At 71.6% G+C, this 56,352-nt stretch carries 51 protein-coding genes (2 of these 51 running past the window's edge); 25 read left to right on the forward strand and 26 right to left on the reverse strand.

What is annotated here, in order from left to right:
* Positions 1–602: the 3' portion of an SDR family NAD(P)-dependent oxidoreductase gene (locus ACFS27_RS23695; protein WP_377188431.1), read on the forward strand. It extends 85 nt beyond the left edge of the window; only the last 602 of its 687 coding nucleotides appear in the window; its start codon lies beyond the left edge, outside the window; it ends in the stop codon at positions 600–602.
* 78 nt (positions 603–680) lie between these two features.
* On the opposite strand, the gene ACFS27_RS23700 is transcribed toward ACFS27_RS23695, so the two are convergent.
* Positions 681–1,247, reverse strand: coding sequence for a TetR/AcrR family transcriptional regulator (locus ACFS27_RS23700; RefSeq protein WP_377188434.1), 567 nt, complete (start codon positions 1,245–1,247; stop codon positions 681–683).
* Positions 1,248–1,350: 103 nt separating this feature from the next.
* Positions 1,351–2,370 (reverse strand): aldo/keto reductase, encoded by a 1,020-nt coding sequence (locus tag ACFS27_RS23705; protein WP_377188437.1) that lies wholly within the window; start codon positions 2,368–2,370, stop codon positions 1,351–1,353.
* Between the two features lie 142 nt (positions 2,371–2,512).
* Here ACFS27_RS23705 and ACFS27_RS23710 point away from each other — a divergent pair, with 142 nt between their 5' ends.
* Positions 2,513–3,136 carry a class I SAM-dependent methyltransferase gene (locus ACFS27_RS23710; protein WP_377188439.1) on the forward strand — a complete coding sequence of 208 codons (624 nt, stop codon included), beginning with the start codon at positions 2,513–2,515 and terminating at the stop codon, positions 3,134–3,136.
* Positions 3,137–3,352: 216 nt separating this feature from the next.
* On the opposite strand, the gene ACFS27_RS23715 is transcribed toward ACFS27_RS23710, so the two are convergent.
* Positions 3,353–4,081: an SDR family oxidoreductase gene (locus tag ACFS27_RS23715; protein WP_377188442.1), complete on the reverse strand. Its 729-nt coding sequence runs from the start codon at positions 4,079–4,081 to the stop codon at positions 3,353–3,355.
* A gap of 70 nt (positions 4,082–4,151) precedes the next feature.
* Here ACFS27_RS23715 and ACFS27_RS23720 point away from each other — a divergent pair, with 70 nt between their 5' ends.
* Complete coding sequence (locus ACFS27_RS23720) at positions 4,152–4,529, forward strand: MerR family DNA-binding transcriptional regulator (RefSeq protein WP_377188445.1); 378 nt, start codon at positions 4,152–4,154, stop codon at positions 4,527–4,529.
* A 34-nt stretch (positions 4,530–4,563) separates the two neighbouring features.
* Here the strand turns inward: ACFS27_RS23720 and ACFS27_RS23725 are convergent, their stop codons facing one another.
* The 4 genes from ACFS27_RS23725 to ACFS27_RS23740 form a co-directional block, all read right to left on the reverse strand.
* On the reverse strand, positions 4,564–4,998 hold the full coding sequence (locus ACFS27_RS23725) for a nuclear transport factor 2 family protein (RefSeq protein WP_377188448.1): 435 nt from the start codon (positions 4,996–4,998) through the stop codon (positions 4,564–4,566).
* 112 nt (positions 4,999–5,110) lie between these two features.
* On the reverse strand, positions 5,111–5,872 hold the full coding sequence (locus ACFS27_RS23730) for a DUF427 domain-containing protein (protein ID WP_377188451.1): 762 nt from the start codon (positions 5,870–5,872) through the stop codon (positions 5,111–5,113).
* Positions 5,873–6,015: 143 nt separating this feature from the next.
* Positions 6,016–7,701, reverse strand: coding sequence for a ribonuclease J (locus ACFS27_RS23735; protein WP_377188454.1), 1,686 nt, complete (start codon positions 7,699–7,701; stop codon positions 6,016–6,018).
* 142 nt (positions 7,702–7,843) lie between these two features.
* On the reverse strand, positions 7,844–9,394 hold the full coding sequence (locus tag ACFS27_RS23740) for a SulP family inorganic anion transporter (protein WP_377188457.1): 1,551 nt from the start codon (positions 9,392–9,394) through the stop codon (positions 7,844–7,846).
* Between the two features lie 183 nt (positions 9,395–9,577).
* Here ACFS27_RS23740 and ACFS27_RS23745 point away from each other — a divergent pair, with 183 nt between their 5' ends.
* The gene (locus tag ACFS27_RS23745) at positions 9,578–9,970 is read left to right on the forward strand and encodes a MerR family transcriptional regulator (RefSeq protein ID WP_377188460.1); all 393 of its coding nucleotides are present in this window, start codon (positions 9,578–9,580) and stop codon (positions 9,968–9,970) included.
* A 31-nt stretch (positions 9,971–10,001) separates the two neighbouring features.
* Here ACFS27_RS23745 and ACFS27_RS23750 read toward each other — a convergent pair whose 3' ends face one another.
* Both ACFS27_RS23750 and ACFS27_RS23755 read right to left on the reverse strand, forming a co-directional pair.
* A complete protein-coding gene (locus ACFS27_RS23750; RefSeq protein WP_377188463.1) occupies positions 10,002–11,180 on the reverse strand; it encodes an AI-2E family transporter in 1,179 nt (392 codons plus the stop codon).
* A gap of 57 nt (positions 11,181–11,237) precedes the next feature.
* The gene (locus tag ACFS27_RS23755) at positions 11,238–12,830 is read right to left on the reverse strand and encodes a peptide chain release factor 3 (protein ID WP_377188466.1); all 1,593 of its coding nucleotides are present in this window, start codon (positions 12,828–12,830) and stop codon (positions 11,238–11,240) included.
* A 184-nt stretch (positions 12,831–13,014) separates the two neighbouring features.
* Here ACFS27_RS23755 and ACFS27_RS23760 point away from each other — a divergent pair, with 184 nt between their 5' ends.
* From ACFS27_RS23760 to ACFS27_RS23785, 6 genes are all read left to right on the forward strand, one after another.
* Positions 13,015–13,536: a PadR family transcriptional regulator gene (locus tag ACFS27_RS23760; protein WP_377188469.1), complete on the forward strand. Its 522-nt coding sequence runs from the start codon at positions 13,015–13,017 to the stop codon at positions 13,534–13,536.
* 61 nt (positions 13,537–13,597) lie between these two features.
* The gene (locus ACFS27_RS23765) at positions 13,598–14,281 is read left to right on the forward strand and encodes an ABC transporter ATP-binding protein (RefSeq protein WP_377188472.1); all 684 of its coding nucleotides are present in this window, start codon (positions 13,598–13,600) and stop codon (positions 14,279–14,281) included.
* Complete coding sequence (locus ACFS27_RS23770) at positions 14,278–16,575, forward strand: FtsX-like permease family protein (protein ID WP_377188475.1); 2,298 nt, start codon at positions 14,278–14,280, stop codon at positions 16,573–16,575. Before ACFS27_RS23765 ends, ACFS27_RS23770 begins: the two co-directional genes overlap by 4 nt.
* Positions 16,576–16,695: 120 nt before the next feature.
* Complete coding sequence (locus ACFS27_RS23775; protein WP_377188478.1) at positions 16,696–17,766, forward strand: DUF418 domain-containing protein; 1,071 nt, start codon at positions 16,696–16,698, stop codon at positions 17,764–17,766.
* A gap of 5 nt (positions 17,767–17,771) precedes the next feature.
* The gene (locus tag ACFS27_RS23780) at positions 17,772–18,929 is read left to right on the forward strand and encodes a sensor histidine kinase (RefSeq protein ID WP_377188481.1); all 1,158 of its coding nucleotides are present in this window, start codon (positions 17,772–17,774) and stop codon (positions 18,927–18,929) included.
* Positions 18,926–19,603: a response regulator gene (locus ACFS27_RS23785; protein ID WP_377188484.1), complete on the forward strand. Its 678-nt coding sequence runs from the start codon at positions 18,926–18,928 to the stop codon at positions 19,601–19,603. Before ACFS27_RS23780 ends, ACFS27_RS23785 begins: the two co-directional genes overlap by 4 nt.
* 59 nt (positions 19,604–19,662) lie before the next feature.
* Here ACFS27_RS23785 and ACFS27_RS23790 read toward each other — a convergent pair whose 3' ends face one another.
* Entirely contained in the window at positions 19,663–23,130 is a 3,468-nt protein-coding gene (locus ACFS27_RS23790) for a family 43 glycosylhydrolase (RefSeq protein ID WP_377188487.1), read from the reverse strand.
* A gap of 337 nt (positions 23,131–23,467) precedes the next feature.
* On the opposite strand from ACFS27_RS23790, the gene erm reads away from it, so the two are divergent.
* Positions 23,468–24,394, forward strand: coding sequence for a 23S ribosomal RNA methyltransferase Erm (erm, locus tag ACFS27_RS23795; RefSeq protein WP_377188490.1), 927 nt, complete (start codon positions 23,468–23,470; stop codon positions 24,392–24,394).
* Between the two features lie 73 nt (positions 24,395–24,467).
* Positions 24,468–25,064, forward strand: a complete 597-nt coding sequence (locus tag ACFS27_RS23800; protein ID WP_377188493.1) for a hypothetical protein — start codon at positions 24,468–24,470, stop codon at positions 25,062–25,064.
* Here ACFS27_RS23800 and ACFS27_RS23805 read toward each other — a convergent pair.
* Positions 25,054–28,863, reverse strand: coding sequence for an NACHT domain-containing protein (locus ACFS27_RS23805; RefSeq protein ID WP_377191152.1), 3,810 nt, complete (start codon positions 28,861–28,863; stop codon positions 25,054–25,056). The two genes, ACFS27_RS23800 and ACFS27_RS23805, sit on opposite strands and share 11 nt — an antisense overlap.
* 122 nt (positions 28,864–28,985) lie before the next feature.
* On the opposite strand from ACFS27_RS23805, the gene ACFS27_RS23810 reads away from it, so the two are divergent.
* Together ACFS27_RS23810 and ACFS27_RS23815 are read left to right on the forward strand one after the other, a co-directional pair.
* A complete protein-coding gene (locus tag ACFS27_RS23810; protein WP_377188496.1) occupies positions 28,986–29,375 on the forward strand; it encodes a DUF4345 domain-containing protein in 390 nt (129 codons plus the stop codon).
* Between the two features lie 46 nt (positions 29,376–29,421).
* Positions 29,422–30,162: a hypothetical protein gene (locus ACFS27_RS23815; protein WP_377188498.1), complete on the forward strand. Its 741-nt coding sequence runs from the start codon at positions 29,422–29,424 to the stop codon at positions 30,160–30,162.
* A 109-nt stretch (positions 30,163–30,271) separates the two neighbouring features.
* Here ACFS27_RS23815 and ACFS27_RS23820 read toward each other — a convergent pair whose 3' ends face one another.
* Both ACFS27_RS23820 and ACFS27_RS23825 read right to left on the reverse strand, forming a co-directional pair.
* The gene (locus ACFS27_RS23820; protein WP_377188500.1) at positions 30,272–30,613 is read right to left on the reverse strand and encodes a nuclear transport factor 2 family protein; all 342 of its coding nucleotides are present in this window, start codon (positions 30,611–30,613) and stop codon (positions 30,272–30,274) included.
* Positions 30,496–30,843, reverse strand: coding sequence for a hypothetical protein (locus tag ACFS27_RS23825; RefSeq protein WP_377191154.1), 348 nt, complete (start codon positions 30,841–30,843; stop codon positions 30,496–30,498). Before ACFS27_RS23825 ends, ACFS27_RS23820 begins: the two co-directional genes overlap by 118 nt.
* 165 nt (positions 30,844–31,008) lie before the next feature.
* On the opposite strand from ACFS27_RS23825, the gene ACFS27_RS23830 reads away from it, so the two are divergent.
* From ACFS27_RS23830 to epsC, 3 genes are all read left to right on the forward strand, one after another.
* Positions 31,009–31,764: a lytic polysaccharide monooxygenase auxiliary activity family 9 protein gene (locus ACFS27_RS23830; protein ID WP_377188503.1), complete on the forward strand. Its 756-nt coding sequence runs from the start codon at positions 31,009–31,011 to the stop codon at positions 31,762–31,764.
* Between the two features lie 553 nt (positions 31,765–32,317).
* Positions 32,318–33,253, forward strand: a complete 936-nt coding sequence (cysK, locus tag ACFS27_RS23835; RefSeq protein ID WP_377188506.1) for a cysteine synthase A — start codon at positions 32,318–32,320, stop codon at positions 33,251–33,253.
* Positions 33,253–33,849 carry a serine O-acetyltransferase EpsC gene (gene epsC / locus ACFS27_RS23840; RefSeq protein ID WP_377188508.1) on the forward strand — a complete coding sequence of 199 codons (597 nt, stop codon included), beginning with the start codon at positions 33,253–33,255 and terminating at the stop codon, positions 33,847–33,849. Before cysK ends, epsC begins: the two co-directional genes overlap by 1 nt.
* A gap of 79 nt (positions 33,850–33,928) precedes the next feature.
* Here epsC and ACFS27_RS23845 read toward each other — a convergent pair whose 3' ends face one another.
* Both ACFS27_RS23845 and ACFS27_RS23850 read right to left on the reverse strand, forming a co-directional pair.
* Entirely contained in the window at positions 33,929–34,351 is a 423-nt protein-coding gene (locus tag ACFS27_RS23845) for a hypothetical protein (protein WP_377188511.1), read from the reverse strand.
* Between the two features lies 1 nt (position 34,352).
* Positions 34,353–34,745, reverse strand: coding sequence for an MmcQ/YjbR family DNA-binding protein (locus ACFS27_RS23850; RefSeq protein ID WP_377188514.1), 393 nt, complete (start codon positions 34,743–34,745; stop codon positions 34,353–34,355).
* A 129-nt stretch (positions 34,746–34,874) separates the two neighbouring features.
* Here ACFS27_RS23850 and ACFS27_RS23855 point away from each other — a divergent pair, with 129 nt between their 5' ends.
* Entirely contained in the window at positions 34,875–35,987 is a 1,113-nt protein-coding gene (locus ACFS27_RS23855; protein ID WP_377188517.1) for an LLM class F420-dependent oxidoreductase, read from the forward strand.
* A gap of 50 nt (positions 35,988–36,037) precedes the next feature.
* Here the strand turns inward: ACFS27_RS23855 and ACFS27_RS23860 are convergent, their stop codons facing one another.
* Complete coding sequence (locus ACFS27_RS23860) at positions 36,038–37,573, reverse strand: bifunctional metallophosphatase/5'-nucleotidase (protein ID WP_377188520.1); 1,536 nt, start codon at positions 37,571–37,573, stop codon at positions 36,038–36,040.
* 110 nt (positions 37,574–37,683) lie between these two features.
* Positions 37,684–38,109, reverse strand: coding sequence for an MGMT family protein (locus ACFS27_RS23865; RefSeq protein ID WP_377188522.1), 426 nt, complete (start codon positions 38,107–38,109; stop codon positions 37,684–37,686).
* A 75-nt stretch (positions 38,110–38,184) separates the two neighbouring features.
* Between ACFS27_RS23865 and ACFS27_RS23870 the strand changes: the two genes are divergently transcribed.
* The gene (locus tag ACFS27_RS23870; RefSeq protein ID WP_377188525.1) at positions 38,185–39,501 is read left to right on the forward strand and encodes a GNAT family N-acetyltransferase; all 1,317 of its coding nucleotides are present in this window, start codon (positions 38,185–38,187) and stop codon (positions 39,499–39,501) included.
* A 13-nt stretch (positions 39,502–39,514) separates the two neighbouring features.
* Here the strand turns inward: ACFS27_RS23870 and ACFS27_RS23875 are convergent, their stop codons facing one another.
* Both ACFS27_RS23875 and ACFS27_RS23880 read right to left on the reverse strand, forming a co-directional pair.
* Positions 39,515–40,579 carry an Fpg/Nei family DNA glycosylase gene (locus ACFS27_RS23875; protein WP_377188528.1) on the reverse strand — a complete coding sequence of 355 codons (1,065 nt, stop codon included), beginning with the start codon at positions 40,577–40,579 and terminating at the stop codon, positions 39,515–39,517.
* Positions 40,572–41,024: a ribose-5-phosphate isomerase gene (locus ACFS27_RS23880; RefSeq protein WP_377188531.1), complete on the reverse strand. Its 453-nt coding sequence runs from the start codon at positions 41,022–41,024 to the stop codon at positions 40,572–40,574. Before ACFS27_RS23880 ends, ACFS27_RS23875 begins: the two co-directional genes overlap by 8 nt.
* A gap of 77 nt (positions 41,025–41,101) precedes the next feature.
* On the opposite strand from ACFS27_RS23880, the gene ACFS27_RS23885 reads away from it, so the two are divergent.
* Positions 41,102–43,123: a M13 family metallopeptidase gene (locus ACFS27_RS23885; RefSeq protein ID WP_377188534.1), complete on the forward strand. Its 2,022-nt coding sequence runs from the start codon at positions 41,102–41,104 to the stop codon at positions 43,121–43,123.
* A 145-nt stretch (positions 43,124–43,268) separates the two neighbouring features.
* On the opposite strand, the gene pepN is transcribed toward ACFS27_RS23885, so the two are convergent.
* Positions 43,269–45,818 (reverse strand): aminopeptidase N, encoded by a 2,550-nt coding sequence (pepN, locus tag ACFS27_RS23890; protein ID WP_377188536.1) that lies wholly within the window; start codon positions 45,816–45,818, stop codon positions 43,269–43,271.
* A gap of 208 nt (positions 45,819–46,026) precedes the next feature.
* On the opposite strand from pepN, the gene ACFS27_RS23895 reads away from it, so the two are divergent.
* Entirely contained in the window at positions 46,027–47,019 is a 993-nt protein-coding gene (locus tag ACFS27_RS23895) for a hypothetical protein (protein WP_377188539.1), read from the forward strand.
* Positions 47,020–47,125: 106 nt separating this feature from the next.
* On the opposite strand, the gene malQ is transcribed toward ACFS27_RS23895, so the two are convergent.
* The 3 genes from malQ to ACFS27_RS23910 form a co-directional block, all read right to left on the reverse strand.
* Positions 47,126–49,372, reverse strand: coding sequence for a 4-alpha-glucanotransferase (gene malQ, locus ACFS27_RS23900; RefSeq protein ID WP_377191156.1), 2,247 nt, complete (start codon positions 49,370–49,372; stop codon positions 47,126–47,128).
* Positions 49,373–49,472: 100 nt separating this feature from the next.
* Positions 49,473–50,498: a mechanosensitive ion channel family protein gene (locus ACFS27_RS23905; RefSeq protein WP_377188542.1), complete on the reverse strand. Its 1,026-nt coding sequence runs from the start codon at positions 50,496–50,498 to the stop codon at positions 49,473–49,475.
* A gap of 228 nt (positions 50,499–50,726) precedes the next feature.
* Entirely contained in the window at positions 50,727–50,960 is a 234-nt protein-coding gene (locus ACFS27_RS23910) for a glucose PTS transporter subunit EIIB (RefSeq protein WP_253870184.1), read from the reverse strand.
* Positions 50,961–51,104: 144 nt separating this feature from the next.
* Between ACFS27_RS23910 and ACFS27_RS23915 the strand changes: the two genes are divergently transcribed.
* Positions 51,105–51,497, forward strand: coding sequence for a globin (locus ACFS27_RS23915; protein ID WP_377188545.1), 393 nt, complete (start codon positions 51,105–51,107; stop codon positions 51,495–51,497).
* 27 nt (positions 51,498–51,524) lie between these two features.
* The gene (locus ACFS27_RS23920; protein WP_377188548.1) at positions 51,525–52,481 is read left to right on the forward strand and encodes an acyl-CoA thioesterase; all 957 of its coding nucleotides are present in this window, start codon (positions 51,525–51,527) and stop codon (positions 52,479–52,481) included.
* Between the two features lie 10 nt (positions 52,482–52,491).
* On the opposite strand, the gene ACFS27_RS23925 is transcribed toward ACFS27_RS23920, so the two are convergent.
* On the reverse strand, positions 52,492–53,142 hold the full coding sequence (locus ACFS27_RS23925) for a hypothetical protein (RefSeq protein ID WP_377188551.1): 651 nt from the start codon (positions 53,140–53,142) through the stop codon (positions 52,492–52,494).
* Between the two features lie 120 nt (positions 53,143–53,262).
* Positions 53,263–54,135, reverse strand: coding sequence for an aldo/keto reductase family oxidoreductase (locus ACFS27_RS23930; RefSeq protein ID WP_377188554.1), 873 nt, complete (start codon positions 54,133–54,135; stop codon positions 53,263–53,265).
* 127 nt (positions 54,136–54,262) lie between these two features.
* Between ACFS27_RS23930 and ACFS27_RS23935 the strand changes: the two genes are divergently transcribed.
* Together ACFS27_RS23935 and ACFS27_RS23940 are read left to right on the forward strand one after the other, a co-directional pair.
* On the forward strand, positions 54,263–54,706 hold the full coding sequence (locus ACFS27_RS23935) for a winged helix-turn-helix transcriptional regulator (RefSeq protein WP_377188557.1): 444 nt from the start codon (positions 54,263–54,265) through the stop codon (positions 54,704–54,706).
* A gap of 19 nt (positions 54,707–54,725) precedes the next feature.
* Positions 54,726–55,226, forward strand: coding sequence for an acyl-CoA thioesterase (locus ACFS27_RS23940; protein ID WP_377188560.1), 501 nt, complete (start codon positions 54,726–54,728; stop codon positions 55,224–55,226).
* 4 nt (positions 55,227–55,230) lie between these two features.
* Here the strand turns inward: ACFS27_RS23940 and ACFS27_RS23945 are convergent, their stop codons facing one another.
* On the reverse strand, positions 55,231–56,352 hold the 3' portion of the coding sequence (locus ACFS27_RS23945) for a GTPase family protein (RefSeq protein WP_377188562.1). Its footprint extends 633 nt past the window's final position; only the last 1,122 of its 1,755 coding nucleotides appear in the window; the start codon falls outside the window, past its right edge — the gene reads right to left on this strand; its stop codon occupies positions 55,231–55,233.

Genomic DNA, 56,352 nt, shown 5'->3' on the forward strand with positions numbered 1-56,352 from the left:
ACCTCGGCGCGCGCGACATCGAGCGGGGTGAGAAGGCCGCGGCGACGCTCGGGGCGCGGTTCGTACAGCTCGACGTGACCGACGACGCCTCGGTCGCCGGCGCGCTGGCGACCATCGGCTCCGCCGAGGGCCGGCTCGACGTGCTCGTGCACAACGCGGGCATCCTGGCGGACGGCGCCGTGGACGGTCCCGCTGCCCTGCACGCCTTCGACACCAACGCCGTGGGGATCGTGCGCGTCACGGAGGCGGCGCTCCCCCTGCTGCGCGAGTCCGCCAACCCCAACGTCGTGACCGTCTCGAGCAGCCTCGGGTCGTTCTGGGCGGTGACCAACCCCGCCCGGCCGGAGTCCCAGATGCCGCTCGCTCTCTACGCGGCGTCCAAGGCGGCGGCCACCATGCTGACGGTCCAGTACGCGAAGTCTCAGCCGGGCATCAAGTTCAACGCCCTCGAGCCCGGGACCGCCGCCACCGACATGACGGCGGCCTTCGGGATCGGGAGGGCACCCGAGGAGAGCGCCCGCGTCGTCGTGCGGCTGGCCACCCTCGACCCGGACGGCCCGACCGGGACCCTCCAGGACGAGAACGGGACGCTGCCCTGGTAGGCGTTGCACAGAGCAGCCAGTGCCTCGCGTGCCGAAGTCATCCGAGCTCGGTCAGACGCACCGCCCGGGCGGCGGTCGTCAGAGCCGGCGGAGCCCGTCCACCAGCAGAGCGACCATGCGGGTGGTGTACGCGGGGTCCTCCGGAGCCGCGATGCCGCTCACGGCTCGGAGCAGGTCGTCCGGACTGATGTCCGTCCTGACCTCCCCTGCGGCGGCCGCGGCCTCCAGGAGCTGCGCGAGCGCGGGGGTGAACCGCTCGAGGAAGTACGCGGGAAGGCTCCGGTACGTGGGCTCCCCCGAGTGCATGGCGGGCTTGAGCCCGTACTTGTCGGCGACGAACCGCCCGACCTGCTGCAGCCAGCGGGTGAGCGCCTCGACCGGCTCGTGCTCCGCCGCCAGGGCTGCCGCGGTCTCGGCGCACGCGTCGACCTCGTGCCGGAAGACGGCCGTGACCAGGTCGGAGCGCTGCGGAAAGTGACGGTAGAACGTGCCGGCCCCCACCCCCGCCGCGGCGATGATCCGGCGCACGGGCGCGTCCACGCCGTCCGTCGCGAAGACTTCCGCTGCGGCCGCCAGCAGGGCGTCGTTGCTGCGCTGGACGTCCTGCTGACGGCGGGAGGGCGGCGCCTCGGCGGGTCCGGTCACGAGCCCTCCTCACAGCACTGAACGATGTTCCGCCCCACAATCTAGCTGCACCGACGAACGACGGTCCAGCTCCGGCAGGGGGCGCTCCCTGGCAGGCTCCGCCTCAGGCGACCGACCGTTCGAGGAGCGGACGGCGACGCAGGACGGTCCTCCCGATCGCGGGCGGCACGTACGCCTGGTCGAGGGTGCCGACGTCGGTCCCGGGCGGGACGATCTCGTCGATCCGGTCGAGGACGTCGTCGGTCAGGGTGACCCCCGTCCCCGCGAGCAGACTGTCGAGCTGCTCCATCGTGCGGGCACCGAGCAGCGCGCTGGTGACGCCCGGGTGCGAGATCGCGAACGCCATCGCCAGATGAGGCATGGCCACCCCCGCCTCCTCGGCGAGGGGGATCAGCTGCTCCACGACGTCGAGGCGCCGCTCGTCGCTGTAGGCCGTGAAGAACTGCGCGCGCGCAAGAGGGTTCTCCTGCCCGCGCCGCACGCGGCCGGTGAGCATGCCCTGACCGAGCGGGCCCCAGACCAGGACACCCATCCCGTACCGCTGCGCGGCCGGGAGCACCTCGCGTTCGATGCCGCGGTTCAGGATCGAGTACGGCGGCTGCTCGGTACGGAACCGGCCCAGCCCGCGGCGCTCAGCGGTCCAGTGCGCCTCCACCAGGTTCGACACCGGCATCGCCGAGGTGCCGAACGCGCGGATCTTGCCGGCGCGGACCAGGTCGGTCAGCACCGCGAGGGTCTCCTCGATGTCGGTGTCGGGATCGGGGACATGGAGCTGGTAGAGGTCGATGTGGTCGGTCTGGAGCCGGCGCAGCGAGCTCTCGACCGCCGTCACGATCCACCGGCGGGACGCCCCCTGCTGGTTCGGGTCGGCCCCCATCGGCCGGCTGAACTTCGTCGCGAGGACGACGTCGTCGCGACGCCCCTTGAGCGCCCGGCCGACGACCTCCTCCGAGTCGCCGTACGCGTCGGCCGTGTCGACGAGGTTGATACCGGCGTCGAGCGCCTTGTGGATGATCCGGGTCGAGTCGTCCGGGTCGTTGCCCATCTGGGTGGCGAACATCAGCGCACCCAGTCCGTAGGGACTGACCCTGATGCCGGTCCTGCCGAGGTTGCGGTACTGCACGGGAGTCTCCTCCTGCTAGGCGGAACAGTGTTCAGCGGAACACCGTTCCGCACATTACGGAACGACGTTCCGCCTGTCAACGCCGCGCCCGGAGCGCGCTACCGTTGCGTCATCCACGACACCGGCCAGTGAGCGGGGCACCATGGCGAGACAACCGAACCTCGACCGGCTCCGCAGGCACTGGGACCGGCAGTCGGCCGGGTACGACCAGAAGATGGACCGTGCCGAGCGGCTGTTCGGCGACACCCGCGGCTGGGTGTGCCGCCAGGCCACCGGCCAGGTCCTCGAGGTCGCCGTCGGGACAGGCCTGAACCTCGGCCTGTATCCCACCGACGTCACGCTGACCGGCATGGACCTGAGCCCCGCCATGCTCGCCGGCGCACGCGAACGTGCCGCAGAGCTCGGCCGCGACGTCGACCTCCGGGTCGGTGACGCCCAGCGGCTCGAGTTCGCCGAGTCCTCCTTCGACACGGTGGTCTGCACCTTCGGCCTGTGCGCGGTGCCCGACGACCGCGGCGCCGTCGACGAGATGGTGCGTGTGCTCCGACCCGGCGGCCTGCTGCTGCTCGCCGACCACGTGGTCAGCACGTCGCCGGTGGTCCGGGTACTCCAGGCCGCGGCGGAGCTGTACAGCGTGCGGTTCGAGAACGAGCACTTCCGGCGGCGTCCGATCCAGCACGTCCGGGCCACCGGGCTCGACATAGAGCGGCACGACCGGTTCACCAAGGGGATCATCGAGCGGCTCGCGGCCCGCAAGCCGGGTTGACCTCAGGTCGACATGAAGTCGCATCCTGAACGGACGCACGTCGGCCCGAACGGATTGAGGACACATGGACGCGCAGCACTGGGACGAGCGGTACAGCAGCCGGGCGCCCAGCACCTGCCACGGGAGCGCGCCTCGAGAACGTGATCCGGCACGGTTGCGGGGCGGAACCCTGCCGGATCACGTGATGGAAGAGGACCGTTGCCCGACGTCGGTGGCTCAGGCCGCCGTCAGCGCCGCCAGGGCGCGATCCATCGCGACGTTGAACTCCTCCGGCGCCAGCGCCAGCCGGGACTTGACGTCCCGGCTCCACTGGTCGGCGAGGACCTCGGCAGAGCCCGCCTCCACGCCGTCGAGCGCGGCGTCGGCCAGGTCCGACGGCGCGAGCTTGTCCACCGCCCACCCCGCCGACATGTCGGTGTCGGCCAGACCCAGGTGTACCGCCGTCACGAGGGTGCCCTGCTCGGCGAGCTCCAGCCGGACGCCGTTGGTCATGGCCCACGCGGCGGCCTTGGTCAGGTGGTAGGAGTTGGCGCCGTTGACCCCGAACCACGACATGGCGGAGAGGACGTTCACGACCGCGCCCCCGCCGTTGGCCGCGAGCGCGGGCGCGAGCTCGCGGATCATCGCCAGGCCGCCGAACACGTTCGTCTCCAGCTCCCGGCGCACGCTGTCGAGCGAGCCGGTCACCAGGCTGGTGCCCGTCTGGATGCCCGCGTTGTTGACGAGGAGCGAGACATCGGCGGCCGCCGCAGCGGCCGCCCGCACGGACGCGGGGTCGGCGACGTCGAGGGCCAGCACCTCGACGCCGGGCAGGTCCACCGTCTCCGGTCGGCGTGCCGTGGCGTAGACCTTGCGCGCACCGCGCTCGAGGAGACGCTCGGCGAAGGCACGGCCCAGGCCGCGGTTTGCTCCGGTGACGAGGGCGACTGAGTTGTTGATATCCATGTCCGGTACGCTAAAACCTGACGTTGGCGTCAGAGGCAAGTGTTGGACGACAGGAGTGAGAGGGGTCACCATGACCGTCACGGAGACGGCGGCCGAACCGCTGATCCGCATCGGCGAGGTCGCCCGCGGCGCCGGCGTCTCGGTGCGCGCCGTGCGCTACTACGAACAGCAGGGGCTGCTCACCGCGGAGCGCAGCCCTGCCGGCCAGCGCCTCTACCGGCCGGGCACCGTCGCAGCGGTGCGCTTCTTCCAGCAGATGTACGCAGCGGGTCTGACCAGCCGCAACATCGCGGAGCTCCTGCCCTGTATGCAGTCCGGCCATACCGACGCCGAGCAGCGAGCGATGCTGCGCGCCGAGCGCGACCGCATCCAGGCCAAGGTCGACGACCTGCAGGCGGCCCTGGACCGCCTCGACGAGGTCATCGAGGTCACGGACACGCACCCGTAGCCGGTCGGTGCGGTCCACCCTTGTCCGTCGTGGCCTATCCGTCCGTGCCTTGTCCGTCCGTGGCTGCCGGAGTGATATGGCTCAGCACGCACAACCAGCGGCCGTTCCGGTTCACGAACACATCGGTCGTCCACTCGTCGGCGTCGAAGCGTTGGCCCAGGTAGTGCGCCGTGTTCGTCACCCGCCCCGTGAAGACCGCGGTATCTCCGTACACCCGGATCCTCGGCTGGCCGACGCTGGTCATCGCCGAGTGGGTCAGCTCCCCGGACTCGACGAGCGAGAGAAACTGCTCCTTGGCGGAGACACCCGACTCGGAGACGATGACCCACTCATCGGCCATGAAGCCTCGAACCCGGGTGGCGTCGTTGGAGACGATGGCGTCAGCCCAGTCCTTCGCGAGGGCGATGAGCCGGGTGTGGACCGGGTCGCCCTCGGAGCTCCCCTGGGGAGTGCCGGCGATGTCGCTCATCGTTCGACTATAGGTTTGGAAAACGGAACGTGTTGCTGACAGTAGGCAATGTCGACTCACAGCAACACAGCTGGCGGAGCAACGGTCTCCCTGGGGCGCGGCCCCGGGAGAACTACGGCTGACCGACCCGCTCGCCGTCGACGTAGAACTCCAGGTCGGCGCTCTTCTCCGGCCAGAAGCAGACCAGCCCCGCCACCCGCAGGGCCTCGCGCAGCGGCGTGTCGTAGCCCCACACCACGTCGGTCAGCTCGAGCTCCCCGACGTTCAGGGTCCAGTACGAGGCCGACCCCTTGTACGGGCAGTGGCTCACGGTCTCTGTGGGCGTCAGCAGGTCCATCCGCACGTCGGCGCGCGGCAGGTAGTAGCGGGGGCCAAGACCCGTCTCGGTCAGCATGATCGGGCGGTGCGACTCGGCGACCACCTCGCCCCCTGCCACCACGCGCACGTGCCGCCCCGAGGGCAGTGCGTCGATCCGCACGTACGGGCTGCGCGGGTGGGTGTGGAGCACCTCGTCCTCCTCGAGCCAGGCGTCGAAGGCGGACCACGTCAGGGTGTACGAGCCGCGCACCTCCTCGGCCGGCGCCTCCCGGTAGCGCCGGGCGGCGCCCTCCAGCATGCGGTCGCCCACGACGACGTCGAACACCTCGCTGGGCCCGAGCGACCTGGACCGTTGGCCCTGACCGGCGGGGCGCAGCTCGGCCTTGAGGTCGCCGGGCGCGAAGAAGTACCGGGGAAAGTACGAGTTCTCCCAGACCAGCAGCGCACCGTCCGCGTCAGCGACGAGCTCGCCGGCACTGTAGGCACGGATCCTCGTCTGGCCGAGCTTGGCCGTGCCAGGCGGGATCACGAACGGGTTCTCGACGATGTCAGGCATCTGGGTCACCTCTCGCTGCGGGCCGCGTCCAGGACCACGCTACCCACTGCCCTGGACGTCTCACCCGTCGACAACCCGGTGAGCGGCCGAGGTTGTTCCCCGCCCGGGACGACGGTCACACCGCACGTCCCGGGCGGAGACCGTCAGGCGTCGAGGACGACGGCGATGACCACCGGTTCGCGCCGCGAGCTGCGGGCCAGGGACCGGGCGACCGCCTTCGCGATGATCTCCTCGAGCTGCTCACCCGAGGTGGTCTTGTTCCGGGTCGCGTCGGCAAGAGCCTTCTCGACGGCGCGGGAGGCGTTGTCGAGGCTGTCCTGGCCGTGCACGGAACCGCGGTGGAGGTACTCGAGCGGCTCGGCGAGCTCGGCAGTGCCGGAACGCAGGAACGCCAGCACGGTCAGGACCCCCGCCGCGCTGAGCTGGCGCCGGTCGGCCAGGGTGTTCTCGGTGACGTGGCCGACGGTCTGGCCGTCGACGAAGACCAGGTCGTGCTCCACCTGTCCCACGATGCGCGCGACGCCGTCGACCAGGTCGACCACGACGCCGTCACGGGTGATCAGGACGTTGTCCGCGGGGACACCGGTGCGCTCGGCGAGGGCACCGTTGGCACGCAGGTGCTTTGGCTCACCGTGGACCGGCATGACGTTGCGCGGGCGCAGGATGTTGTAGCAGTAGACGAGCTCGCCGGCGCTGGCGTGCCCGGACACGTGGACGCGCGCGTTGCCCTTGTGCACAACGTTGGCGCCCAGGTCGGTGAGCTTGTTGATGATGCCGTAGATGGCGCTCTCGTTGCCCGGGATCAGGGAGCTGGCCAGCAGCACGGTGTCGCCGTCGCTGACGCGGACCTCGTGCGTCTCGTTCGCCATCCGGGCCAGGGCCGCCATGGGCTCGCCCTGGGACCCGGTGCAGATGAGCGTCACCTTGTTCGGGGCGAGGTTGCGGGTCTTGGCGTAGTCGATCACGAGCCCGCGCGGGACGGTGAGGTAGCCGAGCTCGCGCGCGATGCGCATGTTGCGCACCATGGACCGCCCGACGAACGCGACCTTGCGGCCGTGGGCGTGCGACGCGTCGAGCGTCTGCTGGATGCGGTGCACGTGGCTCGCGAAGCTCGAGACGATGACCCGCCCTGGGGTCGTGGCGAAGACCTGGTCGATCGCCGACGTCAGCTCCGTCTCGGAGATGTTGAAGCCGGGGATCTCTGCGTTGGTGGAGTCCACCAGCAGCAGGTCGAGGCCCTCCTCGCCCAGGCGGCCGAAGGCGCGCAGGTCCGTGAGGCGCCCGTCGAGCGGGAACTGGTCCATCCGGAAGTCGCCGGTGTGCAGCACCAGCCCGGCGGCGGTCCGGATCGCGACGGCGAGCCCGTCGGGGATCGAGTGGTTGACGGCGATGAACTCGAGCGAGAACGGACCTGTCGTGTGCCGGTCGCCGGCCTCGACCCGCGCGAGCACCGGCTTGATGCCGTGCTCGACCAGCTTCGCGGACAGGAACGCCAGCGTCAGCTCGGACCCCACGACGGGGATGTCCGGGCGCTGCTTGAGCAGGTAGGGCACCCCGCCGATGTGGTCCTCGTGCCCGTGCGTGAGCACGATGGCCTCGATGTCGTCGAGGCGGCCCTCGATGCTCGTGAAGTCGGGCAGGATCACGTCGATCCCCGGCTGGGTGTCCTCCGGGAAGAGGACCCCGCAGTCGACGACGAGCAGCTTGCCCTCGTGCTCGAAGACGGTCATGTTGCGACCGATCTCGCCGATGCCGCCGAGCGGGGTGATGCGCAGGCCCTGCCGCGGGGCGGCGGGCGGGCGTGCGAGGTCTCGTGGTGCGGTATGCATAGATGTCCCTCCGGAACAGGTTAGCTGCAAAGGCCCGGCCCCTCATGGCGTGGGACAGCCGCCAGGAGGGGTCGGAGCTCAGCGTGTCACGCCGCGGGTGCGGCGCTTTGAGTACGTAGGTGTCGCTGCGTCGGTCGGTGGCTCAGTGGCCGGCGCCGAGGTTGCCGGCGAGCCGCTCGTGCCGCGCTGCGGAGTCGTCATTCATGCCGATGATCGTCACGGTCTTGCCCTTGGCCTCGTACTTGGTCGTCACGGCGTCCAGCGACGCGACGGTCGAGGCGTCCCAGATGTGGGCCTTGGTCATGTCGATCACGATGTTCTTGGGGTCGCCCGCGTAGTCGAACTGGTAGACCAGGTCGTTGGACGAGGCGAAGAAGAGCTCACCCTCCACCGCGTACACCCGCTGGTCGTCGGCGTCCGATGCGTCAAGGCGCTTGACGGAGGTGAAGTGCGCGACCCGCTGAGCGAACAGCACCATCGCGACCAGCACCCCCACGATCACACCGTAGGCCAGGTTGTGGGTGGCCACGGTCACCACCACGGTCGCGACCATGACCGTGGTCTCCGACTTCGGCATGCGCCGCAGGGTCGCCGGGCGGATCGAGTGCCAGTCGAACGTGCCGACCGACACCATGATCATCACCGCGACGAGGGCCGCCATCGGCATGATCGCCACGACGTCGCCGAGACCGACCACGAGGATCAGCAGGAACACGCCGGCCAGGAACGTCGACAGGCGGGTGCGCGCGCCCGAGGCCTTCACGTTGATCATGGTCTGGCCGATCATCGCGCAGCCGCCCATACCGCCGAAGAACCCGGTCACGATGTTCGCGGTGCCCTGGCCCCAGGCCTCGCGGGTCTTGTTCGAGTGCGTGTCGGTGACGTCGTCGACCAGCTTGGCGGTCAGCAGCGACTCCAGGATGCCGACCAGCGCCATCGCCAGGGCGTACGGCGCGATGATCTGCAGCGTCTCGAGGTTCAGCGGCACGTCCGGGAAGAGCAGGCTGGGCAGCGACTCGGGCAGCGCGCCCTCGTCGCCGACGGTCGGCACGTTGATCGACGCGACCACGACCGCGACCGTCAGGAGCACGATGGCGACCAGCGGCGCCGGGACCACCTTGGTCCACCGGGGCAGCAGCACCATGATCACGATGCCGACGGCGACCAGCGGGTAGACGATCCACGGCACGTCGATCAGGTGCGGCACCTGCGACAGGAAGATGAGGATCGCCAGCGCGTTGACGAAGCCGACCATCACCGAGCGGGGGATGAACCGCATGATCTTCGCGACGCCGAGCACGCCGAGCACCACCTGGATGAGGCCGCCGAGGATGACGGTGGCGATCAGGTAGTCGAGCCCGTGCTCGCGCACCACCGGGGCGATGACCAGCGCGACGGCGCCGGTCGCGGCGGAGATCATGGCCGGGCGCCCACCGAGGAACGAGATGGTGACGGCCATCGTGAAGCTCGCGAACAGGCCGATCCGCGGGTCGACGCCCGCGATGATCGAGAAGGCGATCGCCTCCGGGATCAGGGCGAGCGCCACCACGAGGCCTGCCAGCACCTCGGTGCGCAGCGTCCGGACGGAGCTGAACGCGGCCCTGAACGAGCCGGAGGCCGTGGCCTCGGGGGCGCCGGTGACCGGGGTCGGCACGGAGGCAGGATCGGGCAGGCCGACGGGCGGGTGTGACACGCAGTGTTCCTTCGGGCTCTGGGACGCGGCACGCCCCGAGGACCGAGGTCGCGGGACCCGGTCCGATCGGACAGGACTGAGCACGCGACGCTGCGCACGAAGATGAGGGTTCGGCGCCGGTCCACCGCAGACCGGTGGTGCACCGAGCACAACTCTACCCTTACGTAAGGGTAGAGTTGCAACATGGGCACTCCCGGCACCTCGACCACCATGCACATCGGCGCGGTCGCCGAGCGCACCGGCCTGTCCCTGCGCACCCTGCGGCACTGGGACGAGGTGGGCCTGGTCAGGCCGTCGGGGCGTACCGACGGCGGGTTCCGGCTCTACACCGACTCCGACGTCGACCGCATCCTGCTGGTGCGGCGCATGAAGCCGCTCGGCTTCTCGCTCGACGAGATGGGCGACCTGCTCGACGTCGTCCACCGCCTGGCCGCCGGTGAGGCGACCGACCCCGACGGCACGGACCTGCGCGCCCGGCTCGACGAGTTCACCACCACGGCCCGCGCACGCAGGGCCGACCTGGCCCGCAAGCTCGACATGGCCGACGAGCTGATCACCCTGCTCGGCGCGATCTGACCCTGCCGTCGGCGCGGGTCGCCGGCGCAGGTCAGGCCCTGGCCGCGGACTCCGGGTCGCGGAGCATGTGCGACTCGACGAGCTCGTGGCGCCGGAAGTACGTGGTCGCCACCGCCTGGACCGTCGCGGCGACGGGCAGCGCCAGGAACGCACCGAGGACCCCGAAGACCGCGCCGAACGCCAGCACCACCAGCAGGCTCACCGCCGCGTTCATCTCCAGCGCGCGGGCGGACACCTTCGGGGCCAGGTACAGGTTCTCGAACTGCTGGTAGGCGATCACGAACCCGAGCACGCCCAGCGCCTGCGGCCACCCCTGTGCGGTCAGCGCGACCATCGTGGGCAGCGCGCCACCCAGGTAGGCGCCGATCGTCGGCACGAACTGGGACACCACACCGACGAAGACGGCCAGCGGCACCGCGTACGGCGTCTGCAGGATCGCGAGGAACGCGAACGTGACCGCCGTCGAGACCGCCGCGAGGACCACGCGGGAGCCGATGTAGTCCGACACCTTGCCCTGGGTGACCTCCCACAGGTGCAGCATCTCCTGCTGCCGCGCCGGTGTCAGCCAGCCGCACACCGCTGCGCGGAACCGGGGCCCCGCCGCGAGCAGGTAGTAGGCGACGAGCAGGATCGTGAGGGTCGCGAGGAGACCGCCCACCACGGTGGTGCCCACCAGCAGCGCCCCGGAGGCGACGTCGTCGCCGAACTCGTCCAGCGCCTGCCGCAGCAGGTTCTGCGTGTCGGGGACGACGACGTCGAAGCGGTCGACGAGGAAGCCCTGCAGGCCCGCGTAGAGCCGGGGGACGGACTGCGCGAGCTCGACGAGCTGCTGCACGAACAGGTTGCCGAACAGCGTCATGAGCACGATGACCACGACGAGCGACCCGAGCAGCGTGACCGCAGCGGCCAGCCCTCTGCGCCATCCGCGCCGGACGAGCCATACCGTGCTCGGCTCGAGCGCCAGGGCGATGAAGAACGCGATGAGCACGTTGACGAAGAGCCCCTCGAGGGCGCCCAGCGCGTTCCACGCGAAGACCGCGAGGAAGACCGCCGCGACGGCCATCAGCAGCGCACGGGGCAGCCAGCGCGGCGGGCGCGGGGAGTCGGGAGCGCCGGCCGGCGCGACGGGCTCGTCAGGAGAGTGGTGCTCGGCCCCGGCCGGCGAGCCGGGGTCGGGCTCGCCGGTCTCGGGCGAGCTGGGCGACGTCATGCTCAGACCGTAGTGTCCGCCCGGCCTGTGCCAGCGTTCACACGCCGACCGTCGGTGTCAGACCTCGCTCGCGACCAGCGGGATCAGCGGGACGTCGGGGTGGGCCCGTTCGAACGCTCGCGCGTGCCAGACGTCGCGGAGCAGGACCAGCGGGGTCCCGTCGCCGCGCCGCGCGACCTCCAGCCCCGGGTACCCGGCGATGACGTCGAGGTCGCCGGGCGCCGCCTCGCGGGCGAGCGACAGGCCGAGCGTCTCCATGCGGATCGGCGCAGAGAACTCGTGCTCCATGCGGAAGGCCGCCACCTCGAACTGGAGCGGCCCGACCGCTGCGAGGATCGGGTTGCCGTCGCCGCGGGCCTCGTTGACCAGGACCTGGACGACGCCCTCCTGCTCCAGCTGGCTGATGCCCTTGCGGAACTGCTTGGAGCGGCCGGGGTCGGCCACGCGCGCCGCGGCGAAGTGCTCCGGTGCGAACACCGGCATGGGCGGGAAGCGCACCTTCGCACCCGAGGAGTCGAAGACCGTGTCGCCGACGGCGAGCGTGCTCGCGTTGACCAGGCCGACGACGTCGCCGGGGTAGGCGTCCTCGACCGTCGCACGCTCCCGGCCGAAGACCGACAGGGCGTACTTGGTGGCGAACGGACGGCCGGTGCGCTCGTGCGTGACGACCATGCCGCGCTCGAAGCGGCCCGAGCACACCCGGATGAACGCGACGTGGTCGCGGTGGTTCGGGTCCATCCCTGCCTGCATCTTGAACACGAACCCGCTGAACGGCTGGTCGACGGCACGCTCCCCGCCGTCGACGTCGGGCCGCGCGCCCGGAGCTGGGGCGAGGTCGACCACGGCGTCGAGGAGCTGGCGGACGCCGATGTTCGCGAGCGCAGCGCCGAAGAGCATGGGCGTGGTCGTGCCGGCGAGGAACGAGTCGCGGTCGACGGCGTCGAGCAGCTGCACGCTCTCGACGGCCTCGGTGTGGTCGTCGCCGAGGGCGTCGGCCGCGGCCTGGGGCGTCAGGACGCTCTCTTCGGCGATCGACGCACCACCGGGGGTGCGGCGGTAGGTGCGCACCTCGCCGTTCGCCCGGTCCAGCAGGCCGAGGAACCGGCCGGCCTCGCCGATCGGCCAGGTGAGCGGGGTCGGGCGGAGGTTGATGCGCTCCTCGAGCTCGTCGCACAGCTCGAGCGCCTCGCGGCCGGGGCGGTCCCACTTGTTGACGAACGTGATGACCGGCACCCCGCGGCGGCGGCACACCTCGAACAGCTTGAGCGTCTGCGGCTCCAGGCCCTTGGCGGAGTCGAGCAGCATGACGGCGGCGTCGACGGCGGTCAGGACGCGGTAGGTGTCCTCGGAGAAGTCGGCGTGGCCCGGGGTGTCCAGCAGGTTGATCACGACGTCGCCGTAGGCGAACTGCAGCGCGGCCGACGTGATCGAGATGCCGCGCTTCTGCTCCATCTCGAGCCAGTCGGAAACGACGCCCGCGCGGTTGCCCTTGCCGTGCACCGCCCCGGCCTCGTCGATGGCGTGCGCGTGCAGCGCCAGCGCCTCGGTCAGGGTCGACTTACCGGCGTCGGGGTGGGAGATGACGGCGATGCTCCGCCGACGCACCGCCTGTGCCTCGACGGAACGAGCGTCGGAAGTAAGAACCGTCACTGAGACTCACCGATCTGATCTGTTCGTGCCGCAACAACCCACCTGGCTCCTGTGGGCCAGCGGACAACTCTACCCCGCACCCTGACACCCCGTTGAGTGCCGGATATGTGCGCCCGACCACGCCTCAGAAGCACGAATGCCGGGGTGCTCCTTGGGTGTATACATCGTGTGTATAGTCGGTCGCATGACGGTTGCACACACCCTGCTGGGGCTCCTCGAGGCCGGGCCGCGCCACGGTTACGACCTGAAGCGGTCCTACGACGAGCGCTTCGGGCACGACCGGCCGCTGCACTACGGCCAGGTCTACTCGACGCTCGCCCGGCTGCTGAAGAACGGGCTCGTCGAGGTCGAGGCCGAGCCCGGCGCAGGACCCGAGCGCAAGAAGTACGCGATCACCGAGGCCGGCGTGTCCGACGTCGCCGGCTGGCTCGCCGCGCCCGAGAAGCCTGAGCCGTACCTGCAGAGCACGCTCTACACGAAGGTGGTGCTCGCCCTGCTGACCGGGTACGACGCCAACGACGTGCTCGACACGCAGCGCTCGGAGCACCTGCGCCTCATGCGTGAGCTCACGCGCCGCAGGGACGGCGGCGACCTGGCCGACCAGCTCGTCTGCGACCACGCGCTGTTCCACCTGGAGGCCGACCTGCGCTGGCTCGAGCTCACCGCCGCGCGCATGCAGCAGCTCGCCACCCAGGTCCGCGCGTAGCGCGCAGCACCGCACCCCGACGTCCAGCTCCCCCGCCACGCGATCCGACCCTGGAGACCCGATGCCCACCGAACCACTGCTCACCGCCGAGAGCCTGCACCTCAGCTTCGGCGCCACCACGGCGCTGGACTCGGCCTCCGTGCAGGTGCACGCCGGGGAGATCCTCGCGCTGATGGGCCCGTCCGGGTCCGGCAAGTCGACCCTGCTGCACTGCCTGGCCGGCATCCTCCACCCCGACCTGGGCCGCGTGACCTACGCGGGACGCGACCTGACCGCGATGCACGACGACGAGCGCAGCGCCCTGCGACGCAGCGAGTTCGGGTTCGTCTTCCAGTTCGGGCAGCTCGTCCCCGAGCTCACCTGCCTCGAGAACGTGGCGCTGCCGCTGCGGCTGGGCGGTGCCGGCCGCCGGGCCGCCGAGCGCAGCGCGGAGGCGTGGCTGGAGCGGCTCGAGGTGTCCGACGTCGCGGGCAAGCGCCCCGGCCAGGCCTCCGGCGGGCAGGGGCAGCGGGTTGCAGTCGCCCGTGCGCTCGTGACCCGGCCGAAGGTGGTCTTCGCGGACGAGCCGACCGGCGCCCTGGACACCCTGAACGGGGAGCGGGTCATGCAGCTCTTCGTCGCGGCCGCCCGGGACACCGGAGCGGCCGTCGTGCTCGTCACGCACGAGCCCCGCGTCGCGGCGTACTCCGACCATGAGGCAGTCGTGCGCGACGGCCGCGTGCGGGCTCGGGAGTACGTCCGATGAGGCGGCTCAGCGATCTGGCCCTCGGCGTCCGCCTCAGCGTCGGCGGTGGGCGGTCCGGCTGGGTACGGCTGGCCCTGATCGCCGTCGGCGTCGGTCTCGGAGTGACGATGCTGCTGCTCGCCGCCAGCATCCCCACGGTGCTCGACGCCCGCGAGGCACGGGCACAGGCCCGCTCCGTGGCCGAGGCCCAGGAGCTGACCGTCGGCGAGCCGTCGGCCCTCACGCAGGAGGTCCGGTCGATGTACCGGGAGGATCCCCTCGTGGGGCTGGTGATCCAGCCGGAGGGCGAGGACGCCCCGCTCCCCCCGGGTGTGGAGCAGCAGCTCGCGCCGGGCGACGTGGTGGTCTCCCCCGCCCTGGCCGACCTGCTCGCCTCCGACGGCGGCGCTGCGCTGCAGGGCCGCTGGGGGGACCGCGTGGTCGGCACCATCGGGGACGAGGGCCTGACCGGGCCGGAGGAGCTCCGGTTCTACCTGGGTACCGACGGTCTGACCTCCGCTACCGCTACCCGCATCCAGTCGTTCGGCTGGGCCGAGCCGGTCGACGACGGCCCCGACCCCGTGATGCTGCTGCTCGTGCTCGTCGGCATGGTCGTGCTGCTGCTGCCCGTCGGGATCTTCGTCAGCACAGCGGTGCGCTTCGGCAGCGAGAACCGGGACCGGCGGCTCGCCGCGCTGCGGCTGGTCGGGGCGGACGTCCGCATGACCCGCCGGATCGCCGCCGGCGAGACCCTCGCGGGCGCTGCCGGCGGGCTCGTCGTCGGCGGCCTGCTGTTCCTCGCGATCGGGCAGGTGGCGGGCAGCGCGGTCCCCCCGAGCATGAGCTTCTACCCGCAGGACCTGCGCCCTGCCCCCGTGCTCGCCGCGCTGACCGTTGTCCTGGTGCCCGCGACGACGGTGCTGGTCACGCTGTCGGCGCTGAAGCAGGTACTGGTCGAGCCGCTGGGCGTGGTCCGGCGCAGCAGCGAGCGCCGACGGCGGTTCTGGTGGCGGCTGGTCTTCCCGGTGCTGGGCGTGGCCCTGCTGTTCCCGCTGGCGGGCGGGCTGGACGACTCGCTGGGCGGCCAGGTCATGGTCGTGGCCGGCCTGGTCCTTGTCCTGGTCGGCGTGGCGCTCGTCCTGCCGTGGCTCGTCGAGGCGACGGTGCACCGGCTGGGCGGCGGTACCGTCGCGTGGGACCTCGCGGTGCGCCGCCTGCAGCTGGACAGCGGGACGGCGGTACGCGCGGTCTCCGGGATCGCGGTATCGGTCGCCGGGCTGATCGCGCTGCAGGGGCTGGTCGGGGCGATCGGAGCACTCACCGCCGAGACGCAGGCGGACACCCGCACGTTCCAGGCCATGGTGCTCGACATCGACCCGGACAGGGACGCGCCAGAGACCTGGACGCGTGAGCTGGCCGGCGCGGAGGGCGTACGGGGGGTCGGGACGCTGACCTCGGTGTGGGCGCTGCCTGCCGAGGCGTCGCGGCCGGCGTCCGGCGCCGACGACATGTCCATCGAGTCCGGCACGTGCCAGGTGCTGGCTCAGGAGGCGCAGCTCGGCTCGTGCAAGGACGGCGACGTGTTCGTCGTCGTGCCGGACGGCGCCACCGCCCCCGCGCCCGGCGAGACCTACGTGCTGGGCGCCGGGCGGGACACCGAGAGCCGGTGGACGCTCCCGGCGTCGGCCGAGACGGTGGCCCCGTCGAAGGGCGGGATCAGCGCGATGGGCGGGATGCCGGCACGGATCCTGGTCACGCCGGGGGCGCTGGACGGGATCGGTGTCGATCCGGGGTCGGTGACCGTCTACGTCACCCTTGATCCCGCCGTACCGGACGCTCTCGACCACGTGCGCACGGCGGCCGCCCAGGTCGACCCGGTGGCCTACACCACGCCGATCGACCAGGAGCGCGTGGCCTCGATCCTTGGCAACGTACGCCAGGCGCTCCTGGTCGGGACGGTCGCGCTGCTGGTGCTGATCGGGGCGAGCATGCTGGTCAACGTCATCGAGCAGCTCCGGGAACGCCGTCAGCTGCTCGCCGTGCTCGTCGCGTTCGGGACGCGGCGCCGGACCCTGAGCGGGTCGGTGCTGTTCCAGCTGGCGATACCCGTGGTGCTGGGGCTGGCCCTGGCCGTCGTGACCGGTTCGGGGCTGGCGCTGGCGCTGCAGACGGCGGTCGAGGCCCCGCCCTCGTTCGACTGGCAGGGGGTAGGCGTGACGGCAGGGGCCGCCGCCCTGATGGTGCTGCTGACGACCGCAGCGGGCCTGCCGCTGCTGTGGCACCTGACCCGCCCTGGCGCCCTCCGCAGCGAGTAGCGTCCGTTCGTCGGGCTTGTCGAGACCTGGTGCGGTCTCGACAAGCCCGACCAACAGTGCAGCGGAAAAGGTACTTCCGGCCGGTACCGCTGCGGGTCCACCCGCGCCGAGCATGAGGACATGCCTCATAGCTCTGCCGAATCGCCCCTCGCCAGGCCCCGCCTGGCCGCCCTCGACGTGCTTCGTGGCTTCGCGCTGTGCGGCATCCTCGTCGCCAACGTGATCCCGATCAGCGCGACGGTCGCCACCGGCGCACCGGCGACGACCGCGCTCACCGCCTCAGGGACCGGCGAGGTGGACTGGCTGCACCTGCTCGTCGACCAGCGCTTCTTCCCGATCTTCTCCCTGCTCTTCGGGGTCGGGTTCTCACTCCTCTTCGAGTCGGCCGCCGGCCGTGCCGTGCGGCCGCGTCTGGTCCTGCTGCGCCGCCTGCTCGTGCTGCTCGCCATGGGCCTGGCACACATGCTCCTGCTCTGGCCGGGCGACATCCTCACCGTCTACGCCGCCGTCGGGCTGCTCGTGCTGCTGCCGTCCACGTGGCTACCTCGCTGGGCCGTCGCCGGCCTCGCCATCGCCGGCCTGACGGCAGCGATCCTGCTGGCGGGCGGCCACTACGCACTGGTACCCGGCCTGTTCCTGCTCGGTTCGGCGCTGACCCGGTACGGCGTGACCCGGCGAATCGAAGACTCCACACGCGTCCCCGCCCTCCTGACCCTCGTGCTGGCGGCGGCCGCCGTGCCAGCCCTCTGGGCGCAGGCCTCGTTCGAGCGGGTCGGCGACATCGACGCCCTCGGCTACCGGATCGTCTTCCAGGTGGCCGGCATCCTGATCGCCGCCGTGTACGTCTGCACGCTGCTGGTGCTGCTGCGCTCCCCCGCGCGCCGCGGGCTCCTGGGCGTGTTCGCGCCCCTGGGAAAGATGGCCCTGACCAACTACCTGACAGCCACCGTCCTGGTGCTCGGCGTGGCGCACGTGGTCGGACACCCGGAACGCTGGTCCTCGAACACCGTGCTCGTCGTCGCGGGCACAGTGCTCGCCGCCCAGTGGCTGTTCTCCACCCTCTGGCTGCGCCGCTTCCGGCAAGGCCCCCTGGAATGGACCTGGCGCTGGGCCACCTGGCTCCGCCGGCCCCCGCTGCGGGTCGCCGACCGCACGAACGAGCGCCCCGCGGCGTCGGCCCTCGTAACCTGAACCGCGTGCACACCACCGGACGCCGGACCGCCCCGGCCAGAGTCGCCGGGGACCTCCTTCTCGGCCTGACGCTCGCCGCCGTCCCGCTCTTCACCGTCACGGCGCTCGCCGCCAGCTGGGGTGGCTCCTCGTGGGTGCTCGGCCTCGTCACGGGAACGGTGGTAGGCGTGCTGGCCCTGCTCCGCCGCCGGCACCGGTTCGGGGCGGCGCTCGCCGGGCTGGGCGTGGCGGCGGTGACGGTGGTGTCTGCACGGCTCGCCGCGCTCCCCGAGGAACCGGCGCCCGCCGTGGCCCTCGCCCTGGCGGTGCTGGTGGCGTCGGCGATCCGCACGCTGCCGACGCGGCAGGCCGCCACGGTTGCCGGCGGAGGTCTGGTCGTGGTCGTCGGGTCGTGGCTCGCGGCCGTCCCGTTCGCGCCCGAGGCGACGGTGATCCCGATGGTGAACGCCGCGACGTGGCTCGCCGCCGTCGCCGCAGGGCTGGGCGGCCGGCTCCTCGTCGCGCGCCGCGAGGCGTCGGTCGAGCGTGTGCGCAGGGACGAGCGTCTCGCGGTCGCCCGCGAGCTGCACGATGTCGTCGCGCACCACATCACCGGCATCGTCGTCCAGGCGCAGGCCGCACAGATCGTGGCGCGCAGGGGTCCGGCGGAGGCGGCGCGGGTAGCGGACTCGCTCGCAGGTATCGAGACGGCAGGCTCGGATGCCCTCACGTCGCTCCGCCGTGTGGTCGGCCTGCTGCGCGACGCCGACGACGCGTCCCCCGTCGCCCCCGGCACCGAGGCGCTCAGCACCCTGGTCAGCCGGTTCGAGGGTCACGGCCCCGAGGTGCGCCTCCGCCTGCCCGCCGACGGGGACCCGTCGCCCCCTGAGGTGACCACCGCCGTCTACCGGGTGGTCCAGGAGTCGCTCACGAACGTCACGCGGCACGCGCCGCAGTCGCGGACGGTGACGGTCGACGTGCGCAGGGTCCCGGAGGGTCTCACCGTCGAGGTGTCCGACGACGCCCCGCACACCGGTGCCCTCGACACCCGAGGCGGCTACGGCCTGATCGGCATGCGGGAACGTGTGGAGTCCCTCGGTGGCACGCTGCGGGCGGGCCCTCGGCCGGGCGCCGGCTGGTCCGTGGTCGCCACGCTTCCCCTCACCGACGGGGCGCGCCGATGACCATCAGCGTGCTCCTCGCCGACGACCAGCCCATGGCCCGCAGCGGCCTGCGGATCGTCCTGGAGGACCAGCCCGACATCGAGGTGGTCGCCGAGGCGTCCGACGGTGTCGAGGCGGTCGAGCTCGCCCGCCAGCTGCGGCCAGACGTGTGCCTCGTCGACATCCGCATGCCCCGCATGGACGGCATAGCGGTCACCCGGACGCTCGCCGGACCCGACGTCGCCGACCCGCTCCGGGTGGTCATCGTCACCACCTTCGACGTCGACGAGTACGTGTACGGGGCGCTGCGCTGGGGTGCGGTCGGCTTCGTCCTCAAGGATGCGGGCCCCACTCTGCTCGTCGAGGCGGTCCGGGCGGCGCACGTGGGCGACGCGCTGGTCTCGCCGTCGGTCACGGTGCGGCTGCTGCGACACCTGACCGCGTCCCCGGCGGGGGCGCCCGGCCGGAAGAGCCGGCCGGGCGGCGATCCCGCCGCCCGGCCGCTCTCCGAGCGCGAGACCGAGGTGGTCCGCGAGATCGCGCGCGGCCGGACCAACCTGGAGATCGCCGCCGAGATGTTCATCTCGCTCAGCACGGTCAAGGGTCACGTCGCGGCGGTCCAGGCCAAGCTCGGTCTCCGCAACCGCGTGGAGATCGCGGCCTGGGCCTGGGAGCACGGCGTAGCGGGACCCTGACCGGACTCCGGCCCTGACTCGACGTACCAGGTACGCCGAGTCAGGGCCGTGGTCCTTCGCTAACCCTTCGCTCGCACGGTGGCGCTCTCGTCCGAGACCGCGACGCCCGGGAACGCACCCGGACGCGAAGCCGTCACCTCGACGGACATCCGGTGCCCGACGTCGGCGGCCGTGACCCGCAGCGTCTGGCTGGTCGCACCGGCCACCGGCTCGCCGTCCCGCAGCCACTGGTAGGCGAACACGAGCCCGTCCTTGTCCCAGGTTCCGGGGGTCCCGGCCAGGGTGCCGCCGACGGCCGCCTTGCCCCGTACCGCCGGCGCGCGCACGGAGTCCGGCTGCTCGCCGTCGTAGGTGAGCGGGTCGACGCTCGTGAGTGTCGGCACCACCTTCTGCATGGTGCCGTCGTCGTCGAACGTCAGCCGGTCGATGGTCGTCTCCCGGTGCGTGCCGTCGCCGCCCGGCATCCCGAACCGGTGGTACGCGATGTACCACTCGTCGGTGCCCGGCACCTGCACGATCGAGCTGTGCCCCGTCCCGAGGATGCCCTGGCTCGGGTCCTTCTCCAGGATGACGCCGCGGTAGGTCCACGGCCCGTCGACGCTGGTGGCGGTGGCGTAGCCGACCCGGTAGTTCGCCGACCCGGTGTCGTCGATCGAGTACGTCAGGTGGTAGAGCCCGTCGCGGTAGTTGAGGAACGTGCCCTCGCGGTAGTCGGTCAGCCCGCCGATGCGCTTGAGCGTGTCCTGCTCGATCGACAGCATGTCGTCGCTCAGCTCGGCGTACACCGGCCCGTTCGACGGCCCGCCGTTGCCCCAGAAGAGGTAGAACTTTCCGGTCTCCGGGTCCTCGAACGCGGCCGGGTCGATCGCCTGGCCCGACGTCACCGCCTCGTTGTTGAGGATCATCGCCTCCGGCTGCGCGGTGAACGGACCCTCGGGGCTGTCGGCCACCGCGACGCCGATCGTCTTGCGGTTGTACGTCGGGTTGTGGCCGGAGAAGTAGAAGTAGTACTTCCCGTCCCGTTCGATGATGGTCGGCGCCCAGGCGTTGCCGCTGGCCCACGGCACGTTGCCGTTCGCTCCGTCGAGGGTCAGGAACGGCTCGTCCGAGCGTTCCCAGTCGGCCAGGTCCTTCGACTTCCAGACGTAGAAGTCCTTGCCGCCCCAGCCCGCGACGCCGTCCGTGGTCGCGTAGAGGTAGTAGTGGTCGCCGAACTTCGCGATGTTCGGGTCGGCGTACAGACCCGGCAGCACCGGCGACCGCATCTCGACGGCGCGCACCGTCCAGTCCCGCGTCGCGCCGTCCTGGGCGGTGACCGTGAACGTCGTCGGTGACGACAGGTCGATCGGGCCCGTCGGCTCCGGCGAGACCGTCGAGGTCGAGACGACCTCGAAGGCCGGCTCGAGCGCCGTCAGGTCGGTGCCGGGCGTGACCGGCAGGGTCACCGTCGAGGTCGCGGCGTCGATCACCGCCGGGACCTTGAGGCTGTCGAGCTCCACGCCGGTGATGGCGGTCGGGTCCGCCCCGAGCTCCCGCACCTCGCCGGCCGACAGCGCACGGTTGTAGATGCGGAAGTCGCGCACCTTGCCCTTGAGGTACCTGTCGGCCGTGTAGTTGGAACGGCCGATGTAGTTGGCGGTGGTCCGGCCGTCGCCGATGTCGCCGGGCTTGATCGTGACACCCGTCTTCTCGCCGACCTTGACGCCGTCGAGGTAGAGCGTGGCGGTGCCGCCCTGGAGCGTGTAGGTCAGGGTCTTCCAGGCGCCGCGCGGCAGCGCCGAGCCCGAGGCCACGGTCTGCTCCGTGGACCAGTTCCCGGTGGCGATGGAGGACCGGTAGTTGTTGCCGGTGGTGAACAGGTAGCCGTTGCCGGTGCCCCCGCCGTCGGTGTTGCCAAGGCCCCAGATGAAGTACGGCGTCGCCTGGCTGGGGTCCAGCCAGACCTTCGTCGAGACGGTGATCGCGTCGAGCCCGGCCATCATGTCGTTCGGCAGCTTGACGTGGCCGTTGGTGCCGCCGAGGTTCAGCGCGCCGTCGGACCAGGTGGCGTCGCCGCTGACGACGCCGTCGTACCCGTGGCCGGTGCTGTCCTCCGCGGCGGTGCCGGAGGCCTCGTCGAGGTCGTACTGGGCGACCAGGCCGTTCTCGTCGGCGACGACGGGCGTCGGCTCCTCGGGGAGCACGATGCCGTCCCGCAGGGCCGCGAGCTCAGCGCCGGTGACCGGGATGACGGTGCCGTGGCGCGGGCTGGCCGGCAGGTCGTAGTCCGCCGCCACCTGCCAGTCCGGGTTCTCCAGGTCGTCCGTACCGAGCGGGATGTAACCGCGGCCGCCGTACTCGTCGACGAACAGGTAGTACGGCGAGCCGGACGTGTCACCGGGGTTGGCCTCGAAGACGGTGGGCCCCTCGACGGCGGACGTGCCGGCGTCGCGGCCGATGCAGCCGGCCATGAACTCCCACGACGGGTCGCCCGGGAGGTCGACGGCCGTCAGCGTCGGGGACTTCTCCTGGATGATGTCCGAGCAGCCCGTGCCGCCGCCGCCCTCGTCCTTGGTGAAGCGGTAGTAGGTGTCGTTCTCCTTGATCACCGTCGAGTCGATGCGGGACTCGCCGCGGTCCTGCCAGACCTTGGCCTCGCTGAACGTGACGAAGTCGCGGGTGGTCGCGTAGAGCATCCGGTTGTACGCGCTCCCGGTGTGGTCCGGGTCGTCCTCCGCGTACAGCTTCGACGCCCAGAACACCACGTACTGCTGGAGCGACTCGTCCCAGTACGCCTCGGGCGCCCAGGTGTTGCCTGCGTTGTCCGGCGAGACCTTGACGTGCCGCTGCTCGGACCAGGTGATCAGGTCCGTGGACTCCCAGATCTCCAGGTACTTGCTGCCCTGCCGCTGTGCGGCGTCCCAGTCGCCGTTGCGACCGATGGACAGGTCCGTGGCGATCAGGAAGAAGCGGTCGCCCTCGGGCGAGCGGATCAGGAACGGGTCACGCAGCCCGAGCGTGCCCTCGGTCGACTCGAGCGTCGGCCGGCCCTCGTTGAGCTCGTCCCACCGGAGCGCGTCGTTGCCGCGGCTCGCCGCGAAGTAGATCTTCTCGCCGGCGACCGAGTTGCCGGTGAAGTAGCTGAAGGCGTAGCCCTCGTACGGCGCTGCGGCCGGCTGCTCCCGCACCGTGACGGCGATGTCACGGGTAGCGGTCGCGCCGTCGACGTCGGCGGTGGCGGTCAGGGTGACCTGCGCGTCCCCCTCACCGCGCGCGGGGCGCTGGACGATGCCGTCGGCGGCGACGACGTCGGGGTCGGACGACGCCCAGGTGATCGCCGCGTCGTTCAGGCCGGACGACGGCAGGGTCAGGTGCCCGCGGACGTCGTCGGCGTGGACGACGGTGAGGGCGGCCGCCGCGGCGTCGGCCTCCGACACCTCCTGGGACTCCGACAGTTCCTGGGACGTCCCGGCGCTTGCCGGGAGGAGCGGGAAGAGACTTCCGAGCAGCGCCGCGACGGCGCCCACGGCGACCGTACGGAGGGGCATCCGGGAAGGGCTGGTGCTTCTTTGCACGGTGACCTCGCGAGAATGTGAGCGTTAACAGTGGCGCCATACGACCATCGGCGCATCGCCCTGTCAAGCCCCTCTCGGCGGAACCCCTGAGCCCTTTGGCAGAAAAACCGTGGCGTCCCCGGAACGGCGGTTCGTAGAGTCGCCCGCGATGAATGCCATGACCATGAACGTGATGATCAGAGAGCGTTCCGCCCGCTAGCGGCGCGGAACGCACTCTCACACCCAGCGCGTGCCCCGCGCCGCCGGCTTCCGCCGGGCGGCGCCTTTGTGCTGCCCGGAGCCCGAGAACCGACGACCTCCGGAGCACACCATGCCGCGCAACCGTTCCTCGCGTACCCATGCCAGCAGCACTGCCCGCACTCCCGCCCGCACGACCTGGCCCGACCGCACGCCTTCGCCCGACCGCTCGCACTCGCCCGACCGCTCCCCCGAGATCGAAGACACCGGACCCCTGCCCGGCGGAGCGCACGAGCTGGGCCAGAACCTCCTGGTCGACAAGCAGGTCATCGAGCGGGTGGTCGACCTCGTCGCCGACGGTGACCTCCCCCTGGTCGAATGGGCCGCCGGCCGCGGGGCCGTGACGCTGCCCCTCGCCCGTCTGGGCCGCCCGGTCGACGCGGTCGAGATCGACCCGCGCTCGGTCGATCGGCTGGGCCGGGTCGCCCCGGGCAACGTCACCGTGACGCGGGGCGACATCCTGCGCCACGCACCGCCGTCGGCCGCCTACGACCTCGTGTGCAACGTGCCGTTCCACCTGACCACCCCGGTGCTGCGGCGTCTGTTCACCCTGACCGGCTGGCAGCGTGCCGTGCTGATCACGCAGTGGGAGGTCGCGCGCAAGCGCGCCGCCGTCGGCGGCACCACCCTCCTGACCGCGCAGTGGTGGCCGTGGTTCGCGCCCCGCCTGGACCGGCGGATCCCCGCAGCCGCGTTCCGGCCCCGGCCGAACGTGGACGCCGGTCTGCTCGTGATCGACCGGCGACAGGAGCCGCTCCTGCCCGCGCACGAGCGGCGCGCGTACCAGGCCTTCGCTGCGGCAGTGTTCAACGGACGGGGCCGCGGCCTCCAGGAGATCCTGGCGCGGCACGGGCTCGCACGGAACGACGTCCGGCGGTGGGCTCGCGAGCACGGTGTCGGGCCGAACGCGCTGCCCCGCGACCTGGGTGCGCAGGCCTGGGTGGGTGCGTACCGCCTGACCGTCCGGCGGACCGGCACCCGGCGAGCCGTGCCGGGCTGAGCGCTGCCGGGCTGACCAGGGCTATCACGTGACACTCAGCAAACTGTCACGTCGGTGCTGTCGAATGGTCCCCATGACAGAGAGCGCACCCCGTCGCCCCCGCCGTCGCTGGATCATCGCTGTCGCCTCGGTGGTCGGTGGGCTGGTCGTTCTCGGCGTGCTCGGTGAGCTCGTCCTGCGCTACGTCATCGACGACCGGATCGAGAGCGCGGCGGCGGAGCTGCCACCCGGGATGTCGGTCGCCCGGGACGACACCCCGGCCCTCTGGCAGGTGGCCACCGGACGAGCCACCCTGCGGGTCGAGGTGCCGGCCGAGGCGCTCAACGACGCCGCGCGCGAGGCCACCGACCTGCCCGACCTGGAGGTCGCGCCGGCGCCGGGCGGCCTCGTCGCCCGGTTCCCGCTGCCCGTGGCCGGCGACGAGCAGACCGTCGACATGCTGCTGTCCGTGACCGCAGAGGACGGCCGGGCCGTGCTGCGGGCGGACAGCGTCCAGCTCGGCGGGCTCACACTCCCGGTGTCCACGCTGGCGGACCAGCTCGGCGTCACCGAGCTCGACCGGCTCGCCGAGGGCGTGCAGTTCCCGGAGGGTGAGAGCCCGGTGGCGATCTCGTCGGCACAGGCGACCGAGGAGGGGCTGGAGCTGGGGGCCGAGGTGGCTATGTGGTAGGCGTCTCGGCGGCGGGGACGTCGCTGATCAGGTCGAGCCACGCTGGCAGCGCGTAGATCTTGCGCAGGCCGGCGGCGAGCGTCACGGCATTGTCCTCGGTGCCGTTCGAGAGCGCCGCGACCGCCTGAGCGCGTGCTCGGGCCCGGTGGGAATCACCTGGCTGCAGCGGCTCCAAGATCTCGACGAGCTTCTCGAACCAGTACCGGGAATCACCCGTCGATGCGTCCAGCACGATGCGCCAGGCCACTGCGCGCTCCGCGCTGCTGGGGCCCAACGAAACCAACGTCGTCAACAGGCCGTCCAACCAGGTGGCATCCGTGTCGGTCAGCGCCGACAGAACCGAGGTACGGGCCTGCGCACGCTCCTCTTCACTCGGCCCCAGCGACAGCAGCGCGGCAACCATGTCATCTATCCGCCAGGCGGCGTCCGTGTCGGTCAGCGCCGACAGGACCGAGGAGCGTGCGTGCGCACGCTCCTCTTCACTTGGCTCCAACGCAAGCAGCGCTGCTACCGACCGGGCTACGAGCACCGGGTCGGTATCGGCCAGGTCCGACAAGACAGTGGCGCGGGCACGCGCACGCGCTTGGGTCAGCTCGGCATCGAGGGGGCCCATCGACTGCAGGGCGATCGCCACATTCACCGTCATGCGCTCGCGCTGGCGCGCCATCGCCGACAGCACCGCACGGCGCACGCGCGCACGCTCCTCGATGTCCGGCCCCAACGACAAGTACGGCGTCACCAGCTGATCCAGGATCGCCAGGCTGGGCTCGGGCGATGCGAACAGCACCGCCCCCACCGCGGCACGCGCACGCGCACGCTCCTCGGCGCCCGGCTCGAACAGCATGAGGACGTCCACCCGCTCAGCGAGAAAGTAGGGGCCGGTGTCTGCGAGTTCCGACAGAACCGCAGCCCGGGCGGCCGCGCCCGCCCCCAGCAACACCAACGCTCGCGCGAGGGAGTCCGCCGAGCTGCGGTAGACCCCGGGTAGGGCACCGAGCAACACGGCCTGAGCACGTGCGCGGTCTTCGTCGCTCGGTGCCAACGAGAGCAGCAGGCCCACCCATTCGTCGGCCTCGACGTGCGGACGGTCAAGTGCCCCTATGACCGCGGCCCGCGCGCGCCCCACCGCTTCATCGCTCGGCCCCAGCTCCAGCAACGCTTTTACCAGGTTCGCTGCCTGGAAGTAGTCCACGTCGGGCAGCGCTGCAATCGCTACGTTCCAGGCCTTCGCTCGTTCCCGGTCGGTCGGGCCCAGCGACGACAACGTCATCAACAGGTGATCCACACCGTACGAGTTGCTGTCCGCGGCAGCCAGCACCAGCCCAAGGACAGCAGCACGTGCCCGTGCGCGCTCCTCATCACTCGGCCCCAACGAAAGCAGCGTCCTCACCCGGCCATCTACCCAGCTGACGTCCGGGGTTGCCAGCGTCTCCAGCACCGCAGAACGGGCTCGTGCCCGTACATCGTCGCTCGGTCGTGACGCCAGCACCACGTCCAGCCATACCTGTGGCCACTCGATATGCGGATCAGCCAGCGCTTCCAGCGCCGCGTCCAGTGCCCATGACCGCATTCGCTCCTCGCCGTTCCGCTCCATCAGCACCCCCAGCAGCTCCACCCCGGATGGCCCGATACGGGGGAACTCTGTCAGCAACGCAGAGGCGATATCGGCGCTCGACCGGTTCCAGTGCACCGAGTCCTCGAGGAGCGGGACGGCGTAGAATCCCGGCCTCGAGACCAGACTCCGCATCCGGCAGGCGTCCAGGATGTCCTGGCTCCGCGTGGGCCATTCGTCGGGATCGGACTCGACTGCGACAGCAAGAAGCTGGAGGTCGAGCGCACGCGAGACCTGCATCCACGCCGTGCTCGTCGTCCCGTGGTACGCGCCGAAATCGTCGCAGATCTCACCCAACAGCTCGCCCGGCCGGCGCCGGTTGTGTGCGGCGATGGCCGCCGGCGCCGCAACCGCCCAGTCCGGGTCGTACCAGAGGTGAGGGAACAGGATCGCGGCAGCCTCGTCGGTGGGCAGGTCAGCGACGTACTCGGCGACAAAATGCTCGAGCAGGGTGCGATGCTGAAAACGTCGCGTCACGACGCCTTCGTCGTCGACGCGGACCTTGGGCGCGATCGCGTCGAGCGCCGGATCGTCATACGCACCGGGTGGCTGGATGAAGGTCTCGCCCCAGTTGCCGAGCCCCGTCGAGGTGTTGGCATTCCCGGCGGCGTGCCAGGCCCACGCGGCGAGGATCCGCATCCGCTCCTCGGGATCGCGTGCGACTGCGCCGGCGCCCTTGGAGGAATCGGCGTGATGGAAGGTGCGGCGCACGACCCGCGTGTACAAGGCATGCCTCCGCGCTGGCAGTGTCTCCGGATCATGCACGTCGGCCCTGCGTCCCTCGCCCGCGATACTGCAGTAGAACGTCAGGTTCAGGGGCACGACCGCCGCACGCGCCAGGTCCGGGCGGTCTCGTAGCTGCTGGACCAGGGCCTGTGCGCGGTCCGGATCGCTCGCAAACCATGCCTCGACGAACCCCTCGACGTCATCGGTGGGCAGCTCGTGGAGGTTGACCACCCGCAACGAGCCGTGCGAGCTCGGCACACGGCCGTGCACGCCGTCCCACGCGGAAGGGCGGCTGGTCACCACGACCCGGCATCGTTCGCTGCTGAGGGAGGCCAGGCTGTGCAGCCGGTTGCCCTGGCTGTACTGGTTCTCACGGTCCGCGGCCTCGTCGAGCGAGTCGACGATCAGAAGAACTCGCGTCTCAGCCAGGACCAGTGTCCGCTGCAGGTGGCCGGACAGATCCTGCCCCGCGATGTCGCTGTGCCCCAGCGCGGGATCAAAGGAGGACGCCACAAGGGTTTCGCGCGTCCCCGGCCCAGAAGTCTGCGCCCACTGGTCCCACGTGGTGAACAGCGGGATCTCCACCTGGTCGAGGTTCGCCCCCGCTTCGAGCCGAGCCAATGACTCCTGAGCTGCAGTGCGTGCGTATCGGCGGGCCAGCCAGGTCTTGCCTGAGCCCGGGCCCCCGAGAACCACCAGCATCGTCTGGTGCTCCAACGCTTCGCGCTCGTTGAAGTCCTGAGACTCTGTACCGGGCTTGTTGCCGACGGTGTGCGCCGTCAGCCGCCGCTCGATCGACGACGGCGCCCTGCCGGACCAGACCGGGCTGTCCCAGTCGACGATGCGCGTGCGCAGGTACGCCATCACCTCGCCGGCCGTCGCGCCGCGCACCAGGGCGTCGCGCAGCTCGCCCAGGTCCTGCGCAGCGGCGCCGAGGTCGAGCCCGAGCCTGCCGACCTCGTCGAGCACGGCCGCCACCGCGGGCAGGACGACGGGCTCGCTGGCGCGGAGCTCGCCGATCAGCGCTGCGTAGGTCTCGTGGACCGCGCGTTCGGCGACGACATGCCGGTCCTCCTGCACGCGCTGGCGCCAGAATCCGCGTCGCCCCCAGTCCGGATCGGTCCCCTGTGCGTCAGCCAGGACCCGCGCCGCCACGCGCGCGGGGTCGAACCTCTCCCCCGCGATCTGCTCGTGCGTCAGGCCGTATCTGCCCACGGTGCGAGCGGCCAGGCTCAAGCCCTGCTCCGCGTCGGAAAGGCCCTCGACCTGAACCCACTGGAGTACGGCAGTCGTGGTTCTGCGGTGCAGCCCACGAAGCTCCGGTGTCGTGCTGTACCGGGCGACGAGATGACGGACCACCTCGCCCGTGGCCGTGCCCAGTGCCGGGACTACGCCGTCCAAGGCGGCGATCGCGACGGCACTCAAGGACTGCGCGAGGTACGGAAGACCACTCGAACCCACCAAGGCGCCTCCACCCGGACCGACACGAACTCCATTGATCGAACGCGTTGAGCAGCCTATCCATGACGTGTCGGTTCCGAGTGGGAGCCGGCGGCGCCAGCGTGGCGTGCCACACTGCGCCCATGGGTCGTCGGACACTGGTCGTGGTCATCGCCGTGCTCGCTACGGTGCCCGTGCTGAGCGGCGTCCTGGGGATCGCGATAGGGCCGCAGGCGCTGCCCGGCGGCGAGCCGGTGAACGCCACGATCGACAGCGAGTACCGGTTCACCAACGTGTTCTGGCTCGCGGCGGGACTGCTCATCTGGTGGAGCCTGCGCCGGCCCGAGCAGCGCGCCGACGTGACGCGGGTGATCCTCGCGATCGCGTCGCTCGGCGCCGTCCCGCGGCTCATCTCCGTGGCAGTGACGGGCTGGCCGCACCCGATGTTCATCGGCGCGCTGGTGCTGGAGCTGCTGGTGGTGCCACTGGTGATCTGGTGGCACGTGCGGACGTTCCCGCGGCGCATCGAGTAGCCGTCCCACCTTCCTCGCGCCACGGCGAGCGCACACAATGGTCGCCATGGCCACCCGCGACCCGTCCGACCGTCGTCGTCCGCACGAGGACGTGCCGACCGCCCCTCGACGGGCCGCCGGATCGATCAGGCTGGACGTCGTCGCTACCGAGGCAGCCGATTTCCAGGTGCGGGTCTTTGTGGACGACGTCGAGATGACCTCCCGCGGTGCCGGACTCGGGATGCCACCGTCCAAGCTGTTCGTCCCGGAGAACCGGCTGGTCGCGACGGCCGAGTCTCGAGTGGTCCCGATCGCACGCTGCACGTGCGGCGTGTACGGGTGCGGCGTCACCGACGTCCGGATCCAGCGGGAGGACGACGTCGTGCACTGGGACTGGATCGGCCAGACACCGACCGGCCACGGCGCGACCTTCTCGGCGGCGCGGTACGACGCCGAGGTCGCGCGCGCCGGCGCCGACCACGCGTGGGAGCGCCCGACGGACACCGCCGAGCGCCTGATCCTCACCGGCACCGACCGCACCCGCCTGGCAGACGAGGGCGTGAAGCTGCGGTTCGCCGAGCTCGTCTTCGACGACCCGTCGACCTACCGGGTGGTGCTGCAGACGACCGACAACCGCTACCACGTGATCCTGCACTTCCCGCTGCGCGGTCGTAGCCCTGTCGACGCGGTCGACGAGGTGCTCGAGACCCTCGGGGCTCCCCCGGCGAGCTGGTCGGCGACGTTCCACCCGAGCCGGCGCGACGTGACGGGCCCGCCCGCCATGGCCGGCGAGAACTGGCACCGGTAGACAGCCGAACGGCTCCTGAGGCTGGTTCAGCAGGCACTTTCGGACCGGAATGTGCGCGCAAACGGTCGCGATCGGCCTGCTGAACGAGAGCCAGCTCCTGGCAGACCGGTCAGCTGAGGACCAGGCTCGCGATCTTCCCGTCCCGCAGCTCGAACCGGAACGGACCGGTCCCGTTGAACCGGTTGCTCGTCACCTTGATGTTCGCGGTGTACTCGCCGTGCGAGGAGCCTGGCAGCACGGAGATGAGCTCGAACTGGCTCTGCATCCCGATGTTGTCGGTCTCGTTCCAGCTCCGGACCCCGTCCAGGCCGTGGAACTCACGCCCCCAGTCGTTCAGGAAGGCGTCGTCGGCGAACGTGGCCACGAATCGTTCGGTGTCGCCGGCGTTGGTGGCGTCGATGAACTCCTGGATGACGGGTGGAACGACGGCGGGCGGATCGGTGACAGCCATGTGGGCCTCCAAGGGCACTCGGTTCCTCCGACCATAAGCACACTTCGCCCGCCCAACCAGGGCGCGGCGGTCCTCCCCTGGCGCGGGTGGAGCCGGTGGGCCTCCCGCATGAAGCGGTTGCTGTCGAGCCGGACCGGCGGCGCCCGCAGCTCGTCGCGGGACAGCTCCAGCAGCCGGTCCAGCATCGCCGAGCCCACGTGCGCGCCGCGGTGCTCCGGGCGCACGAACATCCGCTTGATCTCGGCGGCCCCGTCGTCCTGCACCCCTTCCTGACGGTGGCCGAACCCTAATCGTTTCACCGGGTGGTTTTCGCCCGGACGGCCTCCGCACAGTGTTCCTGCACGCGCCGTGGCGGGCTCCGCCAGGCGCACCCGCCCGAGCACCTGGAGGAACCCATGTCCATCCGTGCGCACAAGCGCAGTCTCACGCTGGCCGTCACCGCCGCGCTGGTCGCCCCGTTCGCCATGGTCACGGCGGTAGCGGCGGACACCGTGACAGCGGCCCCTGCGGCCGCCCACGGGTCGGTGACCGACCCGCCCACCCGCAACTACGGGTGCCTCGAGCGCTGGGGCAGCGACCACCTGAACCCCGAGATGGCCGACCTCGACCCGATGTGCTGGGGCGCGTGGCAGCACGACCCCAACGCGATGTGGAACTGGAACGGCCTGTACCGGGAGAACGTGGGCGGCAACCACGAGGCGGTCATCCCGAACGGCCAGCTCTGCTCGGGCGGACGCACCCAGTCGCCGCGGTACGACTACATGGACACGCCAGGCGCGTGGATCGCCAAGGACGTTCCGCAGCAGTTCCACCTCACCCTGACCGACCAGGCGCAGCACGGTGCCGACTACCTGCGGATCTACGTCTCGGAGCCCGGTTTCGACCCGACGACGGAGGCGCTCGGCTGGGACGACGTCGACCTCGTCAAGGAGACCGGCTCGTACCCGGCGCAGGGCACCTACGAGACCGACGTCGACCTGTCCGGACGCAGCGGACGGGCCGTCCTGTACACGATCTGGCAGGCATCCCACCTCGACCAGCCCTACTACCTGTGCTCGGACATCAACATCGGCGGCGGCACGGCCGACGCCACCGCCGAGACGGCCGGGACGGCGGCGCCCGCCGGTCGCCTCGCCAAGCTCGCCTCCTGAGCGGGACCCGGCAGGACCACCAGCACCGTTGAGCCTCCCGTCGGCCTCGGCCCTTCAGTGGGCCGGGGCCGACGCGGCGTCCGGTGGGTCCAGCAGCCGTCTCGGGCGCTCCGCCGACCGGCCCGAAGTATCGACATGATCGATACCTGAGACAGATCTTGTCTCAGAGTCCTCGCCCGCGTAATCTGCTGCAGGCGAGCCGATGGCCCGCTACGGAAACACGCAGCCGCGCGGCCACCGGCCGCCCCACGCAGGGAGGACGTCTTGAGCACCGTGCGCTCCGCACTCCCCACCTCGGTCCTCCCGGCCGCGACGCACTCGATGTGCGCAACCGACTGCTGCCCCCGAGGCTGTCTGTAGAGCATCCGCTCTCGCGCCCGACCACGCCGGCTCCGCCGAACGTGGCCAAAGGCGGCAGCGCGATGCTCCGGCCCCGACCAAGCCCAGACGCTCCACGCCAGTCCCGAGGTACACCTCCGCACGGCCACGGGACGAGGACGTCGGACAAGAACGACCCACCCAGCCACACCCGCCACACAGCGAAGGAAGAACAATGGCCCGCATCTACGACGACGCGACCAAGCTCATCGGCAACACGCCGCTCGTCAAGCTCAACCGGCTGACCGAAGGCCTTGAGGCGACGGTTCTCGGCAAGCTCGAGTTCTACAACCCCGCCAACTCCGTGAAGGACCGCATCGGCGTGTCCATCATCGACGCCGCCGAGGCGTCCGGTGAGCTCAAGGAGGGCGGCACGATCGTCGAGGGCACCTCTGGCAACACGGGCATCGCCCTGGCCTGGGTGGGCGCGGCCCGCGGCTACAAGGTCGTCCTCGCGATGCCGGAGACCATGTCCAAGGAGCGCCGCGCACTGCTGCGCGCGTACGGCGCCGAGCTGGTGCTCACGCCGGGCGCCGAGGGCATGAAGGGTGCGGTGGCCGCGGCCGAGAAGATCGCCGCCGAGCGCCCGGGCGCCGTCCTGGCCCGCCAGTTCGCGAACGAGGCCAACCCGAAGATCCACCGCGAGACCACCGCCGAGGAGATCTGGGCCGACACAGACGGCCAGGTCGACATCCTGGTGTCCGGCATCGGCACGGGCGGCACCATCACCGGTGTGGGCCAGGTGCTCAAGGAGAAGAACCCCGACGTCAAGGTCGTCGCGGTCGAGCCCGAGGAGTCGCCCATCCTGAACGGCGGCGCCCCCGGCCCGCACAAGATCCAGGGCATCGGCGCCAACTTCGTGCCGGAGATCCTCGACACCAAGGTGTACGACGAGGTCATCGACATCAACCTCGCCACCGCCATCGACGTGGCACGCCGTTCGGCGAAGGAAGAGGGCCTGCTGGTCGGCACCTCGTCCGGCGCCGCGCTCGCCGCGGCCCTCCAGGTCGCGAAGCGACCGGAGAACGCGGGCAAGACGATCGTGGTGATCGTCCCCGACTTCGGCGAGCGCTACCTGTCCACCCCGCTGTTCGAGGGCCTGGTCGACTGATGACGGGGGTGCGCGGGCTGCTGCAGGTCCTCGCCGAGGACCTCGACGCCGCGCGCGCCCACGACCCGGCCGCGCGGTCCCGGCTGGAGGTAGCGCTCGCCTATCCGGGTGTGCACGCCCTCTGGGCCTACCGCGCGGCCCACCGGCTGTGGCGGGTGCCGCCCCTTCGCCTGCCCGCGCGACTGCTCTCGCAGCTCGCACGGGCGGCGACCGGGATCGAGATCCACCCGGGCGCCCGGGTGGGCAAGCGGCTGTTCATCGACCACGGCATGGGTGTGGTGATCGGCGAGACCACGGTGGTGGGCGACGACGTCATGCTCTACCACGGCGTCACGCTGGGCGGCCGGTCGCTCAACCGGGGCAAGCGGCACCCGACCCTCGGCGACCGGGTGACCGTCGGCGCCGGCGCGAAGGTGCTCGGCCCCGTGTGGGTCGGTGACGACGCACAGATCGGCGCCAACGCCGTCGTCGTGAAGGACGTGCCCGCAGGAGCCGTCGCCGTGGGCATCCCCGCGCGGATCCGGGTGCCGAACGCGCCGGTCGCGGAGCGGCAGCGCCACGAGGACCCGTCGGAGCTCATCGAGTACGTGATCTGAGCCGGGGCCTGGGAAGGTCCGCGCCTACCTAGCGATCGGGCGACCACATCTCCGTCATCCCCGCTGATTGATCGCGCCGTCACGCGGCCCGCTTGCCTCGTGACGCCGCGACGAACCGTGCGACGAGGATCAGCGCGGGGACGGACAGCACCAGGTGGAACACGTTGGCCACCGGGTCGAGCGGCACCGCGAGCGGGGTGCCGAGCAGCAGGCCCTGGACGAACCAGCCGATCACACCGAGCACCCCGTAGACGACCCCGACCACCGCCGTGAAGTGGCGTGCGACCCGGGCGTCCCGGGCCACCCAGCCGGCGTATGCGGCGAGCAGGCAGAACAGCAGGTGCAGGGCACCGTGCGCCCAGTCGTGCGCCAGCCGGTGCTCGACCAGCTTGGTGATCACCGGATAGACCGTGAACGCCGCGAACAGGAACGCCGCGATGCGGCAGTAGACGCGGAAGTGCCGGTCGGTCCGCGGCGAGCGGTCCCGCGGGCCGCGCGGCATCTCAGCGCAGCTCGTCCGCGTGCTGCTCCGCCAGGGCCGGTGGCGCCATGGCGAGCCAGGCGTCGACCAGGGCCTCCCGCAGCTCGGCCTCGCCGACGACGTCGAGCTGGACCAGCATCCCGGCGAATCCGTCGAAGTGCTGGATCGTGAAGAATCCCGGCCGGCCCTGGGCCAGGATCGCCTCCTTCTCCCCCAGGTCCTCGACCCGCACGCCGAGGATCGGACCCGCTGGCACCGGCTCGTCCCCGAAACGCTTGAGGTCGGCCTTGGTGAACGGGCGCTCCCACGCGAACGCCTTGGGCCCGACGGACCAGGCGCGATGACGCCAGCTCGTGCCCTCGGAGGTCTCGGGCAGCGCGAGGGCGAGCCGGGCGACGTCGTCGTAGGTGGCCACGAGTCCACGGTAGCTCCAGCGGGTCCCGGTGATCGGCAAGATCACCCACCCCTGAGGCAACCGGTAGGGTATGGCCAGTACCTGGGACGCGCCGTTTCAGGTAAGACGTTCCCACGACGAGGTGACCCCATGCGCATCGGATTCCAGACCGGTTACTGGTCCCGCAGGCCCCCGAAGGGCATCCAGCAGTTCATCCTGGCCGCCGACCGGCTCGGCCTCGACTCGGTCTGGACCGCGGAGGCCTACGGCTCCGACGCGTTCTCGCCGCTGGCGTGGTGGGGCTCCCGCACCAAGAACGTGCGCCTGGGCACGGGCATCGCCCAGATCTCTGCCCGCACGCCGACGGCGACCGCCATGCAGGCCCTCACGATGGACCACCTGTCCAAGGGCCGGTTCGTGCTCGGGCTCGGCGCCTCGGGGCCGCAGGTCGTCGAGGGCTGGTACGGCCAGCCGTACAAGCGGCCGCTGGCGCGCACGCGCGAGTACGTCGACATCGTGCGGCAGGTGATGCGCCGCGAGGCCCCGGTGACCCATGACGGCTCCTTCTACCAGCTGCCGCTGTCCGCCGAGGCACCAGGGGCGATGGGGATCGGCAAGGCGCTCAAGCCGACGGTGCACCCCTTCCGCCCCGAGATCCCGATCGTGCTGGCCGCGCAGGGCCCCAAGAACGTGGCCCTCGCCGCGGAGATCGCCGACGGCTGGATGGCCGGCTTCTACGCGCCCCGGATGGACGACGAGTTCCGGGCGCTGCTCGCCGAGGGCTTCCACGTCCGGTCCGAGGAACGTTCACCGGCCGACCGGTTCGAGGTCGCCGCCACCGTCCCCGTCGTCGTGCGGGACGACGTCGAGGCCGCTGCCGACGTCATCCGCCCCCACATCGCCCTGTACGCGGGCGGGATGGGCGCAAAGGAGGCGAACTTCCACAAGCAGTCGCTCGACCGGCTCGGCTACAAGGAGCCGCTCGACAAGGTGCAGGAGCTCTACCTCGCCGGGCGCAAGGAGGAGGCGGCCGCTGCCGTCCCGACGCAGCTCGTGGAGGAGATCGCGCTCGTCGGGCCGATCGACAAGATCCGCAAGGAGCTGCCCTCCTGGGAGAGCACCGCGATCACGACGATGCTCGTGCAGGGCGACCCGGCCTCGATGCTGGCGCTCCTGTCGGCGTCGCAGGACTCGTCGCTCGGCGGCCGGGTCCGCTCGACGACCGGTGCGCTCCTGTCCCGGGTGGCGCCGAAGAAGGTCTGACGGGTCTCGACAGGCTCGACCGACGGGATGGCCGAGCCTGTCGAGACCTCTCACGGAAGGACCGTGATGCGGCCCTCCGTCGTGACGTCGATGGTGCCCAGCGTGCGGGCGTGGTCCGCGATCACCTCCGCGTCGACCGGGGCGTCGCCGAGCGGCACGAGCACCTCGGCGTCGGCGAACCCGCTGACGCCGTCGCCGCCCCCTGCCACGTAGGCCGTCACCGCGACGGTGTAGGTGGCAGCCGGGTCGAGCGGCGCACCGCCCACGCTGACCTCCCGCACCCGCGAGCCCACCTCAGCGCTCGGTGCGTACGCGTACGCCATGCCGGACACCTGCGGGAACCCGCCGCCGGCGTCCTGCACGCGGGAGACCGCGTCCTCGAGGGACTGGCGCAGGCCCGCTCCGCTCACCCGTACCTTCAGCACCCGGTTGGCGAACGGCGCGATCGAGTAGGCGTCGCGCAGCGTGAACTCGGGCCCGGGCGCCTCGGCCCGCAGTCCGCCGCCGTTCACCCAGCCGACGTCGGCCCCGTGCCGCGCCCTGAACGCGTCGGCGACGAAGTTGCCCAGCGCCGTCTCCTCGGACCGGCTGATCTGGCCAGGGTTGACCAGGGGCGTCCGCACGTCGGCCAGCACCTCGGAGAGCCGCTCGTCCATCTCGGCGGCGTAGCGCTCCTCGACCTCGCGCAGCGCAGGGTCCGGCGTGACCGTCTGGTCCACCTCGACCACCGACGGCGCCACCACGTGCTCGCCGCGCCGCTTGGTGAGGTCGAGGCGGATCAGCGAGCCGATGTTCCCCTCCGACGCCATGAGCGGCACGTCGCCCTCGTACTCGATCACCGAGTCGTACTCCGCCATCTCCTCGCCGAACACGGCGTCCAGCTCCGGCACGGCCCGGACCAGCTCGCGGTTCTCGTCCATCGGGTACTGGGTGACGGCAACGACCACGTCTACCGTGGCGTGCGCCGTCAGGTCGGCGACGGCGGCGCGCGTCGCCTCCACCGGGTCCGTCTCGACGAGGTCGCCGGCGGCCGACGTCGTCTCGATCGCGTCCGTGAGGCCGACGAACCCGACACGGACCTTGCCCACCCGCTGCACGGCCCAGGTGCCGCCCTCGACGAAGGGCTCCCCGGCGGTGTCGGTCAGGTTGGAGGTGATCCACGGGAAGTCGGACCGCGCGACGAGCTCGCGCGCGTGGTCCACGCCGAAGTCGAAGTCGTGCTGCCCGAAGTTCGCCAGGTCCACGCCGACGTCGTTGAGCGCCTCGACCATCGGCACGCCCCGGTAGAGCCCGCCGAACAGCGTGCCGCCGGCGAGGTCTCCGCCGAAGACGACGGCCGTCGCCGGGTTCTGCTCCTCGACGGTGCGCACGGCCGTGGCCAGCCGGGCGACGCCGCCACGGTCCTGGCCGCCGGTCAGCACCGGCCCGATCTCGTGCGCGTCGTGGAAGTACAGGAGCGTCGCGGTGTGCTGGGCGCGATCAGGCTTCGGTCCGGCCGCCGCTGGCGCAAGGCCCGACGTGGCCAGGCCGGACACGAGCAGCAGGGTTCCGAGAGCCCCGGTGATGCGGGCGAGCGGGCGGTGCATGGCAGTACCTCCGACGGCGGATCAGGTTCGGCTCGGGACGCTAGCTGACGGCCGTGAACGGTGCGGTTCCCCGCACGTGAACTGTGGGTGACCGCGGCCCGGGGCCCGTCTCAGGGGTCCGACGGACCCGGCGTCTCGTCGTCGGGGAACCAGACCGCTCGGCGCAGGTTCACGCGGCGGCCGTCCCTGGACAGCGGGCAGCCCTCGGCGCGCAGCGCGTCCAGGGCCTCGGTCACGTGGTGCTGTGGCGGGGACCCGGCGGCGTTGACGACCCGCCACCACGGGACGCGTTCGCCGTCCGCGCCGTCATCACCCATGCCGTCGTCGGGTACCAGGTGCGCGTACCGGTCGCCGGACCCGGCCATGACGCTCCCGACCTGACGTGGCCCGCCGCGGCCGAGCTGCTCGCCCACGATCTCCGCGATCAGCCCGTACGTCATGGCGCGGCCGGACGGGATGCGCCGGACGACGTCGAGCACGGCGGCGGCGTACTCCTCGACGTCGGTGAGCTGGTTTCCGGGCGGCGGGTCGGTCACGGATGCGATCGTAGACGGACCCGGCCCGTGCCCCTACCAGGGGAATTTGCTTGCACCAGGTGCGACGATCGCAGCATGGACCTTCCCCAGATCGCCCTGCCCGCGGGATACCGCTGGCGCACGCTGACCGCCGACGACCGCCGCCTCGTGACCGAGCTGGACACCTGGGCGTTCCCCTCGGGGACCTCCCACGACGACCTCGACGCCTCCCCGTCGCCGCTGACGTGGGACCGTGCGATCGCCGTCGAGGCCGAGGGCTTCGACGGGCTCGTCGCGTTGCACGCGTCGTACCCGTTCGAGCACTTCCCGGTACCCGGAGCCGAGCTGCCGACGGCCGGTCTGACCTGGGTGGGCGTACACCCGCAGCACCGCCGGCGGGGCCTGCTGAGGGCGATGATCGACCTGCACCTGGCGCGCACGGCCGAGCGGGGCGAGCCGCTCAGCGCCCTGTTCGCCGCGGAGGCCCCGATCTACGGCCGGTTCGGCTACGGCCACGCCGCCGACGACCTGCGCCTGGACGTACCGCGCGGCGCCGCCCTGCGCGACGTGCCGGGAGCCGAGCGGCACACCGTCCGCATCGAGGTTGCCTCGCGTGAGCGGCACGGCGACCTGGTCGACCGCCTGCACCGCGCCGCCGGCGCGGCCCCGACAGGTATGCCGGGGATCAACCGGCCCGGCTGGGTGACGCGCGAGACCGAGGCACTGCAGGCCCTGCACTGGGACGACGCACCCGCCCAGCGGGGCGGACGCGAGTCCAGGCGCATCCTGATCGCGGAGCTGGACGGCGAGCCGCGGGGCTACGTGACGTTCCGCCGGTCCCTGAAGTTCGAGCCCACCGGCGCGCGCGGGCACGTCAGCGCCGGCGAGGTGGTCGCGGCCGACGGCGCCGCCGCCCGTGCCCTGTGGCGTGCGCTGCTCGACCTGGACCTGACGAACGAGGTCAGCCCGTTCATCCTCCCCGTCGACGACGTCGTCACGCAGCTCCTGGTGAACCTGCGAGCCGCCGCGCCGCGCACCCCGGACAACCTCTGGGTCCGCCTGGTCGACGTCGGCGCCGCGCTCGCCGGACGCCAGTACGCGGCCGACGTCGACGTCACGCTCGCCGTGACCGACGCCTTGCTGCCCGCCAACAGCGGCGTCTACCGGCTGCAGGCGGAGGCGTTCGGACCGGCGTCGGTGGAGCGCGTCGACCCGGAGTTCGACGCCCCTGAGCTGTCGCTCGACGTGCGCGAGCTGGGCGCCGTCTACCTCGGCGGCAAGTCGCTCGCGGTGCTGGCAGCCGCGGGCCTGGTGACCGTGCATCCCCGCCCGGGACAGCGCCGGAGCCCGCTGGCGAGCGCGAGCACCGCGTTCGGCTGGCCGGTCGCACCGGGCGCGTCCTGGGTGTTCTGAGCGGCTTGCCGTGTCATGCCTGGCAGGTCGCGCACCAGAACAGGTTGCGGCCCGCCAGCTCCTTGACCAGCACGGGGGACCCGCACCGCCGGCACGGCAGCCCGTCCCGGTGGTAGACGTAGAACGCCTGGTCGGAGGGCACCGCGTCCGGGGCGCCGTCGGTGTTCTGCCGGGTCCGTCGCCCGTCGAGAACGGGGTTAAGTTCGCTCGAGCCCTCGGTCCGAACACAACCCCGTTCTCGACCACGATCCTCGGGCCGGGTCGTGACGATCGCGCCACGCGCCGCGCCGTCGCGCATGAGGACCACCAGGTCCGCCCAGATCGCGCGGAGCGCGGCGGCGGGCACGTCACGGCCCGGTCGTAGCGGGTCGACGCCGGCCCGGAACAGCGCCTCGGCCCGGTAGATGTTCCCGACGCCCGCGACGACGGCCTGGTCCATGAGCTGCTGCCCGATCGTGACCCGCGACCTGCCGACCCGGGCCACGAAGGCCTCGACGTCGGCGTCGTCCCTGATGGGGTCGGGGCCGAGGCGTGCATGGACCGCCCTCTTCTCCTCGGACGTGATGACCTCGCAGGCCGTCGGGCCGGTGAGGTCGGCCACCGCGTGGTCGCCGAGCAGGCGCACGCGCACCTGTCCGCGCGGCTCCGGCGCCTCCCACGTGCCGGACGCGGAGGTCGCCGGGGTGAGCTGTGCGTCAGACCGGTCGGACGCCGGCGAGGGCGCCGTCGTCTCGCGCTCGCCGATGCGCTTGCGGGGCGCGCCGATCGCGTGCGCGACCTCCGGCGCCCCCGGAGCGCCGGCGAACGTCCACGCGCCGTAGAGCCCGAGATGCGTCCGCAGCCAGAGGGTGTCAGCACCCGAGGTCGCTCCGCCGACCTGAGCGTCGGACGCGTCGGCGGGGGCGAAGCCCAGGAACAGCTGCTTGCCCCAGGCCTCGCTCGCCACCAGCCGTCGCCCCGAGAGCACGGCGGCGCCGTCGGCGAACCGCCCCTGCGGGCTGCTCACCCGCAGGACGTGCCCGGAGTACAGGGAGTCGAACGTCCGCGCGAGGCGGTGGACGGTGTGCCCCTCAGGCACGCTTTGCTTCGTAGTCGGCGAGCTGGTCGATCCGGCGCTGGTGGCGTGCGTCGCCGCTGAACGGCTCGGCGAGGAAGGCCTCGATGAACGCCGCGGACTCCTCCAGCGAGTGCATGCGCCCGCCGACGGCGATCACGTTCGCGTCGTTGTGCTGGCGGCCCAGCCTCGCGGTCTCCAGCGACCACGCGAGGACGGCGCGGACCCCTGTGACCTTGTTCGCGGCGATCTGCTCACCGTTGCCCGAACCGCCGATCACGATGCCGAGCGAGCCCGGGTCGGCGACGACGGCCTCGCCGGCGGAGATGCAGAAGGCGGGGTAGTCGTCCAGGGGGTCGAGCTCGTGGGCCCCGTGGTCGACGACCTCGTGTCCCGCAGTGGTGAGAAGCTGCACCAGGTGCTGCTTGAGGTCGTACCCGGCGTGGTCGGCGGCGATGTGCAGGCGCATGGGCTCCATTGTTCCTCATGGGTGAAGCAGGACGCGCAGCACCGATGAGGCGGCCGCGCGTTGCGTACGCTGGCGCAATGACCACCGACGCAACGGGTCTCACGTCGGGCATCGATCTCGACGCGCTCGACCCCGCAACCCGCCCGCAGGACGACCTGTACCGCCACGTCAACGGACGGTGGATCGACTCGCACGAGATCCCCGCCGACCGCGCCATGGACGGCGCCTTCCGCGACCTCTACGACAAGGCAGAGGTGCACGTCCGCGAGATCATCCAGGACGCGCCCACCGGTTCGAAGATCGGTGACCTGTACGCGAGCTTCATGGACACCGACCGCATCGCCGAGCTCGGCACCGCGCCCCTTGCCGAGGACTTCGCGCTCATCCAGGGTGCCCGCACCATGGCCGAGCTGACGAAGGCGCTGGGCACGCTGCAGCGCACGGGCGGCACCGCCGGCGTCCGGTTCTGGGTCGACAACGACGCGACCGACCCGGAGAAGTATGTCGTCTACCTGCGGCAGTCCGGGCTCGGCCTGCCCGATGAGGCGTACTACCGCGAGGAGCAGTACGCCCCGATCCGCAAGAAGTACCTGCCGCACGTGGCCAGGATGCTGCGCTTCGCAGGTGTCCACGAGACCTGGGGCATCTCCGCCGACGACGCCGCCAGCCGCGTCTTCGACCTCGAGAAGCGCCTCGCCGCCCACCACTGGGACGTGGTGCGCGACCGCGATGCGACCCTCACCTACAACCCGATGACGCTCGCCGACCTCGTCGCGTCGGCACCGGGCTTCGACTGGGCGGCCTGGGCCGAGGCCCTCGGCGTGCCTGCCGGCGCCTTCGACCACCTCGTGGTCCGCGAGCCGGGCTTCGCGACCGGCTTCGCCGACCTGTGGCGCGAGCTGTCGGTGCTGGACTGGCAGCTCTGGATGACGTACCACGTGATCAGCGCCCGGGCGCCGTACCTGACGGACCCGATCGTCGAGGCCAACTTCGACTTCTACGGCCGCACCCTCACCGGTGCGCAGGAGGTGCGCGAGCGCTGGAAGCGGGGCGTCGCGCTCGTCGAGGGCGCGCTCGGCGAGGTGGTGGGCTCCGAGTACGTCGCACGGCACTTCCCGCCGGCGAACAAGGCCAAGATGGACCGTCTCGTGGACGCCCTCGTAGTGGCCTACCGCGAGTCCATCGAGGGCCTCGACTGGATGACCGACGAGACCAAGGCCAAGGCGCTGACGAAGCTCGAGAAGTTCACGCCGAAGGTCGGGTACCCCGTGAAGTGGCGGGACTACTCCGGGTTCGAGGTGGACGCCGCCGACCTGGTGGGCAACGTCCGGCGCTCCAACGCGTTCGACCAGGACTTCGAGCTGGCGAAGATCGGCAAGCCCCTGGACCGCGACGAGTGGTTCATGACGCCGCAGACCGTCAACGCGTACTACAACCCCGGCATGAACGAGATCGTGTTCCCTGCCGCGATCCTGCAGCCGCCCTTCTTCGACCCCGAGGCCGACGACGCCGTGAACTTCGGCGGGATCGGCGGCGTCATCGGGCATGAGATCGGGCACGGCTTCGACGACCAGGGCTCCAAGTACGACGGCGACGGCCGCCTCGAGGACTGGTGGACGGACGCCGACCGTACCGAGTTCGAGAAGCGCACGAGCGCGCTGATCGCGCAGTACGACCAGTTCCGCCCGGCGCAGCTCGCGGCGACCGCCGCCGTCAGCGGCGCGGAGGGCGAGGACGGCGCCGTCGAGGACGTGCATGTCAACGGCGGCCTCACGATCGGCGAGAACATCGGCGACCTCGGTGGGCTGTCGATCGCGCTCAAGGCGTACCGGATCGCGCTCGGCAAGCCCCTCGAGGAGGCGCCGGTCGTGGACGGGCTGACCGCCCTGGAGCGGATCTTCCTCGGCTGGGCGCAGGTGTGGCAGTCCAAGGGCCGCGACGAGGAGGTGCTGCGCCGTCTCGCGACGGACCCGCACTCCCCGAACGAGTTCCGCTGCAACGGCGTGGTGCGCAACGTGGACGAGTTCTACGCGACGTACGACGTCCAGCCGGGCGACGCCCTCTACCTCCCGGAGGAGGAGCGCGTCCGCATCTGGTGAGCCACTCGCGCCCGGTCGGGTGACGGCCGGGCGCGCGCCGGCCACGGGATGAACGTACGAGATCGGGGTGTGTTGCTCCGCGTTGACAGTGTCTACGCGGAGCAACACACCCCGATCTCGTTGTCCTACCCCGCCAGCGGCGTGGTCAGGCGTCCGTGTGCTGGGCCTTCAGGGCCCGGGTCGTACCGGCCAGGGCCTCGACGATCAGCCGGCGCAGGGCCGGTGCCGCCTCGGCGTTCTGCTCCAGCCAGGCCGACGTCGCGTCCCGCAGCTCCGCCGACGCCAGCGGCGCCGGGTAGAAGCCCTCGATGATCTCCTCGGCGATGTGGTACGTCCGCTCGTTCCACACCTTGAGCACGGCGTCCAGGTACGGCTGCACGACGCCGGCCAGCGCGGCCGGGTCGTTCACGTGCACGAACCCGAGACCGGTGTTCCGGATGATGGCGTTCGGCGCGTCGGCGTCCACCACGGACGACAGCGCCGCCAGCTTGCCCTCGACCGTCGGCTTGGCGGCCCGCGCCCGGGCAGCCGCCTGGCGACCGGTGGCGGTGTTGTCGGCCGCGAGCATCTCGTCGATCTCCTGGTCGCCGGCGGCGCCGTTGAGCACCAGGCCTTCCAGGAGCTCCCAGCGCAGGTCGGTGTCGAGGGTCAGACCGTCGAGCGTGACCGAGCCGTCCAGCAGGCCGGACAGCGTCTGCACGTGCGTGGGGGTCGATGCCACGTGCGCGAAGAACTTCACGAGCTGGAACTGCGTGTCCGAGCCCGCGGTGGCGGCCCCCACGAGCGTCCAGAGCGTGTCGCCCACCTCGGCGAGCGTCGCCGCCCGGTCCGACGGCGCCACGTACTGCTTGGCCGCCAGCACCATCTGGTTGAGCGTGGTGCGGAGCGTGGTCGACTCGGTCTCGCGGGCGATGCCACCCAGCACGAGGCGGACGTACTCGGAGGCCGGGACCTCGCCGTCGCGCACCGAGTCCCAGACCGAGCCCCACACGAGGGAGCGGGCCAGCGGGTCGGCGATGTCGGCAAGGTGCTCGAGCGCGACGCGGAGCGACGCGGCGTCGAGGCGGATCTTCGCGTACGCGAGGTCCTCGTCGTTGAGCAGCACGAGCGCCGGCCGGTCGAGCTCGACGAGCTCCTTCACGTCCGTCCTCGGCCCGTCGACGTCGACCTCCACGAAGTGGGTGCGCACGAGCTCGCCGGCGTCGGACAGGCTGTAGAAGCCGATGCCGAGGCGGTGCGGGCGGATCGTCGGCCACTCGGCGGGCGCCGTCTGCTCGACGACGAACGACATGATGCGGCCGTGGCTGTCCGTCTCGATCACCGGGCGCAGCGTGTTCACACCAGCGGTCTCCAGCCAGAGCTTCGACCAGGCCTTGAGGTCGCGGCCGCTGGTGGTCTCGAGCTCCGTGAGCAGGTCCGGCAGCTCGGTGTTGCCCCACGCGTGCTTGCGGAAGTACGCCGAGACGCCCGCGATGAACGCGTCGCGGCCCACCCAGGCGACGAGCTGCTTGAGCACCGAGGCGCCCTTGGCGTAGGTGATGCCGTCGAAGTTGACCTGGACGTCCTCGAGGTCCTTGATCTCGGCGACGATCGGGTGCGTGGACGGCAGCTGGTCCTGCTTGTAGGCCCAGGACTTCTCCATCGCGGAGAACGTTGTCCATGCCGCGTCCCACTCGGTGGCCTCCGCCGTGGCGAGCGTGGAGGCGTACTCCGCGAACGACTCGTTGAGCCAGAGGTCGTTCCACCACTTCATCGTGACCAGGTCGCCGAACCACATGTGCGCCAGCTCGTGCAGGATCGTCACCACGCGGCGCTCGCGCACGGCCTCGGTCACCTTGGAGCGGAACACGTACGACTCCGTGAAGGTCACGCAGCCCGCGTTCTCCATGGCGCCCATGTTGTACTCGGGCACGAACAGCTGGTCGTACTTGGTGAACGGGTACGGCACGCCGAACGTGGACTCGTAGAACTCGAAGCCCTGGCGGGTCTTCTCGAAGATGTAGTCGGCGTCGAAGTGCGCCGACAGCGACTTGCGGCAGAACGCGCCGAGCGGGATCTCCCGGCCGTCCGACGAGGTCAGCGACGAACGGACCACCGCGTACGGGCCGGCCACGAGCGCCGTGATGTACGTCGAGATGCGGCCGGTGGGCTCGAACGTCCAGGTCGCGACGTCCCCGTCGGCCGCGGCGGGGACCGGCTCCGGCGTCGGCTCGTTGCTCACGACCTGCCATGCGGCGGGCGCCGTGACCGTGAACTGGAACGTCGCCTTGAGGTCCGGCTGCTCGAAGCAGGCGAACACGCGGCGCGCGTCGGGCACCTCGAACTGCGTGTAGAGGTACACCTCGCCGTCCACCGGGTCCACGAAGCGGTGCAGCCCCTCGCCCGTGTTCGTGTAGCCGCAGTCGGCCACGACGACGAGCTCGTTGTCGGCGGCCAGCCCCTCCAGGACGATGCGGGAGTCGGCGTACACCGCCGCCGGGTCCAGCTCGCGACCGTTCAGCACCACGGACTTCACCGACGGTGCGACCAGGTCGAGGTGAGTCGAGGCGCCTTCCGTAGCGGTGAAGCGCACAGTCGTGGCGGACGCGAAAGTCTCCGGACCAGTGGTCAGGTCCAGCGCGATCTCATACGACTCGACCGATACGACGCCGGCACGTTCGACCGCCTCGGCGCGGGTCAGGTTCTCTCCGGGCACAGGCCCTCCACGTCTGTCTTCTCGGGGGCGGCGAATGACGCCCCGCACGCCCGACGGGCGCGCCTCTTCGGTTGGGTTGTCGTCCGGTCTGTGAACTACCTGCGACGACTCGTCGATCATGCCACGCAGGAGTAACAGCGAGTAACGCCTTTGTGTACGATCGACCGCGGTCGCCCGACCGACCGATTTGAGCTGAGGGAGTCGCCTGATGTCCGGCACAGTGCCGCCGCCACCGCCGCCAGGCGGATGGCCCGACGAGGACCCGGGTACGCCGACCCAGGAGCAGCACCCACCTACCGCACCGACGCCTGCCCAGCAGGCGCCGGTGCAGCGAGTCTCCACGTCGACCCGGAGACCGCCCGCCATCTCGCCCGCGAACCAGTTCGCGCAGGCCGTCACGCCCGCGCCCGCCGCACCGGGCGCCCCCGTGGTCCAGTCCGTCCACATCCACAACGGCGGCGGGGACCCGGGGACGCAGCAGTACTACCCCGAGCAGTACCAGCAGGGATACGCCCAGCAGGGCTACACCCAGCAGCAGCCACAGCCGCAGCAGCACGGCGGCCAGTACCCGCCGCAGCAGTACTCGCCGCAGGGCTACGACCAGTACGGACAGCCCGTCTACGCGACGCCGCCCGGCGGATACCCGCCCGCGCCAGAGCGCAAGAAGAAGCTGAGCCCCGGCTGGATCGCCTTCATCGCCCTGGACGTGCTGCTCGTGGTCGCGGCGATCGTGTTCGCCGTCAACCTGCTGGGTTCGCCCGACGACACCCAGGAGGCCGGTGAGACCCCGGCCGTCGAGCAGTCCGCCGAACCGGAGCCCGAGGAGGGCCTGGAGACCGACGGCGGGCCCGGCGTCGAGACGTTCGCGGCACCGTCGCTCAACATCACGTGCACGGTCTCCGCGGACGCCGCCACCTGCGGCATCGCGAAGCTCAACCAGAAGCCGGCCCCCGACGCGTCGTGCGACGGCGCGTCCGGCTACGTGGCGAAGGTCGACCCGAGCGGCAACGTGACGCAGCCGTGCGTCGGCAAGAACGACCAGCCCAAGCCCGCCGGTGGCGACACCGCGGTCCTGGACTACGGGACGCAGAAGAAGTCGAACGGCTTCACGTGCACCAGCGAGAAGACCGGCATGACGTGCGTCTCCGACTCGGCCGGTGCCGGCTTCACCATCGCCCGTGCGGGTATCAGCGCGGCCTGAGCGCCCGGTCGAGGTAGCACGGTGTCTCCGAGGTAGCACCGTGGCGAGACGGCACTGTGGCCCATCCCCGCGCGGGGATGGGTCACAGTGCCGTCTCGCCGCGGTGCTACGCGGGTGTGTCGACCTCGGGCTCTTCCTCGTTCATGACGCCCACCAGCGACCGCAGGCGCGCGTTGCTGAACAGGTCCTCCAGCAGCACCACGGTCCCCGCTGAGTCGGCCAGCGGCACCTTCCAGTTCGGGTACTCGGCGTCGGTGCCGGGCTGGTTCTGCGTGCGCCGCTCCCCCACCGCGTCGGTCAGGTACACGCCGACCAGCGCGGACGGCGTGTCCTTGAGGTAGCGGTGCAGGCCCTCGACCAGCTCGCGCTCGGACGGGTCGAACGTCGTCAGGCCGCGGCGGGACAGTGCCTCCACCAGCGACTCGCGCTCCGCGCGGGCACGCCCGCGCAGCACCGTCGCCTCCTCGGTGAGCAGCCCCAGCCGCTCGCGCAGGTCCACGTGCTCGCCCGCGAGGTACCCCGCCGTCGGCGGCAGGTCGTGGGTGGTCACGGTGGCGAGCGCCGCGCGCCGGTACGCCTCCGGCTCGACGGGCGCTCCAGCGGCGTCGCGCTCGAAGAGCAGCACCGACGTGCCAAGGATGCCGCGCTCGGCGAGGTAGTCGCGGATCCACGGCTCGAACGTGCCGAGGTCCTCGCCGATGATCGTCACCCCGGCACGCTGCGCCTCCAGGCACAGGATGCCGATCAGGGCCTCGTGGTCGTACGTCACGTACGCGCCGGCCGACGCGCGCGCGCCGCCCGGGATCCACCAGAGGCGGAAGAGGCCGAGCACGTGGTCGATGCGCAGCGCGCCGCAGTGCCGCAGCACCGTGCGCAGCAGCTCCCGGTAGGGCGCGTAGCCCGCCCTCGCGAGCGCACGCGGGTGCCACGGCGGCTGGGTCCAGTTCTGGCCCTGCTGGTTGTACATGTCCGGCGGTGCGCCGACGGACACACCGTGGGCCAGCACGCCTGCGTCGGCCCACGCGTCGGCGCCGTCGGGTGCCGAGCCGACGGCAAGATCCTTGAGCAGGCCGAGCCGCATGCCGGCGTCGAGCCCCGCGCGGTGCGCCGCGCGCAGCTGCTCGTCCGCGACCCACTGGAGCCAGCAGTAGAACTGGACCCGCTCCGAGAGGGCGTTGCGGAGCGTGGTCACGCCCGACGAGCCCGGGTCGCCGAGCTCCGTCGGCCAGTCCCGCCCGTCCAGGTGCTCCGTGATGGCGCACCACGTCGCGAAGTCGATCAGGCCCTTGCCCTGCGCCAGCACGAACTCGTCGAACGCCGTCTGCCGGGCGGCCGACCGCTGGGCCGTGTAGACGACCTCGAGCGCCGCCTTCTTGGCCTCCCAGATGGCGTCCCGGTCGATCGGCCCCGAGTCCTCGGAGAGCTCACGGACGGGCTCTGCGGCCCACTCCACGAGCGACCGGTCGGCGGCGGAGAGGTACGCCGTCTCACGGATGTCCTCGACACGGATGTAGAGCGGCGACATGAACCGGCGCGACGTCGGCAGGTACGGGCTCGGCGTCAGCGGCGAGACCGGGCCGGTGGCGTGCAGCGGGTTGATCCCCACGAACTCGGCGCCGCCGTTGTGCGCCGTCTGCCACGCGAGGTCACCCAGGTCGGCGAGGTCGCCCATGCCCCACGAGTCCCTCGACCGCACCGAGTAGAGCTGGACCATGAAGCCCCAGGCCTGCTTGCGGGCGACCTTCTTGCGCAGCTCCAGCCGCAGCGGCGTGACGACGAGCGGGACCTGCGCCGTCTGGCCGCCGGACTCGGCGTGCAGCGTGTGCCAGCCGAGCGGCAGGTCGCCGGGGACGGTGAACGTCGCCCGGCCGACCTTGCGGCTGTCCACGGTGCGCGGCTCCGCGTAGACGTCGGCCTGACGCAGCTGGACCCTGGGGCCCCGCACCGTCGCGAACGAGCCGGTCGCGGTCGCCTGCGGTGCCGTCACACGCCATGGTGTGGCGCTTGCCGGTACGACAGGCTGGTCGGACTGCTCGAGCTCGACCCACGCGGTCACGGCCGCGCCGTCGGCGACGTGCACGGGCACCTGCACCTCCGTGCCCTCGCGGAGCACGATGGTCGACGGCAGCATCGAGCGCCAGTCGTCGTCGCGGGCCCGGTCCAGGCTCGCGGTGACGGCTGCGGGGGTGGACGCCGGTACGTCGAGCGCCTCCAGCACCGCGACGACCGTTGAGGCGCTGACCTGCTGCACGCGGCCGTCGTGGTCGGTGTACTCGCACTGCACGCCGTGGGCGGTCGCCAGCTCGGCCAGCTCCGGCGGCACGGTAGAGCCGTCTCCGGTGGTTCCGGGCATCGGTTCGTCGGTCACAAGGAAAGATCCTGCCATCAACCGGCGCTCACCGGGCGCAACGCGGGCGTGTCCGACGAATTGACCGCGTCCGGAGCCCTGCCGGTCAGGCTCCCGGAGGGCCCTCGTCGTACGGGACCGACGAGGACGCCAGGACCACGCCGGCGTCGAGCAGGGCCGTGTGGGCCGCCACGCGTAGCGACCGGGCGACGAGCCACTGCTGGGCCGGGCGCACCTGCGCGTGCAGCGTGAAGGTCAGGCCCATCCGGTCCACGGCGTCGACGCCGCGCACGGACGGCGTCTCCAGGAGGCTGTCGGCCACCTCGGGGTCGTTCTTCACCCGGTCGACGGCGCGGCCGAGCGCTGCCCGGACCACGTCGACGTCGGTGCCGAGCGGGACCTGCACCGACGCCACCGCGCGGCTCCACTCCTGGGTGCTGTTGCCGGCACGCAGGATCTCGCCGTTGCGGACGTACCAGAGGGTGCCGTCGAACGCGCGCACCTGGGTGAGGCGCAGGCCCATCGCCTCGACGGTGCCGACCACGCCGCCGTCGAGGTCGACGATGTCGCCCACGCCGAACTGGTCCTCGATGAGCAGGAAGATGCCGGAGAGGAAGTCCTTGACCAGGCTCTGCGCGCCGAAGCCGAGGGCGACGCCCGCCACCCCGGCACCGGCCAGCAGCGGCGCGATATCCGCACCGATGGTCTGCAGGATGTAGAGCGCCATGATGGTGCCGACCACGATGTTGACCGACGAGTTCAGCACCGAGCCGACGGTCCGTGCCCGCTGGGCGCGCCGTTCGGCAGCCCGCGGGTTGGCGGCATTCAGAACGTCGGCAAGAGCCTGCGGCGACATCAGCATGTTCTTGCGGCGCCGCTTGCCGTCCGCACCGGGTGCGGCGGTCGGCACGGCACCCGTCGTGGTGCCGACGGGGTCGGCGGTGCGCTCGACAGACCGCGGCTTCTGGCCGAGGGCGATGCGCTCGGTGAGCGAGGTGATGACGCGCCGCAGGACGTAGATCGCGATCATGCCGATCACGATGGTGAGGATGACCTTCAGGGGCCGGTCCAGGAACCAGGACCAGAAGTCCTCGGCACTGTCGAAGACGGAGGCAGCAAGAGACTCGAACACGCCTGCCAACCTACTCGCGTCCGGGAGCAGGATCGGACATCTTGGCGCAGGTCCAACGGACTCCTGCGCGACCTTCACAGGGCTTTCGCCTCGCGGGCCGGCGCGGCCGCCGGATCGTGAGACCGGTCACGGGCCCGGGTACTCCCGGGCCCGCGCGGTCATGGCGCCGGGCTCACCGTCGAGCCCGGCCTCGCTCGGCTCCAAGGGTTCCTCCCCGGGAGCACACCGTCACACTCTGAGCGTCTCGAGCTCCGCGGCGAGGTTGTCCGCCTCTGGCCCGACGATCACCTGGACCACCCGGCCGGACCGCACCACGCCGAACGCGCCGGACGACTTCAGTCCCGGCTCGTCCACGAGGGACGGATCGCTCACCTCAACTCGGAGCCGAGTGATGCACGGCTCCAGCTCGACGACGTTCGAGGTCCCTCCGAGTGCCGCAAGGATCTGGTCAGCCTTGGTCATGTCTCAACTCCCACCGTGCGTCGCTGCAGGTCTGCGACCAGCCTAGCGGTCCTGGCAAGCGTTTCGCCCGGGCTGCTGTCGAATCGATCACATGAGACTCCGTTTCACACGACGGACATCGTGCTGTCACCGTCGAGTGGCAGGATGACGAACGTGACTCAGGAATCCTTCTTCGACGCCGTCGGCGGCCACGACACGTTCGTCCGCCTGGTCGACGTCTTCTACGACGGCGTCGCCGACGACCCGGTGCTGCGCCCCATGTACCCCGAGGAGGACCTGGGGCCGGCGAAGGAGCGTCTGACGATGTTCCTCGAGCAGTACTGGGGCGGCCCCGGCACCTACTCCGAGCAGCGGGGGCACCCACGCCTGCGGATGCGGCACGTGCCGTTCAAGGTCAACCCGGACGCCCGTGACCGCTGGCTCGCGCACATGCGGACCGCCGTCGACTCGCTCGGCCTCGCGCCGATCCACGAGTCGCAGCTGTGGGACTACCTGGAGCGCGCCGCCTTCAGCATGATCAACACGTTCGAAGACTGACCAGGAACGACGAGGAGACGCCCGCTCGTGGACGCCACCACCCCTGACCCGATCTCCGGCACGCCGTCGGACGGCCAGCCCGACGCGCTCGACCGCCTGTTGCGGGTCCTCGACCTGCGGCACCTGGAGGGCTGGGGCCCGCGCGGCGAGGAGGACGTGCTGCGCGGGGACAGCATGCCCGGCCCCGCCAACCGCGCCTACGGCGGGCAGGTGCTCGCCCAGGCGATCCTCGCCGCTGACCGCACCGTGCCGGACGGCCGCCTGATCCACTCGCTGCACGGCTACTTCCTGCGGGAGGGGCGGGTCGAGGAGCCCATCGACTTCGCGGTGGAGCGGCTGCGCGACGGACGCTCGTTCAGCGCGCGGCGCACGCACGCCATCCAGTTCGGCAAGCCGATCCTGTCCATGATCGCGTCCTTCCAGGACGATCAGCCCGGCTACGAGCACGCGATGCCGATGCCCGACGACGTGCCGCCGCCCGACGAGGTGGGCTCCGCCTTCGACGAGCTCGCCGGCCTGCCGGAGGGCGTAGCGGTCCGGGCCCAGTTCTGGACGGACTCGGCGTTCGAGCTGCGGCACGTGGGCGGCTCGCTGTACCTGAACGCGGACAGCGCGGTGGCCGACGGCGGTACGCCGCCCGCCACCCAGATGGTCTGGATGCGCACGCGGCGGCCCCTCGAGGCCAAGGGGCAGGCCATGCACCGCGCCCTGCTGGCCTTCGCGTGCGACCAGCTGATGCTGGAGCCCGCCCTGCGTGCCGCCGGCAAGTCGTGGCAGGACGTCGGCGCGTCGGTGCCCATGGCGAGCCTCGACCACGGCATGTGGTGGCACCGCGACGTCCAGGTGGACGAGTGGATGCTGTTCGTGCAGACCTCGCCGACGGCCCAGGGCGGCCGTGCGCTCGGTACCGCGAAGGTCTACACGCAGGACGGCGCCCTCGTGGCCTCGGCGGGCCAGGAGGGCATGATCCGGCTGCCCGGCTAGGCGCCCAGCTCTAGGCGCCCAGCTCGGCCAGCCGGTCGCGGGCCGCCCGGATCGCCTGCCGGGTGACCTCGACCTGCTCCTTGCCGACGCCCGCCTCCACCCGGAGCTCCAGGGCCCGCTCGAACAGGGCGAGGGCCTCGCCGAGATAGGGGCGTGCCTGCTCGACGTGCACCTCGAGCGCCTGGTCGTACCGGCACGTGCCCCAGTGCTGCAGGGCGAGGTACTCGAGCCGGCGCGCGTGCTCGACGCTCGCGGCGTGCTCGCCGTAGTGGTGGGTGGCCTCCAGCGCCAGGCCGAACAACAGGTCCGCCACCGAGAACCGGTGGCGCCACTGCAGCACGTGGGCCAGCCGAAGGAGCGGCGCGACGGCGCCGAGCGGCACGTCGGAGGCGTGCGAGTGCGCCGCCTCGGCGTCGCAGGCCGGCCCTCCGTGCAGGCTCACGGCGAGCCAGCCGAGGCGCTCCGCCTCGGCCAGCTCGGCGTCGGGGTCGTCCGACTCGAACGCGAGGGCGCGGGTGAGCGGCACACGTACCGCGAGGGTGTCCGGCGCGTCGCGTTCCGGGCGCCCCGCCAGCTCGGCGAGGTACGCCCGCGCGGCCGGGACGTCGTCGATCACCTCGTGCAGGGTGACCGGGTCGAAGTAGTGCCTGGGCAGATCCACCTGTTCCTCCGTGGCCGAAACCAAGGGGGATGAATCTAGCAATTCGGACACCCTGAGGGCCACTCGGCTACCCGCTGGCACGTCAGGCGGGGCTGAGCCCGAACGGCACCGGGGCGCTGATCAGCCGCCGATCTTGTCGAGCTCGACGAGGTCGTCGTCGGACAGCCGGAGCCCCGCTCCCACGACGTTCTCCCGCAGGTGCGCCGCCGATGAGGTGCCGGGGATGAGCAGGATGTTCGGCGAGCGCTGCAGCAGCCAGGCCAGGGCGACGGACATCGGCGTGGCGGAGGACCGGGCGGCCACGGCCGAGAGCGCCGAGGACTGGAGCGGGCTGAAGCCGCCCAGCGGGAAGAAGGGCACGTAGGCGATGCCGCCGTCGGCGAGCGTGTCGATCAGCTCGTCGTCGTGCCGGTGGGCGAGGTTGTACATGTTCTGCACGCACACGATCGGGGCGATGGCCCGCGCCTCCGCCACCTGTTCCGCTGTCGCGTTGCTCACGCCGAGGTGCCGCACGAGACCCTGCCCCTGGAGCTCCACGAGGGTCTCGAACGCCTCGGCGAGCGGCTCCGCCTGAGGCCCGTTCGCGTTGCCGAGCCGCAGGTTGACCAGGTCGAGCGCCTCGACGCCGAGCGTGTCCAGGTTGTCGCGGACGGCGCGGCGCAGCTCCTCGGGACGCCGCGCAGGAGGCCAGCCGCCCTGCTCGTCGCGGTGCGCGCCGACCTTGGTCACGACGTGCAGCGATCCGGGGTACGGGTGCAGCGCCTCGCGGATCAGCTCGTTGGTGACCCGCGGCCCGTACGCGTCGCTGGTGTCGATGTGGGTGATCCCGAGGTCGACGGCCTCGCGCAGGACCCCGAGGGCGCCGTCGCGGTCGGCCGGCGGGCCCATGACCCCTGGCCCGGCGAGCTGCATGGCGCCGTAGCCGAACCGGGTGACGGTCAGGTCGCCAAGGGTCCAGGTGCCCCCGGGAAGCGCTGTGGTGAAGGTGCTCAATTCGATCCCTTGTGTCGAGCGGAGAACGGTGCCGGACGGCCCCGGGCACCAGCATGGTGAGGTAGCTTCCTGACAGGAAGTAGGCACCTGGAAGTGCGTAACCCACCCACGGGTGAGAGGAGCCACCATGGCGACGATGACAGCGGCCCAGAAGCGGGCCCAGGCGAAGGCGGAGTACGACGCGTTCCTGGCGGAGTGCCCGAGCCGCCTCCTGCTCGACCGGATCTCCGACAAGTGGGTGACGCTGACGGTGAGCGCGCTGGGCGGCGGCGGTTCGCCCCAGCCAGGCACGAGCCACGCCACCGGGCCACGGCCGATGCGCTACTCGGAGCTGTCCCGCCGGCTGGCGGGCGTCAGCCAGAAGATGCTCACGCAGACGCTGCGCTCCCTGGAACGGGACGGCCTCGTCACGCGCACGGCTACGCCGACCGTGCCCGTCACGGTCACCTACGAGCTGACCGACCTCGGCAGGTCCCTGCTCCAGCTGGTGCGCGGCATCAAGGGCTGGGCCGAGACCCACATGGACGACGTCCTTGCCCACCGCGCGGAGCACGACGCCAGGGCCTCCTGAACCGGGGAAGATGGGCACCATGACACGCCTCCACGTCCCCGTCACGCTGCGTTGGTCCGATCTCGACGCGTACGCGCACGTCAACAACGTCGCGATGTTCCGCCTGCTGGAGGATGCCCGGATCACCGCCTTCTGGCTGCACCCCGAGGCCCCGGAGGGCGAGGCCTGGCCGACGGCGGTGGTCCCCACCGGGCCCGACGCCGACTCGCACACCCTCGTCGCCGGCCAGCGCATCGAGTACCTGCGGCCGCTGCTGTTCACCAGGACGCCGGTGCGCGTCGAGATGTGGCTCGGCCGGATCGGCGGAGCGAGCGCCGAGGTCTGCTACGAGGTGCACGACGGCGCCGCCGGCATGGCCAAGACCGGCCCGACGTCGGGCGGCAAGCCCTACGCCCGGGCGACCACCACCCTCGTGTTCGTCGATGCCGCCACCAACCGGCCCCGCCGGCTCACCGAGGCGGAGCGCCTGGCGTGGAAGGAGTTCGAGGAAGCCCCGGTCACGTTCCGCCACCGCGGCTGACGGGTCAGCTCGCGGCCACCGTCGCGGCCGCCCGGCAGCTCGCGAGCTGGGACAGCTCCTCGCCCACCGGGGTGCGCACCAGCCGGTCGGCGACCACGCCGACCGACTGCCGGAGCCGCCGCCGGGCGCCATGTGCCCGGCGGCGGGCGCCCAGCGCACCGAACACCCGGCAGACCAGCGCGAGCACCAGACCGAGCGCGAGCCCGCCCAGCACCATGAGGGTGGGCCACGGTACCCGGAACGGGTCGACGCCGAGACCTTCACCCTCGCCGGACCCCGGCGCCCCCGGGAACACGATGCCGCCGTCGCCCGACCAGGTCGGCAGGGTCAGCACAGGTGTGGGCAGCGGCGGGAGCTGCAGGTACGCGAAGCCGAACAGCACGAGCAGCCACAGCAGGCCCGCCACCACGACGGTGACCAGCGCCCACTGCACGACGTTGACGAGCGACCACCACACGGGCCTGCGTGAGGCCTCGACGCGGGTCGTCGCGACCGCCTGGTCGAGCGCGTCGGGCAGCTGTTCGATGCCCGCCTGGCCACGCGAGCGCGCGGCCAGGACCCACGGGTCCGCGACGCCCCGGGTGACCTCCTCGACGTAGCGGCGCACGGCCGACGCAGCCGCTGAGCGCACTGCCGGCCGCGCCGTCGGCAGCGACGTGCGCATCAGGTCCTCCCGGCCCGACGGCGCCCGGTGCTCCCGGTCCGTCGAGCGCAGCCCGAGCCGACGCAGCGGGTCCTTGCGCAGCTGCCCGACCCAGCGGGTCAGCGGCCAGCCGGTCGCCGCGCGCGCGTCGCGACGGGCGGACGCACGCACGGCGTCGACCACCGTCGGCACGCCCGCCGCCGCCTCGAGAGCCGCTACCAGGTCACCCCGCGCCTGGCTCCCCAGGCGGGACGACGGCGGTGTGCCGCACTCGTCCACGATCTTCTGCGCCACGGCTCGCTCGTCCGCCGCGAGCCGGGCCGTCGCGGCCTCTCGCCTGGCCGCTGCCCTCGCCAGCAGGCTCCGGAGATCGTCCATGCCCTGGCCCGTCCTTGCGGACACCGCGAGGACCCGCGCCCCGCCCAGCCCGTCCTCCGCCACCAGCCGCTCGAGGTCGGCGAGCATCACCGACGTCTCGTCCGG

Origin of the sequence: Promicromonospora vindobonensis, assembly GCF_042685865.1 — a bacterium.
Classification (GTDB): domain Bacteria; phylum Actinomycetota; class Actinomycetes; order Actinomycetales; family Cellulomonadaceae; genus Promicromonospora; species Promicromonospora vindobonensis.

Excerpts from the sequence above, each read along its gene's own strand:
- ACFS27_RS23710 (WP_377188439.1), top strand. The coding sequence starts at position 2,513 with ATGGCGAGACAACCGAACCTCGACCGGCTCCGCAGGCACTGGGACCGG.
- ACFS27_RS23715 (WP_377188442.1), bottom strand. The coding sequence starts at position 4,081 with ATGGATATCAACAACTCAGTCGCCCTCGTCACCGGAGCAAACCGCGGC.
- ACFS27_RS23720 (WP_377188445.1), top strand. The coding sequence starts at position 4,152 with ATGACCGTCACGGAGACGGCGGCCGAACCGCTGATCCGCATCGGCGAG.
- ACFS27_RS23725 (WP_377188448.1), bottom strand. The coding sequence starts at position 4,998 with ATGAGCGACATCGCCGGCACTCCCCAGGGGAGCTCCGAGGGCGACCCG.
- ACFS27_RS23730 (WP_377188451.1), bottom strand. The coding sequence starts at position 5,872 with ATGCCTGACATCGTCGAGAACCCGTTCGTGATCCCGCCTGGCACGGCC.
- ACFS27_RS23735 (WP_377188454.1), bottom strand. The coding sequence starts at position 7,701 with ATGCATACCGCACCACGAGACCTCGCACGCCCGCCCGCCGCCCCGCGG.
- ACFS27_RS23745 (WP_377188460.1), top strand. The coding sequence starts at position 9,578 with ATGGGCACTCCCGGCACCTCGACCACCATGCACATCGGCGCGGTCGCC.
- ACFS27_RS23750 (WP_377188463.1), bottom strand. The coding sequence starts at position 11,180 with ATGACGTCGCCCAGCTCGCCCGAGACCGGCGAGCCCGACCCCGGCTCG.
- ACFS27_RS23760 (WP_377188469.1), top strand. The coding sequence starts at position 13,015 with ATGACGGTTGCACACACCCTGCTGGGGCTCCTCGAGGCCGGGCCGCGC.
- ACFS27_RS23765 (WP_377188472.1), top strand. The coding sequence starts at position 13,598 with ATGCCCACCGAACCACTGCTCACCGCCGAGAGCCTGCACCTCAGCTTC.
- ACFS27_RS23770 (WP_377188475.1), top strand. The coding sequence starts at position 14,278 with ATGAGGCGGCTCAGCGATCTGGCCCTCGGCGTCCGCCTCAGCGTCGGC.
- ACFS27_RS23775 (WP_377188478.1), top strand. The coding sequence starts at position 16,696 with ATGCCTCATAGCTCTGCCGAATCGCCCCTCGCCAGGCCCCGCCTGGCC.
- ACFS27_RS23785 (WP_377188484.1), top strand. The coding sequence starts at position 18,926 with ATGACCATCAGCGTGCTCCTCGCCGACGACCAGCCCATGGCCCGCAGC.
- ACFS27_RS23790 (WP_377188487.1), bottom strand. The coding sequence starts at position 23,130 with ATGCCCCTCCGTACGGTCGCCGTGGGCGCCGTCGCGGCGCTGCTCGGA.
- erm (WP_377188490.1), top strand. The coding sequence starts at position 23,468 with ATGCCGCGCAACCGTTCCTCGCGTACCCATGCCAGCAGCACTGCCCGC.
- ACFS27_RS23800 (WP_377188493.1), top strand. The coding sequence starts at position 24,468 with ATGACAGAGAGCGCACCCCGTCGCCCCCGCCGTCGCTGGATCATCGCT.
- ACFS27_RS23810 (WP_377188496.1), top strand. The coding sequence starts at position 28,986 with ATGGGTCGTCGGACACTGGTCGTGGTCATCGCCGTGCTCGCTACGGTG.
- ACFS27_RS23815 (WP_377188498.1), top strand. The coding sequence starts at position 29,422 with ATGGCCACCCGCGACCCGTCCGACCGTCGTCGTCCGCACGAGGACGTG.
- ACFS27_RS23820 (WP_377188500.1), bottom strand. The coding sequence starts at position 30,613 with ATGGCTGTCACCGATCCGCCCGCCGTCGTTCCACCCGTCATCCAGGAG.
- ACFS27_RS23825 (WP_377191154.1), bottom strand. The coding sequence starts at position 30,843 with ATGTTCGTGCGCCCGGAGCACCGCGGCGCGCACGTGGGCTCGGCGATG.
- ACFS27_RS23830 (WP_377188503.1), top strand. The coding sequence starts at position 31,009 with ATGTCCATCCGTGCGCACAAGCGCAGTCTCACGCTGGCCGTCACCGCC.
- cysK (WP_377188506.1), top strand. The coding sequence starts at position 32,318 with ATGGCCCGCATCTACGACGACGCGACCAAGCTCATCGGCAACACGCCG.
- epsC (WP_377188508.1), top strand. The coding sequence starts at position 33,253 with ATGACGGGGGTGCGCGGGCTGCTGCAGGTCCTCGCCGAGGACCTCGAC.
- ACFS27_RS23845 (WP_377188511.1), bottom strand. The coding sequence starts at position 34,351 with ATGCCGCGCGGCCCGCGGGACCGCTCGCCGCGGACCGACCGGCACTTC.
- ACFS27_RS23855 (WP_377188517.1), top strand. The coding sequence starts at position 34,875 with ATGCGCATCGGATTCCAGACCGGTTACTGGTCCCGCAGGCCCCCGAAG.
- ACFS27_RS23860 (WP_377188520.1), bottom strand. The coding sequence starts at position 37,573 with ATGCACCGCCCGCTCGCCCGCATCACCGGGGCTCTCGGAACCCTGCTG.
- ACFS27_RS23870 (WP_377188525.1), top strand. The coding sequence starts at position 38,185 with ATGGACCTTCCCCAGATCGCCCTGCCCGCGGGATACCGCTGGCGCACG.
- ACFS27_RS23880 (WP_377188531.1), bottom strand. The coding sequence starts at position 41,024 with ATGCGCCTGCACATCGCCGCCGACCACGCCGGGTACGACCTCAAGCAG.
- ACFS27_RS23885 (WP_377188534.1), top strand. The coding sequence starts at position 41,102 with ATGACCACCGACGCAACGGGTCTCACGTCGGGCATCGATCTCGACGCG.
- ACFS27_RS23895 (WP_377188539.1), top strand. The coding sequence starts at position 46,027 with ATGTCCGGCACAGTGCCGCCGCCACCGCCGCCAGGCGGATGGCCCGAC.
- malQ (WP_377191156.1), bottom strand. The coding sequence starts at position 49,372 with ATGCCCGGAACCACCGGAGACGGCTCTACCGTGCCGCCGGAGCTGGCC.
- ACFS27_RS23910 (WP_253870184.1), bottom strand. The coding sequence starts at position 50,960 with ATGACCAAGGCTGACCAGATCCTTGCGGCACTCGGAGGGACCTCGAAC.
- ACFS27_RS23915 (WP_377188545.1), top strand. The coding sequence starts at position 51,105 with ATGACGAACGTGACTCAGGAATCCTTCTTCGACGCCGTCGGCGGCCAC.
- ACFS27_RS23935 (WP_377188557.1), top strand. The coding sequence starts at position 54,263 with ATGGCGACGATGACAGCGGCCCAGAAGCGGGCCCAGGCGAAGGCGGAG.
- ACFS27_RS23940 (WP_377188560.1), top strand. The coding sequence starts at position 54,726 with ATGACACGCCTCCACGTCCCCGTCACGCTGCGTTGGTCCGATCTCGAC.